We start from the raw sequence: 57,488 nt of genomic DNA, 5'->3' as shown, positions 1-57,488 counted from the left end.
GCAGGCCGTACGGCGGTTCTTCCATGAACATGCGGTCGCGGCCGATGTTGAAGCGCTTGAACCACGGTAGCAGGAACGAGAGGCGGGCGACGGCGGGTATGTTCCAGCCGTCGTAGCGGAACGTGGCGCCATACACGCCGACGCCGGACACCCAGTCCGGTCGTCGAGCAGCAAGTGCCAGCGACAGCACCGCGCCCATCGACAGGCCACCGACGAACAGCTGGTCGACCTTGCCGCGCAGGCTTGCCGCCGCATCTTCCACGCCCTGGTACCACTGTTCCCAGGTGGTCGCCAGCAGGTCATCCACGGTGCCGCAATGGCCGGGCAGCTGCACGCCGTGTACGGTGAAGCCGGCGTTGTTCAGCCCTTTGCCCAGCATGCGCATTTCCGCCGGGGTACCGGTCAGGCCGTGGACCAGCAGCACGCCCTGCGGGCCACCGGGGAGGAAGAAGTCGTGCGAGTCGGTCACCTGGCGGCTCCGGGACGGCAGTGGGGAGGGTCAGGATCGCAACCGCGATTTTCGCCAGCCTTTCAGCGCCCCGGTCCGGGTCAGGGGCCCTTCAGCAGCGGCAGCGTGATGGCGACCTTGAGCCCGCCGCCGGGGCGGTTGAGGAAGGTCAGGCGCCCGCCGAAGTGCTCCACCGCCTCGTGGGCGATGGCCAGGCCCAGGCCGGTGCCGCTGGCGGTGGTGCCGGGGGCGCGGAAGAAGCGCTCGCCCAGCCGCGGCATCACGTCCTCGGGTACGCCGGGCCCGTTGTCCTCCACGTACAGTTCGACGTCGTTGTCATCCAGCGCGTGCACGCCGACGGTAACGGTCGCATCGCGGCCGGCATAGCGCAGCGCATTGTCGATCAGGTTGTCCAGTGCTTCCTGCAGCTGGGCACCGTTGCCGAGCACGCGCAGCGGCTGGGGGCTGCCGCGGTAACCCAGATCGATGCCATCGCGGATCGCTTCAGGCACGCGTGTACCGACCCACTGCGGCACCCGTTCGCACAGGTCCAGTACCTCCACCGTCTCCGGCACGGTCTGGGCCCGGCTCAGCGCCAGCAGCTGGGTGCTGACCCGCGCGGTGCGCTGGTTGAGCCGGCGGATGTGCTGCAGTGCCTCGCGCACCGTGTCCGGGTCGCCATGCGCCAGTGCCTGGTCCACGTGCAGGGCCATGCCGGCCAACGGCGAGCGCAGCTGGTGCGCGGCGTCGGCGATGAAACGGTTCTGCAGGGTGATCATTTCCGCCTGGCGGGCAAACAGATCGTCGATGGTGCTGATCAGTGGCTGGATTTCCTCCGGCACGTCGGCGTCGGAGATCGGCGCCAGTTCGCCTCGGCGCTGTGCCAGGCGGGTCCTCAGCGGGGTCAGGATGCGAAGGCCATGGGTCACCCCGAACCAGACCAGCGCGGCAGTGCCCAGCGCCAGCATGGTCATCAGCGGGATGATGATCATCAGGATCTCTCGCGCGCGCTGGCGTCGTTCGGCCATGCTTTCGGCCACCGTCACCGCAAGCTGGTCCTGCGGATCGTTCATCGCACGCGTGCAGACGGTGGCCATGCGCACCGGCTGGCCGTTGAGAATGCCATCGTACAGGGTGGGGTCCACGCCGGTGCATTCCTGCGAAGGCGCGTAGGCACTGAAATCTGCATTGCCGCTGAGCGTCCCCTGGCGGCTGCTGTCGACGTTGAAATAGCGATGGCCGTCGGGTTCGTACTCGATCAGGAAGCGTGCTTGCGGAGACAGGTCGCTGGTCACCGGCATGGTGCTCAGCATCTGTGCGAACGAGTGCGTGTCGTCGATCAGGTTGCGGTCGTGGATGCGGTTGGAATAGTCCAGCGCAACGTAATAGGCCAGGATCGTATTGAAGGTGAGAAGGCCCAGCATCGGCAACGCCAGGAAGGCGAGCAGGCGCCGTCGCAGGCTGGGGGGGCCGCTGATCACGGCGCGCTGCCGTCCTGCGCGTCTTCCAGCATGTAGCCCAGCCCGCGCACGGTGCGGATGCCCATGCCGCCCGGCTGCAGCTTGCGGCGCAGGCGGTGCAGGGCGATGTCCAGGCCGTTGTCGGTCAGGTCCTGGCCCCAGTCGCACAGCGCTTCCACCAGCTGCGCGCGTGACACGATGCGCTCTGCACGCACCGCCAGCGCCGACAGCAGGCCGAACTCGCGTGCGGTCAGTTCAAGTGATTGGTCGTCGATCCATACGCGGTGCCCGGCCAGGTCCAGGCGCAAGCGGCCGATGCGCAGGTCCGGATTGCCATTGCTGGTGACCCGCCGCAGCTGTGCACGCACGCGGGCTTCGAATTCATCCAGTGCGAACGGCTTGACCAGGTAGTCGTCGGCACCGAGGTCGAGCACGCGCACCCGCTCGGCCAGGCCGTCACGCGCGGTCACCACCAGCACCGCCAGGCCATCGCCGCGCTGGCGCAGTCGTTGCAGCACGTCGCGGCCATCTAGTTGCGGCAGCCCCAGATCCAGCACCAGCAGTGCATACTGGGTCGAGCCCAGTGCTGCATCGGCGTGCGCACCGTTGTCGACGTGGTCGACCACGTGCCCCTGCCGGCGCAGCGAGGCGCACAGGCCGGAGGCGATGTCCGGGTCGTCTTCAGCAATCAGAACGCGCATGCGCGGGGCTCCTGTAACGGTCAGGCCCACCGGCTGGACGGGGCGGGCCTCTCGGCTGCCGAAGGGTAGCCGCAAACCGGGTGAAGGTGGAGCGCGCCGGCACCTCCCGGCGCCGTCACGCTGTCCCTCCATTCAGTCCTGCAGCCCCGGCTCACCCAGCGCCAGCGGCATCCGGGAGCCATCCAGCAGGCCACGGCTGAGCTTGCCCTCCTCGATGAACAGCAGTTCGCCGTTCTCGCCGTTCTTGATGCTGCTGTCGATGGCGATCACGCGGTCGCCGTGGAAGCTGCTGACGTGTGGCATCGAGGTATGGCCGACCACGATGCGCTTGAGCTGCAGGCGGTCGAGCACGGCCTGCACACCCGCGGTGTCGAGGCGGCCATCGAAATAGCCGCGGTACCAGATCGGGCTGGTCTTGCCGTCATACAGCGGTGCGGTGGCCGGGTCGGCCTTCACTTCGGCCTTGGGCAGGCCCAGCGAGGCCTGGTAGGCCGCGTTGGTGCGTGCCGGGTCCAGCGCCAGCTGCACCGCCTCGGGCGAGATGCCGCCGTGCAGGAACAGGGTATCGCCGATCTTCAGCAGTACCGGTCGGGTGCGCAGCCACTGCCCGATCACCGAGTCGGCGCCATACAGCTGCGGGTAGCTGCGGCCCAGCAGCTGGGCGCTGCGCAGGTACTTCGGGTTGACGTAGCGCAGGTCGTCGTACAGCACCATGGTTTCGTGGTTGCCGAGCACGAAGTGCACGGCGCCACCGGCGGCGGCCGCCTGCTGCTGCAGGCCGTAGAGCAGCCAGAACGCCTCGGTCACCTGCGGGCCGCGGTCGAACACGTCGCCGGCGATGACCAGGGTGTCCTTGCCCAGCGCCCAGCGATCTTCCGCGTCGATCACGTGGTGGGCACGCAGCAGGCGCACCAGCAACCCGTACTGGCCGTGGATGTCGGACAGCGCGACGATGCGCGGTGTGGCCGGCAGCACCGACACCGAGGCTGCATTCGGCGCAGCCACGTGCACGGTGTGTTCGTAGCCGCAGCGCGGTGCGATATCGGTCCCTGTTGCCCCGGAGGCAAGCGTGCGCGATTCGACCATGTCGGCGCAGATCCATTGGGCCTGCACCTGGTCGCCCTGGCGGAACACATAAGGGCCATCGGCCTGCACGTGGTCGGCGGGCGCGGCCGCCTCGCGCGCCTGCGTGGTTCCGGCGCTGCAGGCCAGCAACGGCAGCAGCAGGGCGGTCATCAGGGAAGGGCGATAGCGCGACATCGTCGGTGTCCGGCGGTGGAAACATCCGATGCTAACCGGCGCGGCCGGGTCGCGGTGTGCGCGAATGGGCGGGTCATGGAAGTGAAGTCGTCTGGATAGGAAATCGGCAAGAACGTCGGCCGGGGGCCCAGAAGGCCCGTCGTGATGCCGCGTATCCGCGGGTTACGTTGGCATGTGACCGACCGTGCGATCCTGCCGCGCGGTCCCTTGGAGTTTCAATCGGCCATCTCTCGCTCTAGCTTGCGTTGCGAGCCTCTCTCTGAAGCAAGCTTCAGTAATGTGGAGATCTTCTCTAGCTTCCCTGCAAAGATAATCACGATCACTGCTCCCGCCAGCAAACCCAAGCTGCAACAGGTGATCAGAAGCTTGGCGTCTGACACCCACTGCGCGGTCTTGTCGCCGTTCCCGGTGCTCAAGAGATTGATGATCAGTGCGCTGATGGCGGTTGCTGCAGATGCCAATCCAGCACGCCTTGTGAGGAGCTTGGATTCCTGCTCAAGAAGCTTTGAGCGCTGGTCCAAATGCTGGGTATTGCAGTGCGAAAGATCCTCGGCAAGGGTGGAATCTGCGTCAGCAGAGACATCTACGCGATCCGCCATATTGTTGAAGCCATGCCTGAACAGCAGAAAGAACTGGACGACCTGAATGACAAAGAATACTAGCCCCAGGAACATGATAATCCCCGTCAGCGGGAGCACGATCACTTTGGCAGCCTGCTGAGTGATCTGATCTGCCTTCAGAAGTGCCATGCATCCAAGGCTCAGAAGGAACAACGCGACCATGCTGCCAACTACGTAGTTTTCCGCCTTGCTGAGGGGTATAACCTGCTTCGGACGTTTGATACGAAGCAGCAAGATGCGGGTGCTGGGGATCTCAGGGTACTGGTCTTTGTCTGTCATGTTTGATGCACGGGCTGAATGAGCCTCGAGCATCGGAGATCTTCGTCTCAGATATTGAGATGACTTTGATAAGGCCGATCAGATTGCGTATCTGTCCGCTGCAAAAGAACTAGAACGTCGTGCTTGGGTTGAGTACATCTGAAAATTTCAATCTGCCTTTTTTGATTGGGCTGGTGGTGATGAGTGACCTGGAAGTGGGTAGATCAGCGAGTGCTGTATTCGGCACAGTGGCGTTCGAGCTGTGGGAGCTATGCGCCAATTGCTTTGGAGGCGTCGTATGCCACAAGGGCAAGCCCAAAGGCGCTTGAACAAATGCCCACTGGGCCGAGGTATGAGCAGTGGTCACCGTCTAGCATCACGAGTAGAGAGCCCCCTACGAGACGTTGTAGAAGAACCGATCCTCGTCTGGCGGAAGCGCGCGCTTCAGACGAGCTTGAGCACGACCGTCTGGCCTGACGCGAGAGCATGACCAGCTGCGTCTAGCGGCTGCATGTAGGGCAGCGGCCGCCGCGTCGCCAATTCGATCAGCTGTGAATGGGCTTCCCCCATACCGAAGCGATGGCGCTCTCCCCACTGGCGCAGCGCGACCAGCAGCGGGAACAGTTCCTGGCCGGCGGCGGTGAGCACGTACTCCTGGTAGACCGATCCATCGGAGGCCGGCCGCAGCTGCAGGATGCCGGCCTCGACCAGCCGGCGCAGGCGGTCGCTGAGGATGTTGCGCGCCGCGCCGAGGCTGCGCTGGAAGTCGCCGAAGCGGCTGACGCCGTCGAAGGCATCGCGGATCACCAGCAGTGCCCAGCGATCACCGAGCAGGTCGGCGCTGCGGGCAACGGGGCAGGGGCTGTCTGCGTGCATGGCGGTCTCCGTCCTATGTGGTTGCAGTTTAAAACCAAAGTGGCTAGCCTGCATCCGGTTTCAATATGAAACCAGATGACGAATGCCATGCCGATTCCACGCCCCCTGCTGGTGCTGCTTGCGGTTGCCGCCGGCGCCAGCGTTGCCAACGTCTATTACGCGCAGCCGCTGCTGGATCAGCTTGCACACGCCTTCGCGCTGGAGCGGGCGGTTGCCGGCGCGGTGTTGGCCGCGACCCAGGCCGGCAGCGTGCTGGCATTGCTCGGGTTGCTGCCGCTGGCTGATCGCGGTGACCGGCGGCACCTGCTGCGTCTGCAGCTGGCGGCACTGGTGGCAGCCCTGCTGTGGCTGGCAGCGGCACGCACGGCCGGTTGGCTGTTGTCGGGCATGCTGCTGGCCGGGCTGTTGGGCACGGCGCTGACCCAGGGCTTGATCGCCTACACGTCAGCGATGGCTCCGGCCGCGCAGCGCGGGCGCGTGGTGGGGGTGGTGCAGGGCGGGGTGTTCATCGGGTTGCTGCTGGCGCGCGTGCTGTCCGGCACGGTGGCGGCCATTGCCGGCTGGCAAGCAGTCTATCTGCTGTCGGCAGCGCTGATGGCGACCCTGGCCGCACTGCTGTGGCGACGCCTGCCGGCTGTGCCGATACCCCCGGTGCCGCCGCGTTGGCGCGACCTGATCGGCTCGATGCTGGGCATGCTGCGCCGGGATCGCACGCTGCGCGAGCGCGGTCCACTGGCGTTGCTGCTGTTTGCCGGACTCAACGTGTTCTGGGCGGCGGCCCCCTTGCCGCTGTCGGCCCCACCGCTGCAGTGGTCCACTGCGGCCATCGGTGCGCTCGGCCTGGCCGGGGTGGCAGGTGCATTGATGGCGTCGCGGGTCGGGCACTGGATGGACCGCGGTTTTGCCGATCGGGTCAGTCTTGGCGCGCTGCTGTTGATGCTGGTCGCGTGGTGGCCGCTGCTGGGCCTGCCGCAGTCGCTGTCGTTGCTGCTGCTGGGCGTGATCGTGCTCGATCTGGGTGGGCAGGCGCTGCATGTCTCGAACCAGGCGCTGCTGCTGCGCGCGCCGGGCGAGCAGCATGGACGCCTGGTGGCGCTTTACATGCTCTTCTATGCGGTGGGTAGTGGTGTCGGTGCGGCTGCCGGGCCCTGGATGCAGGCCCGGCACGGCTGGCCTGCCGTGTGCCTGCTGGGCGCCGGCATCGCGCTGCTGGCGCTGCTGTGGTGGGCAGCGTGGCGGAGGCGGGCGGTGAAAGCAGCGGCTGGCGCGCGAATCGGTAGAGTCGACTGTTAGTCGACTGCTCCTCGTTCCGACGGCGAAAAGCTCCGCGCTGCGCGCGGTAGTCGACTAACAGTCGACTCTACCCGCCACCGGGATTTTTCATTTCCGCCAGTTCAGCGCTGCAACGCGCGCCGCCCCGGGGCTTCCTGCAGGTCCGCGCTGGCCACCACCACGCGGTTGCGGCCGCTGCGCTTGGCCTCGTACATCGCCGCGTCGGCACGTGCCATCAACCGCTCGTAGTCCGGGTGGCCATCATGGCCGGCCACGCCGATGCTGGCAGTCAGCGACAGAGCCTGGCCGTTGGCCAGTGCCACTGGCGACTGCGCGATCTGCCGGCGCAGGCTCTCGGCGATCACCGTGGCCTGTGACTCACTGGCGGCAACCAGCACCACCACGAACTCCTCGCCGCCGTAGCGGAACAGGTAGTCGCTGCCGCGGGTCAGCTGGCCGAGCAGGCCGGCGACGTGCTGCAACGCGCGGTCGCCGGCATCGTGGCCGTGGCCGTCGTTGATCGCCTTGAAGTGATCCAGGTCGAGCAGCAGCAGCGAGAACGGCGTGCGGTTGCGCGTGGCCAGCTCGATCTCCCTGCGCAGCACGGTAGGCAGGAAGCGGCGGTTGAGCAGGTTGGTCAGGGCATCGCTGCCGGCATCCAGTTCACCGATGCGTTCGAACAACAGCGTCATCAGGGTACGGATGGCGGCCAGGTCCTCGCGGATGGCCGGCAGCACCGCCAGTCGTTGCGCCGGGGTGTCATGGCTTGCCCGCTGCAGGTTGCCGTCGATGCGGGCCATCAGCTGGCCGACCTGCTGGGTTTCGCTGCTCTCGCCGAAGCTGGGGATGCCCTTGTGGGTGAACCACAGGCCGAATTCCGAGGTCGCCAGGCTCGCGCTTTCGCTGGCCTGCACGTGGCCGGCGAGTGCGTAGAGCAGGGCGTTCTCCCAGTCCAGCAGCAGTGCACGCTGGCGCTCGCGTTCAGTACCGACATTCTGCACCAGCGAGAACAGCCGATAGGCAGCATCGGCACGGGTGGAGCGCTCGCGTGCATGGGTGTAGGCCAGGGTCATGCCTTCCATGGCGATGTCCATGATCGCACTGAGGCAGTCGATGGCGGCGAACGCGGTGGCGCTGTCGGGCGCGTCGTCGCGCAGGCGCACGAACAGCTCGTGCTTGAGTACGCGCGCGCCGCGGGTGACCAGGTCGACCGGAATGCCGACCCGGGCATGCACATCGCCGATCACCCGTTGCGAGGCAACGGTGGCGGCAATGCCGTCGGCATCGGTGGTCAGCAGCTGCACCAGCCAGCGCTGCATGGCCGGTTGCAGGCGTTGCTTGACCTGATCGTGGGACAGGAAGCGGCGTGCACGCCCGTCCTGCAACAGCACTTCGTAGAAGCGTTGGGCCAGCGCCGGCGGGGCATCGGTTGCGGCGGCGTGCAGCAGCGCGGTGGCGGCCGGGCCGGCCTGTTGCAGGCAGTGCTGCCAGGCCTCGGCCAGCGGCTGGCTCGCATCGTCCAGTTGGGGTGGTTCCACGTCGATCTCTGACTGCGTACGGCAAACCACGGGTATCGGCCGCGGCGGCGTGCGGTTGATGGTGGGCAAGCCGGCCAGTTTAAGCGCGATGCAGGGTCGTTCGGCGCGCAGGGCACACCACGCCTGCGGTATCAATGAGCGAACGCATTTGAGAATCACTCTCATTGATGGGAGAATGCGCGCACGGATCGGGCCGCAGGCGACTGCAGCGACGCTCCGCCTCCCCCTCGTCGTTGCCTCAAGCCCTTTGCCAGAGGCCCCGTTGCCCTGCCAGAAGGTCCAGATCATGTCTCCTGCCGTTGTCCTCTCGCCGCGCCCGCTGGCGCTCGCCGTTGCCGCCCTGCTGGCGGGCAGCGCCCTGACCGCCCAGGCTGAAGCCGACGCCACCGATATCGACACGGTGCACGTCACCGCCTCGCAGATTGCCCGCCAGGCGTTGGGTACCTCGACCATCACCGCCGAGGACATCGCCAAGCGCCCACCGGCCAACGACATCGCCGAACTGCTGCGCACCATGCCGGGCGTCAACCTCACCGGCAACAGCGCCTCGGGCCAGTACGGCAACAACCGCCAGATCGACCTGCGCGGCATGGGCCCGGAAAACACCCTGATCCTGGTCGACGGCAAGCGCATCGGTGCGCGCGATGCCGTGCGCATGGGCCGCAGTGGCGAGCGCAACACGCGCGGCGACACCAACTGGGTGCCGGCGGAGATGATCGAGCGCATCGAAGTGCTGCGCGGACCGGCGGCGGCACGCTATGGCTCCGGTGCGTCCGGTGGCGTGGTCAACATCATCACCAAGCGCCCGACCGGCGACCTGACCGGTGCGGTCGACCTGTACGGGCTGGTGCCCGAACACAGCGCCGAAGGTGGCAGCGAGCGCGTCGGCCTGCAGCTGAGTGGGCCGATGACCGACACGCTGTCGTTCCGCCTGTACGGCAACCTCAACAAGACCGACGCCGATTCACTCGATCTCAACCGCCGGTACGCCACCCAGCCGAACGCAGTGCCACCGGCTGGCCGCGAGGGCGTCAAGAACCGCGACATCAACGCGCTGCTGCGCTGGGACGTGACCGCCGACCAGGTGGTCGAGTTCGAGGCCGGCACCAGCCGCCAGGGCAACATCTATGCCGGTGACCGCGCGGTCAGCACCACCGGCACTTCGACCGGCATCGATCTGGCCGCCCTGGCCGACGGCAAGGCGGAAACCAACCGCATGTATCGCAACACCGGCGCGATCACCCATCGTGGCCGCTGGGGCGATGTGACCTCGCGGGTGACCGCCGCGGTGGAGGCGGTGAACAACTCACGCATCAATGAAGGCCTGGCCGGTGGCCCGGAGGGCAGCTTCAACGGCACCGACTGGTCGACCTCGCGCCTGCGCAACTACCAGCTGGATGGCGAAGTGAGCTTCCCGACCACGCTGGGCGGCGCCGAGAACATCTGGACGCTGGGCTTTGAATACCTGGACAGCCGCCTGACCGACCCGTACTCGATGAGCCAGTCCAGCAGCAGCGGCGGTGGCATCCCGGGGCTGTCGGCTGATCGTGCGCGCGGCAAGGCCGATGCGCAGACCACGGCGGTGTTCGTGGAAGACAACATCTACCTGGGCGAGCGCTGGATCGTTACCCCGGGCCTGCGCTTCGACCACCACAGCCAGTTCGGCAACAACACCAGCCCCAGCCTCAACGCGCAGTTCCGCATCAGCAGCGACTGGGTGGTGAAGGGCGGCATTGCCCGCGCGTTCAAGGCGCCGAACCTGTATCAGTCCAATCCGGACTATCTCTACTACACCCGCGGCAACGGCTGCCCCAATGCGCTGCCGAGCCTGGGCGCCGGTTGCTACATGCGCGGCAACGCGGACCTGAAGGCGGAAACCAGCCTGAACAAGGAACTGGGCATCGAATGGGCACCGCAGAGCGGCTGGCAGGCGTCGTTGACCTACTTCCACAACGATTACAAGGACAAGATCCAGGCCGGCTACACCCAGATCGGGCTGACCGCCGACACCAAGGGCCGCATCTTCCGCTGGGAGAACGCGCCGAAGGCGATCGTGCAGGGGCTGGAAGGCAACCTGGTCATTCCGCTGCTGGGCGAGCAGGGCAACCGCCTGAAGTGGAGCAACAACTTCACCTACATGGTGGAAAACGAGAACAAGACCACGCACCAGCCGTTGTCGGTGATTCCGAAGTACACGATCAACACCATGCTGGACTGGCAAGCCACCGACAGGCTGTCCGTGCTGCTGACCGGCACCTTCTACGGCAAGCAGGAACCGGCCACGACCAACATCAACAACGACCCGCGCTGCACCGGCAGCTGCGATGCATCGATCGCGCTGCAGGATCGTGGCGCGTACAACATCTGGGGCGTGAGCGCGCGCTACAAGGTGACCGAGACGGTCAGCTTCGGCTTCGGCGTGAACAACCTGGCCGACAAGCGCCTGTTCCGCGAGGCCAACAGCAGCGATGCCGGTGCGGCGACCTACAACGAACCGGGCCGGGCCTACTGGGCCAGCCTTCGCTTCGGCTTCTGACCGCAGGCCGGCGTCGGTCTGCAGCCCTCGCCGGGCCATGCCCGACGAGGGCTCGTGTGGCCTGCAATGTTATAAACACCGTAATAGTCTCCCCCGCCAGCACGGCGTAGCCTGCACCGCATCGCAAAGGAGCTGTTGCCATGGGCCACGACCACGATCACCTGCCATCCGAGATCCGCCACGAGAAACCCTTGTGGTGGGCACTCGGCCTGACCACCACCTTCCTCGTCGTCGAAGTGGTGGGCGCGTTCTGGACCAACAGCCTGGCGCTGTTGTCCGACGCCGCGCACATGGCCACCGATGCGCTGGCGCTGATGATCGCGCTGGTCGCGGTACGGTTGAGCCGGCGCCCGCCGGATGCGCGCCGCACCTACGGCTATGCACGGCTGGAAGCGTTGGGCGCGATGATCAACGGTGCCATGCTGTTCGTGGTCGCCGCCTACATCCTGTGGGAGGCGATCGGCCGCTTCCGCCAGCCGCAGGAGATCGCCTCCTCCGGCATGTTGGTGATCGCGGCTGCGGGCCTGGTCATCAACCTGATCTCGATGCGCCTGCTGCAGGCGGGCAGTGGCGAGAGCCTCAACGTGAAGGGCGCCTACCTGGAAGTGTGGGCCGACATGCTCGGCTCGGTGGCAGTGATTGCGGGCGCATTGTTGATCAAGTGGACCGGATGGAAACCGATCGACCCGATCCTGGCCGTGCTGATCGGCCTGTGGGTGCTGCCGCGTACCTACGTGCTGATGCGTGAAGCGATCAACGTGCTGCTGGAAGGCGTGCCCAAGGGCATGGACGTGGACAGGGTGCGCGACAGCCTGTCCGGCCACGCCGCAGTCCTGGACGTGCATGACCTGCACGTGTGGGCGCTGGCTTCCAGCACGCCGGCGCTGACCGCGCACATCGTGATGCGCGAGGGCACCGATGCCGATGCGCTGCGCCGTGAGCTGGGCGGACGCCTGCATGATGACTTCGGTATCGAGCACGTGACACTGCAGATCGAAGCGGACCACTGCGGCGAAGCCTGTGGCGGGCCGGCGCCGGCCAAGGGCGGCGGACACGAGGGCCATGAAGGCCACGACCACGGCGAGGACGCGCAGGGCCATCGTGGCCATGTGCATCGTTGATCGAAGATGACGCGCGCGCCGGGAGACGCCCGGCGCAGCTATTCGTCCCGCCGCGAGGCCAGCCGATCCGCCAGCCGGGTTGGCTCCGGCAGCCGATAGCCACGCAGGGTGTGCTGCACCCAGCCCAGCGCGGTATCGGCACTGATCCGATGGCCACCGGCCACGAACAGCGGCTTGCAGCGCACCTTGCTGCGCAGCACCCAGCCCAGCTGCTCATCGCCGTCCAGCAGTGGTGTATGCGCGCCGGCCTCGGCGCCCGGTTCGACGAACCTTCCCACCAGTTTCGATTTCGCCACGCCGATGCTCGGCAGGTCGGTGACCACGCCCAGATGCGCGGCCACGCCCAGCCTGCGCGGATGGCTGATGCCGTGGCCATCGACGAACACCACGTCCGGTGCCCGCGGCAGCAGCGCCAGCGCGGCCAGCAGCGCCGGCAGCTCGCGGAAGCTGAGCAGGCCGGGGATATAGGGCATCACCGTGGGGATGCGCGCGATCTCCTGCGCCACGGGCTGCAGCGTCCTTGCATCCAGCAGCACCGCCGCGGCGCGGGTAATGGCACCGTTGTCCTCGAAGCCGACGTCCAGCCCGGCCAGCCAGCGCACGTCACGGGGCAGGCGGTCCTGGCGTTCCACGCGGGCGGCCAGTTGCAGCTGTTGCGCGCGGGCAGCGGTGACGCTGCCTTCCCAGCGCCCGGGGTCGATCACCGTATTCATTGGCTCCAGCATCGCATGCGCGGCGCCACGGCACGGTGAGCGGCCACCGGGGCTACAATGGCGGCCTGCCTTTCCTCGCGTTGGAGACCCTGCAGTGACCCGTAAACTCGTACTGTTGCGCCATGGCCAGAGCCAGTGGAACCTGGACAACCGCTTCACCGGCTGGGTCGATGTCGACCTGACCGAGCAGGGGCGACGGGAAGCGGCTGCCGCCGGTCGCCTGATGCGCGAGGAAGGCCTGCAGTTCGACGTCGCCCATACCTCCGTGCTGAAGCGCGCCATCCACACCCTGCAGGGTGCGCTGGCCGAGCTGGAGCAGGACTGGCTGCCGGTGAACAAGTCCTGGCGCCTCAACGAGCGCCACTACGGCGGCCTGCAGGGCCTGGACAAGGCCGAGACCGCTGCCAAGCACGGCGAAGAGCAGGTGAAGGTGTGGCGTCGTTCGTACGACATCCCGCCGCCGCCGATGGACCTGGAAGATCCGGGCCATCCGATCCATGACCGCCGTTACGCCGGGCTGGACCGCAACGCGCTGCCGGGCACCGAATCGCTGGCCACCACCCTGGACCGCGTGCTGCCGTACTGGCACGACGCCATCGCGCCGCAGCTGAAGGACGGCAAGACCGTTCTGGTCACCGCCCACGGCAACTCGCTGCGTGCGTTGTACAAGTACCTCAACAACGTCTCGCGCGAGGAAATCCTCGAGCTGAACATCCCGACCGGCATCCCGCTGCTGTTCGAACTGAACGATGACCTGACCGTGCAGTCGTTCCGCTACCTCGGCGACCCGGAAGCGGCGCGCAAGGCCGCCGAAGCCGTAGCCAACCAGGGCAAGGCGAAATAAGAAGCAGAAGGCCGGCGCAAGCCGGCCTTTCTTTTTGTAGAGCCGAGCCCACGCTCGGCTGACGCTGTCGCAACCCGGTAGAGCCACTTCATGGTGGCTGCATGTTCCGGCTACGACGGATCCAGCAGGCGCACCTTCGGCGACTGCAACGCAGCAATGTCGATGACGTGGTCCTGGCATATCACCTGGTAATGCGTGAATGGGCCCGGGTAACGGGTATCAGCGAAGGTGGCACGGCCCAGATATTCAAGGAACTTCGAATGGCTGTAGCGGCGGAACAGGTTGCCGCTCCAGGCTTCGGAGTCGTCCCAGCTCTGGTAGGACTCGTTGTGCACGGCGTAGCTGATGTAGTGGTCCCAGATCAGTTCAAACCGCTGCGAGTGGGGTACCACCTCTATCGCACGCACATCATCGATTGAACGTCCATGACCGAGCTCCACGCGGGAGGGCTTTCCGACCACCCGGCCCTCCTCGACGACCAGGCGCAGACGATTCGCTTCCGGCTCGCCAATCTCAGCAAGAAACAGAAACTCACAGGTGTCGAGGGCCAGCAGCAGCGCAGGTTCGTCCATGCTCATGAGGTCCAGTGATCGCAGAGGCCAGAGCATACCGGCACGCGGCGGGAGCTGCGCCGTGGGCTCTGTGACCTTTGGCCGGTCCCCAACCTCACGCCCCCGGCTACCCTGTGAAATTACCCGCAGGAGAGCCTCATGAACGTCCGCAACCTGGTCCCGCTGGGCCTGACCATCGCCATCGCTGCCTCGCTGGCCGCCTGTGGCAAGAACGAAACCGCGCCGGCGGCCAGTGCCGACGCCAAGCCGGCCTTCGACCTGTCGCAGATCAAGACGCCGCTGATCTCGCTCAACAGCGCCGACCTGGATCCGGCCATTTCGGCCTGTACCGACCTCAATGGCTTCGTCAACAGCAAGTGGCTGAAGGCCAACCCGGTGCCGGGCGACCAGACCACCTGGGGCAGCTTCGAGATCCTGCGCGAGCGCTCGCTGGAAGTGCAGCACGCGCTGGTGCAGCAGGCCGCCGCCAGCCAGGCCAAGGCCGGCTCGGTGAAAGCCAAGATCGGTGACATCTGGAAGACCGGCAACGACGAGGCCAAGATCGAAGCCGCCGGCCTGGCGCCGCTGCAGCCGCAGCTGGACAAGATCACCGCGCTGAACGACACCGCCGCCATCACCCAGTACCTGCGCGACAGCCAGGCCGAAGGCAAGGGCGTGTTGTTCTCGCTGTTCGCCAATGCCGACTACAAGGATTCGGCCAACGTCATCGCCTATGTCGGCCAGGGCGGCCTGGGCCTGCCGGAGAAGGGCTATTACTTCGACGATGCGCAGGCCAAGATCCGCGACGCCTACGTGGCCTACATCGCACAGGTGCTGACCCTGTCCGGCGTGGACGCGGCGCAGGCCGCCGAGCAGGCCAAGGCCGTGATGGCCTTCGAAACCCGACTGGCCAAGGCCTCGATGTCGCGCATCGAAATGCGTGACCCGGCCAAGCGCTACAACCCGCTCAGCGCCGCCGACGCCGACAGGCTGACCCCGAACTTCAGCTGGACCGCGCTGTTCGACACCCTGAAGGTACCGGCCGCGCAGAAGTTCTCGCTGGCCCAGCCGGGCTTCTTCGGTGAAATGGACAAGATGCTCGCCGACGTGCCGGCCAGCACCTGGCAGGCCTACCTGCGCTTCCACACCATCGACGATGCCGCGCCGTACCTGAGCAGCCAGTTCGAGAAGGCCAACTTCGATTTCTACGGCACCACCCTGCGTGGCCAGAAGGAAATGCAGCCGCGCTGGAAGCGCGTGCTGGAGTCGGTCAACGGTGGCATGGGTGAGGCCCTGGGCCAGCTGTACGTCGACGCCGTGTTCCCGGCCGAGTCGAAGGTGGCCATGCAGCACCTGGTGGAGAACCTGTCGCAGGCATTGAAGGCGCGCCTGGAGCAGCTGCCGTGGATGGGCGAGGAAACCAGGAAGAAGGCACTGGAAAAGTGGGCCAGCTTCACCCCGAAGATCGGCTACCCGGACAAGTGGCGTGACTGGTCGGGCCTGCAGACCAACGGCGACAGCTACCTGGGCAACATGCAGGCAGCACGTGCGTTCAACTACCGCTACATGCTGGACAAGATCGGCAAGCCGGTGGACAAGACCGAGTGGGGCATGACCCCGCAGACCGTCAACGCGTACTACAACGCCACCAAGAACGAGATCGTGTTCCCGGCGGCGATCCTGCAGGCGCCGTTCTTCGACGCCAAGGCCGATCCGGCGCTGAACTACGGCGGCATCGGTGCGGTCATCGGCCACGAAATGATGCACGGCTACGACGACTCGGGCAGCCAGTTCGCCGCCAACGGCAACTTCGACAACTGGTGGACGGACGCCGACCGCAAGGCCTTCACCGAGCGTACCGACCAGCTGGTCGCGCAGTTCGACGGCTACGAGTCGGTGCCGGGCGTATTCGTGAAGGGCAAGCTGACCCTGGGCGAGAACATCGGCGACCTGGGCGGCCTGACCGTGGCCTACGACGCGCTGCAGATGGCGCTGAAGGAAGACCCGAAGGCCAATGTCGAAGTTGACGGCTATAGCCAGGATCAGCGTTTCTTCATGAACTGGGCCACCGTGTGGCGCCGCAACTTTACCGATGGCGAGCTGCGCGTGCGCCTGAACACCGATCCGCACGCGCCGGCCAATTTCCGTGCCAACGGTGCGCCGTCGAACATGCCCTCGTTCGCTGCTGCATTCCAGTGCAAGGCGGGTGATGCGATGGTGCGCGCCGACGACAAGCGTGTGGTGATCTGGTAATCGATCACCCGTGACGCGTGGAGCGAAAGGCCCGGCGAACGCCGGGCCTTTCGTTTGCCCGGCCGATCTCAGGCCAGCGCCGGTTCCCGCTCCAGCATGCGATGGAAGCGTTGCAGCACGTACGGATCCACCAGCCCGCCGGCCTGCTCGTCGATGATCCGCAATGCGGCCTCATGCTCCATCGCGTCGCGATACGGGCGCACGCTGGTCATCGCATCGTAGGCATCGGCGATGGTGACGATGCGCGCGCCCAGCGGGATGGATTCGCCGCGCAGCCCATCGGGGTAGCCGCTGCCATCGAAGGCCTCGTGATGGGCGCGGATCAGCCGCGCCACCGGCAAGGCGTCGCTGCGGCCGGTGGCCAGGAAGATGTGTTCGCCGCGTACCGGATGCTCGCGCATGATCGCGCGCTCCTCGTCGGTATGCCGGCGGGGTGCCAGCAGCACGTCATCGGGTATGCCGATCTTGCCGATGTCATGGAAGCGCGCGGCCAGGCCGATCTGCGCACGGGCCTCGTCATCAAGATCGCAGTGCGTGGCCAGGCGCTGCGCGAGCAGGCCAACGCGGTCGCAGTGGTGGCGGGTGTAGGCGTCGCGCATCTGCAGCGACATCGAGAGGGCATCGATCAGGCAGGCCTGCGCGTGCAGCAGGTCGGGGGCGGGTACGGCGTCAGGGAACATGGTCATCCGCCCGCACCGGGTGGGGACCGGTGCGGGGTGTTCGGGGGGCGATCAACCCGGGGCGAGGGTGGTCAGAAGGGCGCGGGCCGCATTGAAGCGGTCTTCCGGCAACGGCAGCGGGTGCTTGATGCGCAGCTTGTCGGGCCCTTCCATGGCATAGAGGTTCGGTTGTTTCTGGATCAGCTGGATCACCGCCATCGGATCGATGTTCGGCTTGGACTCGAACACGATGCGGCCGCCGTTCTCGCCCAGGTCGAGCTTGCGGATGCCCAGCGTATTGGCTTTCAGCTTCAGCTCGGCGATGGCGAACAGGTGCTTGGCTGCATCCGGCAGCAGGCCGAAGCGGTCGATCATCTCCACCTGCAGTTCGCGCAGCGCATCGCTGTCGCGCGCGCTGGAAATGCGCTTGTACAGGGTCAGGCGGGTGTGCACGTCCGGCAGGTAGTCTTCCGGGATCAGCGCCGGCACATGCAGCTCGACCTCGGCGCCGCGCACTTCCTCACCGGCATCCAGGTCGGGCAGCTTGCCCTGCTTGATGCTGCGTACCGCGCGTTCCAGCAACTCGGTATACAGGCTGAAGCCGACCTCGGCCATCTGCCCGCTCTGGTCCTCGCCCAGCAGTTCACCGGCGCCGCGGATTTCCAGATCGTGGGTGGCCAGGGTGAAGCCGGCGCCCAGCTCGTCCATCGAGGCGATCGCTTCCAGGCGCTTCTCGGCGTCGGGGGTGATCGCGCGACGGTCGGGGGTGATCAGGTAGGCGTAGGCACGGTGGTGCGAACGGCCGACGCGGCCACGCAGCTGGTGCAGCTGGGCCAGGCCGAAACGGTCGGCACGGTTGATGATGATGGTGTTGGCGTTGGGGATGTCGATGCCCGATTCGATGATCGTGGTCGACAGCAGCACGTTGAAGCGCTGCTTCTGGAAATCCAGCATCACCTTTTCCAGTTCGCGCTCGGGCATCTGCCCGTGGGCGATGCCGATGCGTGCCTCCGGCACCAGCTCGGACAGCTCGCGCTGCATGCGGCCGATGCTCTCCACGTCGTTGTGCAGGAAGTACAGCTGGCCACCGCGAGCCAGTTCGCGCTGGAACGCTTCGCGCAGCAGCGCGTTGTCCCACTGGGTGATGAAGGTCTGCACCGCCAGCCGGTTCGGCGGTGGCGTGGCGATGATCGACAGGTCACGCAGGCCGGCCATGGCCATGTTCAAGGTGCGCGGGATCGGCGTGGCGGTCAGGGTCAGCAGGTGCACATTGGCGCGCAGCGCCTTCAGCGCTTCCTTCTGGCGCACGCCGAATCGCTGCTCCTCGTCGACGATGACCATGCCCAGGTCCTTGAACTTCACGTCCGGCTGCAGCAGGCGATGGGTGCCGACGATGACGTCGATGGTGCCAGCGGCCACCTTCTCCAGTTCGGCCTTGATTTCCTTGCTGGTCTTGAAGCGCGACAGCACTTCGACCTTCAGCGGGTAATCGGCGAAACGGTCGCGGAAGTTGCGGTAATGCTGCTCGGCCAGCAGCGTGGTCGGCACCAGCACCGCCACCTGCTTGCCGGCACTGGCCGCAGCAAATGCAGCGCGCACCGCCACCTCGGTCTTGCCGAAGCCGACGTCGCCGCAGACCACGCGGTCCATCGGCTGGCTGCTGGCCAGGTCGCGCAGGGTGGCATCGATCGCGGCCAGCTGGTCGGGGGTTTCCTCGAACGGGAATCCGGCGGCGAACGGCTCGTACATCGCGCGGTCGACCTGCAGTGCCAGGCCGGCACGCGCCTGGCGGCGGGCCTGGATCTCCAGCAGTTCGGCGGCCACATCGCGCACCTTCTCGGCGGCCTTGCGCTTGGCCTTGCTCCATTGCTCGCCACCGAGCGAATGCAGCGGTGCGGTTTCCGCCGAAGCGCCGGAGTAGCGGCTGATCAGGTGCAGCTGGGCGACCGGTACATACAGGCGGTCGCCCTTCGCATATTCGATCTCGAGGAACTCGCCGGGCATGCCGCCGACGTCCATCGCGATCAGGCCACGGTAGCGGCCGACGCCATGATCCTCGTGCACGATCGGCGCACCCTCGGTCAGCTCGCCGAGGTCGCGGATGATCGCCTCCGGCTCGCGGCCGGCACGGCGCGTGCGGCGGGTGCTGCCGGCGCGCTCGGGGAACAGCTGGCGCTCGGTCAGCACCGCGATGCGCGGATCGTCCAGCGCGAAGCCATCTTCCAGCGGCGCCACCGCGATCGCGAAGCGCGCATCGCTAGCGAGGAAACTGGGCAGGTCGGCCACCACCGGCGGCTTCAGCTCGGCGGCCTGCAGCACTTCCAGCAGTGCCTCGCGGCGGCCGGGCGAATCGGCGGCGATCAGTACCCGGCCCGGATAATGGCCGAGGAAGGATTTCAGCGCATCGCCGGCGGGGGCTTCGCGTGCGGCCACCGGCAGCGGGGGCAGCGGCTGGTCGCCCAGCGCGTGCGCGTCTGCGATGCGTGCGTGGTCGGCGGCCCATACCTCGATGCGCGGGGCGTCATTCAGGCGCTCGCGCAGCAGCTCCGGCGACAGGTACAGCGCCGACGGCGGCAGCAGCGGCCGTTCCACATCGTGGCGGCGCTGCTCATAACGCTCGCCGGTCTGCGCCCAGAACGCCTCGGCGGCTTCGCCGGCACCGGCACAGACCACTGGCAGGCTGCCGCTGGGCAGGTAGTCGAACAGGGTTGCGGTGCGCTCGAAGAACAGCGGCAGGTAGTACTCGACGCCGGCCGGCGCCAGCCCGGATTTCAGATCCTGGTACAGCGCGCTGCGCCGGGTATCGACATCGAAGCGCTCGCGCAGCGTGGCCAGCACGCGGGCGATGCTGGCCTCGTCCATGGGCACTTCGCGGCCCGGCAGCATGTGCACGGCCTCGACCTTGTCCAGCGAACGCTGGCTTTCCGGATCGAAGGCACGGATCGAATCGATGTCCTCGTCCAGCAGTTCCACCCGCAGCGGCTCGCCGGCGCCCATCGGGAACACGTCGAGCAGGCCACCGCGCACGGCGAAGTCACCCGGGTCCATCACCTGCGGCACGTTGCGGTAGCCGGCGCTTTCCAGGCGGCGCTTCTCGGCTTCCAGATCCAGGCGCTGGCCGACCTTCAGGTCGAAGCTGCCACCAATGACGTAGCTGCGCGGGGCCAGCTGCTGCAGCAGGGTCTGCACCGGCACGATCACCAGGCCACGCTTCAGCGTGGGCAGGCGGTGCAGGGCAGCCAGGCGCTGCGAGATGATGTCCGGATGCGGGCTGAAGCGGTCGTAGGGCAGGGTTTCCCAGTCCGGGAAGGCGACCACCGGCAGGGCCGGGTCACCACCGAGCAGGGTCTGCAGGTCGGCTTCGAGCTGGTTGGCGCCGTGGTTGTCACGGGCGATCACCAGCAGCGGAGCGTCGTGCACGCGCGCTGCCTGGGCCAGGTACCAGGCCAGTGCGGTGGGCGAGGCGGGGGCGCGCCACCAGGCGCGGAGCTGGCCGGCGCGCGGCAGCGGCGGGGCGGGGTATGAGGTACGCGACATGGACCCCGGATTTTAGCAGAAGCCCGATCCGGCTCCTGTGCGTCGTGCCGGCCGGTTGCCGGCAGCCTCATGTGCCGTTGGCGGAGCGGAATGCCGGCCAGCGGCTGGCACTACCGGGAGACGTGGCCGGGCAGGGCCCGGCGCATCCGTCAGTTGTCCAGCTCCAGCACCATCCGGACCAGGCCTTCGGCGCCGGTCGGGTGCGGCACCGGCTTGAAGCCCAGCGACGCGGCCAGCTGCTTCATCGGTTCGTTCTCGGCGGCAACGTCGCCGTACAGGCGGTCCAGGTACTTGCCACGGCCCCACTTCACCAGCTTGCGCATCAGCTGCCGTCCCAGGCCTTGCCCGATCAGGAAGCGGCTGATCAGGATCGCGTACTCGGCTTCACGGGTGCCGGGGATGATCGAGGCCCGGGCGACCGCGCCGACCACCGCTTCGCCAGCGGGCAGGGACTCGGCTGCGACCAGGGTGATCTCGGTCTTGGGGTTGGGGTGGGTCAGGCGCTGGGTGGTTTCCGGCGACAGCTCGGTCACCGCCTGCAGGAAACGATCACGGATTTCTTCCGGCCCGAACAGGCTGAATGCCGCTTGCAGCGGTGCGCCATCTTCCGGGCGGATGGGGCGGATCAGCAGCTCGTGGCCGCTGGGAGCCTTGAAGATCTCATGCCAGGGCGGCATGCGGTTGCGAGTGGCCATACCGGGTGATTCCTTGGTGGTCCATCGATTGTGGCATCACCGGGGCTGCGTTCCGTGAACGAAAGGCTCACGGCGGTACAGCCTCGTGAAGGCCGTTATTCGGGGGCTTTGAGCCAGTCCAGGCGGGTGCTGGCCCCGGGTTCGCCCAGGTGCTGGCGCAGCGCCGGCAGGGCCGGACCGACCACGCGGTCGAACTGCCACGGCGGGTTGAGCAGCAGCATGCCGCTGCCGTTGAGGCGCAGCGGCGAGTCGTCCGGGCGCACCAGGAACTCGATCGTCATCGCCGATTTCACCGGCAGGGCGGTGGCCTTGCGCAGGAAGTGCAGGATGGTGCGGCGCTGCTTGATCGGGAACCAGACCGCACAGGTGGCCTGCGGCCAGCGTGCCAGGGTCTCGGTCAGGGCGGCCAGGATGTTCTGGTATTCGGCGTCTTGGGCCTCGTACGGGGGGTCGATCAGCACCAGGCCTCGGCCGATCTTGCTGCCGTTGAACCTGGGCGGCAGCAGCGAGCGCAGCAGGGCGTAACCATCGCCGGGGCGCACGTCGACGCGGCTGTCATGGGCAAACAGGGCCTTCAACGTGGCCGCTTCGGCTTCCTGCAGCTCGCAGACCGCCATGCGGTCCTGCGCACGCATGGCCTGTGCGCTCAGCAGCGGCGAGCCCGGGTAGTTGGTCAGTGCGCCCACGGGATTGTCGGCCTGCACCGCCTTCAGGTAGCGCTCGACCACCTCCGGCAGCCTGGGCTGGGCCATCAGCCGCATGATCCCGGACTCGGCCTCGAGGGTCTTGCGGCTCTCTTCGCTGGCCAGCAGGTAACGGCCGGCACCGCCGTGGGTATCGAGCACGAAGAACGGGCTGTCCTTGCGCTTGAAGCTGTCGATCAGGGCCAGCTGCACGATGTGCTTGAGCACATCGGCGTGGTTGCCGGCATGGAAGGCGTGGCGATAGTTCATGGGCGGCAGTGTACGGGGCGGCGGCCGCAGCGGCTATGCTGCGCGCCATGACAGCTCCTGTTGCCCATGTCCTGGTCGTCGAAGACGAAGCCGCCATCGCCGAAACCGTGCTTTATGCGCTGCGCAGCGAGGGCTATGCCGCCAGCCACTGCCTGCTCGGTGGCGAGGCCCTGAAGCGCCTGCAGGCCGGGGATATCGACGTGGTGGTGCTGGACGTGGGCCTGCCCGACCTGGGCGGCTTCGAGGTGTGCCGGCGGCTGCGCGCGCAGCCCGGGCCGGCGGCCCAGCTGCCGGTGATCTTCCTGACCGCCCGCAACGATGAAGTGGACCGCGTGCTGGGCCTGGAACTGGGCGCCGACGATTACATGACCAAGCCGTTCTCGCCGCGTGAGCTGGTGGCGCGGGTGCGTGCGCGCCTGCGTCGCGCCGCACCGGTCGCGGCAGCCCCCGGCGCCGATGCGGGCTGGCAGGAACATGGTGCCTTCGCCATCGACCGCGAAGGCCGGCGCATCCGCTTCCGCGGCCACGCGCTGGACCTGACCCGCTACGAGTACGCGTTGCTGGAAGCGCTGCTGCAGCGGCCGGGCGCCATTCTCAGTCGCGCCCAGTTGATGGATCGCGGCTGGGACAGCAGCGCCGACAGTGCCGACCGCACCGTCGACACCCATGTAAAGACGTTGCGCGCCAAGCTGCGCGCAGCCGGTGCCAGCGACGATCCGATCCGCACCCACCGTGGCCTCGGCTACGCGCTGGAGGTCTAGCCGATGCGCCTGGTCCTGAAGCTGTTCCTCGGCTTCTTCCTGATCACCGGCATCGCCGCGTTCTTCGTGATGCGCGTGTTCGTCAACGAAGTGAAGCCGGGTGTGCGCCAGGCGATGGAATCGACCCTGGTCGATGCCGCCAACGTGCTGGCCGAGATGGCGGCGGCCGATGTCAAGGACGGCACCATCCGTAGCGGCAGCTTCACCCGCAACCTGGCCAAGGCGCGGCAGCGTGACCTGAAGGCGATGGTCTGGCGCTTTCCCAAGCGCTCACTGGACTACCGGGTGACCATCACCGATGCCAAGGGCATCGTCATCTACGACTCGCTGGGCCGCGACCTGGGGCGTGACAATTCGCGCTGGAACGATGTCTACCGCACCCTGCGTGGCGAGTACGGCGCCCGCTCCAGCCCGGAAGTGCCAGGCGAAGAAGGCGATACGGTGATGCATGTGGCGGCGCCGGTATACGACCCGGCCGATGGCCGCACCCTGATCGGCGTGCTCAGCCTGGCCCAGCCCAACCGCAGCATCGATCCGTTCATTGCGGCCAGCCAGCGCGCCATCATCGAGCGCGGCGCCTGGCTGATCGGATTGTCGGCGCTGGTTGGCGTGCTGGTGACGATGTGGCTCACCACGGGCCTTGGCCAGCTCAGCCGCTATGCACGGGCGGTCAGCGCCGGCGAACCGGTGCCACCGCCGCGGCGTCGCCGCGACGAGATCGGCGACCTGGGCCAGGCACTGGAAACGATGCGCCGCAAGCTGGAGGGCAAGGCCTACGTCGAGCAGTACGTGCAGTCGCTGACGCATGAAATGAAGAGTCCGTTGGCGGCGATCCGCGGTGCCGCCGAGCTGCTGCAGGAGCCGCTGCCGGAGGCCGACCGCGTGCATTTCGCGCGCAGCATCGTCGATCAACAGGAGCGGCTGACCGAAACGATCGACAAGCTGCTGGCGCTGGCCGAAGTGGAACAGCACGGCTGGCTGCAGACCCGCGATCCGATCGCGCTGCCAACCTTGCTGGCCGACGCAGCGGCGGCCGCGCAGGTGCGCGCGCAGGCGGCAGGCGTGCAGGTGCGCATCGGCAGCGTGCCCGACATGCGCGTGCAGGGTGATGCCTATCTGCTGCGGCAGGCGTTGCACAACCTGATCGACAACGCCATTGCCTTCTCACCGCCCGGCGCGGACATCGCGCTGCAGGCCGAGGTGGACGGGCCGGGCGTGCGCCTGCAGGTAGCGGATCGCGGTGCCGGCATTCCCGACTACGCGCGCGAACGGGTGTTCGAACGCTTCTATTCGCTGGCACGCCCCGGCAGCGGCCGGCGCAGTTCCGGCCTGGGCCTGCCGTTCGTGCAGGAAGTGGCTCGCCTGCATGACGGACGCGCCAGCCTCGACGCCCGCGATGGCGGTGGCACGGTGGCAAGCCTGTGGCTGCCGTTGGGTGCTGCGGGCCAGCGCCCGCGCCGCTGACTTCACACTCGCTTCAAATTCGCCACAAACCCTGCTCACCGCAGCGGTGCATCCTGCAGCCCTCTCCAACGAGGATGGACCATGAAATCCCTGAAGATGCTGCTGCGGTTCGCCATTGTCGGCGGGCTGATCCTGTTGTTGCTGGTGCCGCTGATGATGATCCGCGGGGTGATCACCGAACGCAGCCAGTACCGCGACGAGGCCTTTGCGCGGGTGGCCGACAGCCGTGCGGGCACGCAGCAGCTGGTGGGCCCGGTGCGGGTGGTGCCGTGGGTGGAACGCAAGCAGGTTGAACTGGTTGACCCGCTGGGCGTCAAGAAGACCGAGGTGCAGGTCACCGAGGGGCACTGGCTGCAGATGCCGGCGTCGCTGGAGGTGGGCGGTGAGATGCTGCCGAGCCAGCGCGAAGTCGGCCTGTTCAAGGTGCCGGTGTACAGCTGGAACGGCCAGATGAAGGCGAGCTTCGCCGCTGACGATTATCCGGTGAAGGCAGGGCGCACGTATGGCCAGCCGTATGTGGCGGTGGGAATTTCCGATGTGCGCGGCCTGGTCGGTACACCGAACCTGCGCGTGGATGGCAAGCAGCTGCGCCTGCTGCCGGGCGTCGGCGTGGCCAGCGAAGTCGGCCGTGGCCTGCATGCGCCGGTGGCCGGTTTCGCTGCGGATCAGGGCGGCACGCTGGCGGCCAGCACCGTTGAACTGGAGCTGCGCCTGGATGGCAGCCGCATGCTGTCGGTGGTGCCGGTGGGCGATGACACCCACATCGCGCTGCGTTCGAGCTGGCCGCATCCGTCGTTCAGCGGTGCGTTCCTGCCCAACGAGCGGCGCGTTGATGCACAGGGATTCGACGCGCGCTGGGCGGTGTCCTCGCTGGCCTCCGACGCACAGCGGCAGCTGCGCAATGAAGGTTCGGTCGACTCGCAGGCAGTGACGGTGTCGCTGGTCGATCCGGTCGATACCTACACCCAGGCCGACCGTGCGTCCAAGTACGGCGTGCTGTTCGTGCTGCTGACCTTCGTCGGCTTCATCCTGTTCGAGCTGATCAAGTCGCTGCGCATCCACCCGCTGCAGTACCTGATGGTCGGCCTGGCGCTGGCAATCTTCTTCCTGCTGCTGATCAGCCTGTCCGAACACATCGCGTTCTGGAAGGCCTACCTGGTTTCGGCGGTGGCCTGTATCGGCCTGCAGGCGGTGTACCTGGCCAACGTGCTGGGCCATTGGAAGCGCGGCCTCGGCTTCGCGGCCCTGCTGACCGTGCTGTACGGCGCGCTGTATGGCCTGCTGGTGTCGGAGAACAACGCGCTGCTGATGGGGTCGCTGCTGCTGTTCGTGATCCTGGCGCTGGCGATGTGGGTGACCCGCCGGGTCGACTGGTACGCGCTCGGCGCGGACCTGAAGTAAGGAGCACGCCATGGGCTGGCGCCAGGGATTGCGGCAACGGGCACGGCAGGGCATTCCGGCCCTGCTGGAAGTGGATGCACTGCTGCAGGCACATGGCGTGCTGGCGGCCCTGCCGGGGGCGCGGATCGCCCCCGGCCTGGTCCGCTTCCAGCTGGCGGCGGTGACCTGCGAAGGATTGCAGGGGCAGGGATTGCGTTGGCTGCAGGGTGCGCGGCAGGGACGCGGCGCGGTGGCCGGCCGGGTGCCGCGCTATCGGCCATGGAAGGCCGGCGCGGAGGCATTGGCCGAGATCGGCATCGGCGGCCTTCCGGATGACTGGCCGGCACACGCGGCGGTGTACGGCTGCAGCAGCGTCGACCGGCGGCACTGGTTGCTGTTGCTGCCGGAGCGGGCGCAGTTGTGGTTGGGATGGAGCGGGTGATTTGGCTTTGCGGGTACGAACCAACACTCTCCTGTGGGTGCGAACCTTGGTTCGCACGCTTCCGCGCCGTCCATGACCGATGGGACGGTATCGCCGCGCCCCGGCTGGCTAGACTCGATGGGTTGATGATCGAGCCGAAGGGCAGGGGTGCGATGTGTTGAAGTGGGGCGTGCTGGCCGCAGCGCTGGTGCTGGGTGGCAATGCAGGGGCGCAGCAGCGCGAGACGGTGGACCTGGACATGGTCAGCCGCATCCGCCAGGAGGCGTTCCACCGTTCGCAGGTGATGGACACCTTCAGCTATCTCACCGAGCGCATCGGCCCGCGCTTGAGCAATTCGCCGGCGATGGGCCGCGCCAATGCGTGGACCCGCGGCAAGTTCAACGAATGGAAGCTGGACAACGTCCACGACGAAGCCTTCGATGACTTCGGCCGCGGCTGGGAATTCACCTCTGCCAGCGTGGAAATGCTGGGCGACCGCGTGCAGCCGCTGCATGCGCTGCCCAAGGCCTGGACCCCCGGTACGAAGGGCCCGGTCGAAGGCGAGCTGGTGCAGGTCGACATCAAGAAGCCCGAAGACATCGAGAAGTACCGCGGCAAGCTGCGCGGCAAGATCCTCCTGCTGGGCGAGGCACGCGAATACAAGCGGGGCACCGAGCCCGATTCGCACCGCCACGACGCGACCTCGCTGGAGGGCCTGCAGGAGTTCACCCTGTCCAAGGACAAGGACGCTACCGCCGAGCGCGCCAAGCGGGTCAAGGAGTACCAGGAGCGCCAGCAGCTGGCGGCCAAGGTCAATGCGTTCTTCGTCGAAGAGGGCGCGCTGGCCTCGATCAGCATCAGCAGCTGGGACAACGGCATCATCCGCGTTGCCGGCGGCGGTTCGCGCAAGGCCGGTGAGCCGGTGGGCATCCCCGAACTGGCGATGATCAGCGAACACTTCAATCCGCTGGTGCGCGCGCTTCAGGCCAAGCAGACGGTGCGCCTGCGCGTGGATGTAGCGGCGCGCTTCACCGACGAGGCCGACCAGCCCGGCTACAACACGCTGGCCGAGATCCGCGGCAGCAGCAAGCCCGATGAAGTGGTGATGATCGGTGCGCACCTGGATTCGTGGCACAGCGGCACCGGTGCGGCCGACAACGCCGCCGGCGTGGCGGTGATGATGGAGGCGATGCGCATCCTCAAGGCCACCGGCGCCAAGCCCAGGCGCACCATCCGCGTGGCGCTGTGGAGCGGCGAGGAGCAGGGCCTGATCGGCTCGCAGGCCTACGTGGCCAAGCACTTCGGCAAGTTCCCGGAGCCGACCGACCCGGCCCAGAAAGCGCTGCCGGCGTCGCTGCGCGAGCCGACCGGTGCACTGCAGAAGACCCGCGATTACAGCAAGTTCCAGGTCTACTTCAACATGGACAACGGCTCGGGCCGCTTCCGTGGCATCTACGCGCAGGAAAACCTGGCGGCGATGCCGATCTTCGAAGCCTGGCTGGCGCCGTTCCATGACGTGGGCGCCACCACCGTGGCCACCCGCAACACCGGCAGTACCGACCACATCAGCTTCGATCGCATCGGCCTGCCGGGCTTCCAGTTCATCCAGGACCGGCTGGACTACTTCACCAACGTCCACCACAGCCACCTGGACACCTGGGACCACGCCGAACCGGAAGACCTGAAGCAGGCCGCGGCCATCGTCGCTTCGTTCGCCTACAACGCCGCAATGCGCGAGCCGTCCTTCCCGCGAAAGGCAGAACCGTAAAAAGGGACGGAGGGGATCAAGTCGTATCTCCCCTCCACTGCCCGGTTGAAGCCCCCCGGGCTGGGCAATCGCGACTTAATCCCCTCCGTCCCCTTTTTCCGTCGGGGGCGGTGGGCTGATAAAATCGGGGGATCCCCGTTCCTCGAGCCGTCCATGACCTGCCGCACCCGCTTCGCCCCCAGTCCCACTGGCTACCTGCACATCGGTGGTGCCCGCACCGCGCTGTACTGCTGGCTGGAGGCCCGTCACCGCGGCGGTGAGTTCGTGCTGCGCATCGAGGACACCGACCGCGAACGCAGCACCCAGGGCGCAATCGACGCCATCCTGGAGGCGATGGAGTGGCTGGGCCTGGACTACGACGAAGGCCCGATCTACCAGACCGACCGCGTCGCCCGTTACCAGGAAGTGGCCGAGCAGCTGATCGCCGAGGGCAAGGCGTACTACGCCTACGAGACCCGCGAGGAGCTGGATGCCATGCGCGAGGCCGCCATGGCCAGGCAGGAAAAGCCGCGCTACAACGGCGCTGCGCGCGATCTGGGCCTGCCCTACCGGGACGACCCGAACCGCGTCATCCGCTTCAAGAACCCGCTGGAAGGCACGGTGGTGTTCGATGACCTGATCAAGGGCCGCATCGAGATCGCCAACAGCGAGCTGGATGACATGGTCATCTTCCGCCCGGACGGCTACCCCACCTACAACTTCGCGGTGGTGGTGGACGACTGGGACATGGGCATCACCGAGGTCATCCGCGGCGACGACCACATCAACAACACCCCGCGCCAGATCAACCTGTATGAAGGCATCGGCGCGCCGGTGCCCAAGTTCGGCCACATGCCGATGATCCTGGACGAGCAGGGCGCCAAGCTGTCCAAGCGCACCGGTGCGGCTGACGTGATGCAGTACAAGGACGCCGGCTACCTGCCCGATGCGCTGCTGAGCTACCTGGCCCGCCTGGGTTGGTCGCATGGTGACCAGGAGCTGTTCAGCCGCCAGGAACTGATCGACCTGTTCGACGTGAAGGACTGCAATTCCAAAGCCTCGCGCCTGGACATGGCCAAGCTGGGCTGGGTCAACCAGCACTTCCTGAAGACCGAGGAGGTGGCCGTGATCGTGCCGCACCTGGTCTACCAGCTGCAGAAGCTGGGGCTGGACGTGGCCGCCGGCCCGGCTCCGGAGGATGTGGTGATCGCCCTGCGTGAACGCGTGCAGACCCTGAAGGAAATGGCCGAAAAGGCCGTGATCTGGTACCAGCCGCTGACCGAGTACGACGACGCGGCGGTGGCCAAGCACTTCAAGGCCGGAGCCGAGGTGGCGCTGGGCAAGGCCCGCGAGCTGCTGGCCGCGCTGCCGGAATGGACCGCCGAGTCGGTGGGCGTGGCCCTGCACGACGCGGCCGCAGCGCTGGAAATCGGCATGGGCAAGGTCGCCCAGCCGCTGCGCGTGGCCATCACCGGCACCCAGGTCAGCCCTGACATTTCCCATACCGTGTACCTGGCCGGCCGCGAGCAGGCCTTGAAACGCATTGATGTGGCCATCACCAAGGTAGCAACGGCCTGAGGCATCCTTGCCAGGCCCGAACCGGAGAACACGCATGCCTGCCAAGACCGCCACTGCCTGTACCGCCCCGCACCACCACGTCCACGACGCATCGGATTTCGTGGCGGTGGTCGAGCGTGTCTCGCGCGAACGCGGGCTGCGCCTGACCCCGATCCGCGCCAACGTGCTGAAGCTGATCGCCGAGGCCGGCAAGCCGGTCAAGGCCTACGAGCTGCTGGAATGGGTGCGCAACGGCAAGGGCGTGGGCGCTGATGCCCCGCCCACCGTGTACCGCGCGCTGGACTTCCTGATGGCCAATGGCTTTGTGCACAAGCTGGAGTCGGTGAATGCCTTCGTGGCCTGCCATCATCCAAGCAGCGCTGCGCATTCGGTGCCATTCCTGATCTGCAACAGCTGCCACAGCGCAGTGGAGCTGGAAGACCGCGAGATCGTCAGCCAGCTGGAGAAGCGGGCCAAGGAACTGGGCTTCCAGCCGCAGGCACAGACGCTGGAAGTGCACGGTCTCTGCGCGCGCTGCGCGGGGTAACGCAATGGTAGTGCCGGCCGCTGGCCGGGATCCTGAGTGGGGTCAGATCCCTTTGCCATTGGCAAAGGGATCTGACCCCGTTTCATGACAAGGGCTAGTCCTTCGGTTTGCCTGCCGTATCCACCCGCACGATCACCGACATGCCGGGCCGCAGCTGCGCGGCCAGCTTCTGGCCTTCATCGATCGATATCCGCACCGGCAGCCGCTGCACCACCTTGGTGAAGTTGCCGCTGGCATTGTCCGGGCGCAACACGCTGAACTCCGATCCGGTGGCGGGCGCGATCTCCTGCACGCGGCCCCTCAGCACCTGGCCCTGGAACGCGTCCACCGAGAACGTGGCCGGCTGGCCGATCGCCATTCCCCAGGTCTGGCCTTCCTTGTAGTTGGCCACCACCCACAGTGTGTCAGGTACCAGGAACAGCAGCTGCGAACCGGCGGCGACATACTGGCCCACGCGCACGCTGGCTTCACTGATCTGGCCGTCGCGCGGTGCGTGGATCACCGTGTTGGCCAGGTCGATGCGGGCCAGTTCCAGCTGCGCCTGTGCGCTTTCCACCTGGGCCTCCAGGCTCTTGCGCGCGACCTGGGTCGACACCAGTGTTTCCTCGGCGATGCGGATCTGCGCCTGCGACTGCTGCACGCTGGCCTGCGCCGAGGCTTGGCTGGTGCGGAACTTGTCGCGGTCATTGATCGACACCAACTGCTGCGCGGCCAGTTCCTCGTAGCGCTTCAGCTCGTTGCGCGAGCGCTGCAGTTCGGCCTGGCCGGCCGAGAGCGTGGCGCGCGCCGAGGCGATCTGCGCACGGTTCTGCGCCTGCGACTGGTCGGAGTTGGCCAGCGCCGCACGCGCACTGTCCAGCGTCGCCTGCGCCTGGGCGACGCGTTGGGCATAGATGCGGTCATCGATGCGCAGCAGCGGCTCGCCCTGCCTCACATGCTGGAAATCCTTCACCAGCACTTCGGTCACATAGCCGTTGACCTGTGGCGCCATCACGGTGATCTGGCCGCGCACATAGGCGTTGTCGGTCACCATCACGCTGCTGGTGAACGGCCACAGATGCCAGGCGCGCAGGATCAGCGCAATGCCCAGCAGGGCCACCACCACCATCACCACCACGCTGCGCGCGCTGGGCTTGAGATACTTCGGCGCGACTGCCGGTTCAACGGGCGTGGGCGCAGGTGCCGCGTCGGTCGGCGGCGGTGGCGTCACATTGTCGGCGTCGTCGGATCGGGGCGGAACGGGGGGCATGGCGGAGGACTCAGCGGTGCGCGGCCGGGGTGGCCGCAACGGGTGAAGTGGGGTGGCGCTTGCGCCATTGCTTGAGCACGGCGGTGCGCAGCGACAGCAGCAGCAACCAGCACAGGAAACCGATCGCCAGCCAACCGCTCAGGGTGAACACATCATTGAAGCCGCGCACATTGGCTTCGCGGCGCGTGGTCTGCGCCAGCTGCGCGCTGCCCTGCGCGCTGCGCAGCACCGGGTCGGTGATCTGTGCGCTGTACAGCTGTTGCTGGATGCGCAGGCGTTGAGCCACCACCGGATCGGCGGGGTCGAGCTGGCTGGTCAGCGCGCTGGAGTACAGTTGCTCGCGATGCAGCTGGAAGGTGCCCAGCACTGCCGAGCCGGCCAGGGCGCCCAGCGTCTGCGTGATCGACAGCGTCACCAGGAAGGTGATCATGTGGTCCACGCCCTGTTTCAACGCAGCGGAAATGCCGAGCATGATCAACGGGCCCATGAACATGCCGGCGCCGACCGAGGCCAGGAACTGGCTGGCGTAGAAATCGTGCGGCCGATCCATGCTGGTGCGGTGCTGGTCGAAGAAGGCGGCAGCGCCCAGCAGCAGGATCGCCATCAGCAGCTGGGCGATCAGCCGCTTCGGGCCGAAGGTCAGCGAGGCACCGGCGATGCCCACGATCACCCCGGCCAGAATCACCACGAACAGCGGCCGCATCTGGTCAGGCCCCATGCCGAGCGTGCGCATCAGGTTGACCACGCCATAGGACTGCTCGGTGGTCAGGAAGCGGATCAGGAAGGCGCCGACGATGAAATGCAGCACCGGCAGCGTCGACAGCCAGCGGATCTGCAGCAGTGGATTGCGCCGGTAGTGCTCGATGATCAAGGCGGTGGTGGACAGCACGATCGAGGCGACCAGGGCCCAGCCCAGCCACGGCGTGTTGAGCCACCAACGGGTGTAGCCCTGCGCCAATACGATCACCAGCAGCGCAACCGCCGGCGCCAGCAACGCGAAGGTAAGGAAATCCAGCGGCTCGAAGGCCTTCACCTGGATGCCGGGCGGCAGCTTCAACACCACCACGGCGGCGAACGCACACAGCGCCAGCCCGGCTTCAAACGAATAGAGCTGGTGCCATTGGCCGGTATCCACCAAGCCTGGTGAAACGATCCAGGCGATCGGCACCGCCAGCTGCGAAAGGCCGACGCCGACCACCAGCAGGTTGCCGGTAAAGCGGCGCGGCAGCGCCTGCAGCATGTACAGCGTGCCCAGTGTCGAACAGGCCGCGCCGGCGAAGCCGCTGGCGGCACGGGTCAGCATCGTGGTCTCGAAGCTGCCGACGAACAGGTGCAGCACCGCCAGCGCCGCATACAGCCCCAGCCCGATTTCGGCGAACAGGCGGATGCCGTACTGCTGGCGGAACTTGAAGGCCAGCAGGTTGGCGGTGACGTTGACCATGGCATAGGCCGCCACCAGCCAGCTGCCCTGGGTCGGGGTCAGCGCCAGCTGGCCCTGCAGGAACGGCAGGTTGGCGGTGACCAGCGCATTGCCGAGGCCGCCGGTGATCGCCACCAGCAGCGATACCAGCGCATAGGCCGCGCGCCGGTACGGCGGGTGCCAGGGCATCGACGCCGAGCCGGGCATGGTCGGCTTCTCATGCTCCTCCCAATCCGGAACCGGCTTCAGATACGGCTGGACCATCAGCGCGCCTCGCTGGTTGCTCCCTGGAGACCCCCGCGCAGCAGCTGCAGGGCGCGCCCGGCGAGGTGGGCGCGCTCGTCGCGGGTCTTGCCGCGCAGGGCCGCACCCAGCATGCCCGAGATCAGTGAAATATCCGTCTTCTCCAGATCGGCACGGCACAGTCCGGCGGCCTTGGCGCGGGCGATCGGCTCCTCCAGCAGGTCGCGCACGGTCTCGCGCGCCGCGCGCATGGCCGGCACGTCCGAATCGACCGCCCGCCAGTAATCGGCCAGTGCGGGCGAATCGATGATGCGCTGGGCCATGCCCTCGAACACCTCGAACAGGGCGTCGTCGCGGTCACCGAGCTGTTCGACCTGGCGCCGGATGCGATCAACCGTGCGCTGCAGCAGCGCCTGGATCAGCGCGGTGCGGTCGGGGAAGTTGCGGTACAGGGTGGCGCGGCCCACCTGGGCGCGTTCGACCACCAGGTCCAGTGGGGCAGTGACACCGTGTTGGCCGAACACATGATCGGCGGCGTCGAGGATGAGGGCACGGCGGGCAGCGGCATCGGCACGTTGGGCGGTCATGGAATTATTTTCGGACAAAAGTGTCCGATTGGCGAGACATTGGGTGACGGGATTGTCCGCTTGTTGTGGTACGCACATCTTTGTGACGGGTGTGTGAGCGAGGGCGCCGCGACCACGCTCACGCATAAAGGAACGGGGGGCCAGACGGCCCCCCGGGAGAGAGAATGGTATTCGTGGTGCGGCCCCGCCATGCGTTGAAGGGCGAGTGGGGGCAGAGCCTTTCCCGCGGAAAGGGATCCGCCCCCTGCATCCGATCAGAAGAACGCGCGGATGCCGAATGCGACCCCGCGGCCCGGCAGCGGCGAGTAGTCGCGCAGCAGCGAGGTATGCGGGCGCACTTCACGGTTGGTCAGGTTGCTGCCATCCAGGAAGACTTCGTAGCTGTTGCTGGCGTTGCGGTCCCAGCGGTAGGCCAGGTGCGCATCGACCAGGGTGTAGCCATCGCTCGGTGCTTCGTTCTGCGCGACGTCCTTCTGGCGGCTGTAGCGCACCGCACCGACCGAGGCGCGCCAGCCGTCCTTCGACCAGCGCAGGTCGGCGCCGACGCGGGCCGGGGCGATGCGCGGCAGGTAGCCGGTGTTGGCCAGTTCCACGCTGTAATTGTGGTTGTGGTCGCCGTGCGGCACGGCGATGTCAAGGTTGCGGCTGCCGCTGCCATCCAGCTTGGCCTTCACGTAGTCGCCGAACAGGCGCAGGTCCCAGTCACCGGCGCCGCCCTCGAACAGGTGCACCAGCGCTTCGGCCTCGGCGCCGCGGAACACCGCGTCCTGCTGGGTCCAGGCGCGCACCGGCAGCCCCTCGGTAACGCCGGTGTCGGCCAGGTAGATGAAGTCCTTGAACTTCGTCTGGTAGACCGAGGCGGAGAAGTCCAGGCGTTCGCTGTGGGTGTGGATACCCAGTTCCAGGCGCTGGCCGCGCTCGGTCTTCAGGTTGGCATCGCCGATTTCCAGCGAGCGGGTGGCGATGTGCGCGCCGGCGGCATACAGCTCTTCGTTGGTCGGTGCACGCTCGGAGCTGTCCACGCCGATGCGCAGGTCAACGGCGTCGTTGAGCTTCCAGATGCCAGCGGCAGACAGGTTGGTGGCACCGAACGTACGGCGGCGGTAGTCACCGGTCGGGTCCAGCTTGACCTGGTCGTGGCGGCCGCCCAGTTCCAGCTTGAACGGGCCGAACTGCTTTTCCTGCAGCACGAACAGGCCGATGTTCTTCGTGCCGGTATCCGGCACGAACGCCTCTTCGCCCTTGGCGCCGAAATCACTGTTGCCGAACTGCAGGCCGAAGGCGCCGTCCCAGCCGCCGATCTGCTGCTGTACCGCTTCCAGACGTGCCTCGATGCCCCGGTTGGTGAAGCGGGTCGACGGCGTGCCGGCCTCCAGCTCCACGTGCTCGTAGTCGGTGTAGGCCACGCGCGCGTTGATGTTCTTCAGGAACGAGACCGGGTCGTAGATGCCGGCCTTGGTCTCGAAGCGGTTCTGCACCATGTCGATGCGCACGTCGTGCTCGTCGCCGCCTTCTTCTTCATCGCCATGGTCGTGACCGTGGTCATGGCCATGATCATCACCATCGGCGTGCACGTGCGCGCCATTGGGAATGCCGTAGTTGGTGCGGTAGGTGCTGGCCGATACGCCGAAGTAGCCGCCGTCGCCCAGCCAGGTTGCGCCGACGCCGCCGGCGCGGGTACGGATGGAGCTGTTGTCGAGGCGGCCGCGACGCGGCTCTTCGCCTTCCTCGCCCGCGTGATCATGGTCGTGGTCGTCGTGGTGGTCTTCCAGGCTGTCGATCACCGCATAGCCGGGAATGCGGTAGTCGTCGCCATTGCGCACCAGGCCGTCCACATGAAGCACGACATTGCCGCTGACGCCATCGAGGCGGAACATGCCGCTGCGCTCGTTGTTCACCGAATTGCCGCGCAGTTCTGCGCGGCCGCTCAGAGGGCGCTCCGGCAGTTCGCGCGCGATGCGGCCATCGACCACATTGACCGCACCTCCGATGGCGCCGCTGCCGAACAGCAGCGTGGCCGGCCCCTTCAGCACTTCGATCTGGTCGGCCAGGAACGGCTCGATGCTGGTGGCATGGTCCGCACTGACGGTGGAGGCATCCATGTTGCCCATGCCGTTGGACAGCACGGCCACGCGCGGGCCTTCCTGGCCGCGGATGATCGGGCGCCCGACGCCGGGCCCGAAGAAGGTGCTCTGCACGCCGGGCAGCTTGGCCACGGTATCGCCGAGGGTGCCGGCCTTCTGCTCGTCCAGGCGTTCACCGGCCAGCACCTCCACCGGGCGTGCAAGGGATTCGGCATCGCCCTGCAGCGGCGACGCGGTGACCTGCACCGAGGACAGCTCGGTCAGGTGGCGGTCACGATGGGCGGTGTCCTGACCGGCTGCAAAGGCGCCGGACGGCAGCAGGGCGGCGAGGGCCAGAGCCAGGGAATGCGGCTTGAGCCGTGCGGTGTGGGTGGGCATGGATGGGTCCTTTGTTACACTGTATCAATCGCTGGGCGCACGAATCCCGTCGATGGGACGGGGGAAGGGAAAGCGTGCGGGTCGGGAAGGGATGTTATATTATTCCATAACGATTCGCCGCCCTGCTGGAAGTCATGTCCTTGTCCTCACGCCTGCGCCACCTGCTCGACCGTTTCGGTGCCACCGGTTCGATGCTGTGCGCGGTGCATTGCGCAGTCATCCCGGTGCTGCTGGCGGCAGCGCCCTCGCTGGGCCTGTCGTTCTGGCTGAGCGACGGCGTGGAACAGGCGCTGGTGCTGTTCGTGACCCTGCTTGGGCTGTTCAGCCTGGTCTGGGGCTACCGCCGCCATGGCGCGCTGCGTGCGCTGGGCTTCCTGATCCCCGGCCTGGTCGCGCTGTGGGCCGGCGTGCTGTACGAGCCGCTGCATCACAACGCCGTGCCGCATGCGGTGGTGATGACCATCGGCGGCCTGCTGGTGGGCGTTGCCCATCTGGTCAACCTGCGCCTGAACCACGGCCACGTACACGACGCCAGCTGCGCGCACTAGGCGCTCCGTGATAGGATTTTCGATCGTGCGCGGGGGCGCCCAGCAAGGCGGCCCCGCCGAACCCGTGTCAGTACGGGGTAACCAGATTTCACACTTGAGGAGTTGAAGACATGGGTAAGGGTGACCGCAAGACCGCCAAGGGCAAGCGCTACAACGCCAGCTACGGCAACGCCCGTTCGCACACCGCGAGCAAGGTCGCCGTAGGCGCCGCCGCCCCGGTTGCCAAGAAGACCGTGGCCAAGGCTCCGGCGAAGAAGGCCGTGGCGAAGAAGACCGTCGCCAAGGCCTGATCCGGCCAATCGACCGGTCCAAAGAAAACGCGGCGCCTGGCGCCGCGTTTTTTTATGCCCGTTTCTGTAGAGCCGAGCCCATGCTCGGCTGGCGCAATGCAGCCGAGCATGGGCTCGGCTCTACGGGAACTCAGCGCAGGGTCTTCTTCAGCGTTTCCGGATTGCCGTCGTTCGGCGCGGCCGGCACCTGCAGCAGGTGCGCCAGCAGTGGATAGACATCGACATTGTCGAAGCCATCGATCACCAGGCCCTGGCGGAACGACGGACCGCTGGCCACGAACACTGCACGCATGGACGGCAGCGCGTTGTCGTAGCCGTGCGAGCCGCGGTCCTGCTGTTCGCGCTTGGCGATCTTTTCCTGATGCAGGGCATCCCAGCCTTCATCCATCATGCAGACAATGGCGGGAATGCGCGGATGGTTGCCGTAGTGCAGGCGCGCCGGCAGTTTTTCTTTCTTCCAGCATTCGTAGTGCGCGTGGCGGCCGAGCAGAGCGCGTTCGGCGGCAGCTTCATGGCCGACCACCGGTGCGAAGCCGACCGACTGGCCCTGGCTGACATTGCGCGCAATCGCCGGGTCGACCATCGATTCGGTGGAGATCACCTGGCCGACCGGCACGCTGGCCATGCCATGGTCAGAGACCACGATCACATTGGTGGTTGCGGCCAGCCCACGTTGCTGGAGTCCGTCGAGCACCTGGCCGACGATCTGGTCGGCGCGCACGATGGCGTCGGCGTACTGCTTCGACTCGGGGCCGTAGTTGTGGCCGGCCTTGTCCACGTGTTCCATGTACAGCGTGGTCAGGCGGGGTGCATCGGCGTCGGTCTGTGCAAGCCAGTCGAGCACGATGCCGGCGCGCTGTTCCAGCGGTTCCTTGCCGTCGTAGATGCGCCACTGGCTGGGGCGTACGCCACGGATCTCCGATTCACTGCCCGGCCATGACGTGGTGGCCGAACGCACGCCAGCATTCTCGGCGCCGACCCAGATCGGTTCGCCGCCCCACCAGCCACTGGTGGTAACCGCTTCGCGATTGCTCAGCTCGAACCGGCCCAGTGCTTCATCGTCCATGCTGTTGTTGACGATGCCGTGGTGGTCCGGGCGCAGGCCGGTGACGATGGTGTAGTGGTTGGGGAAGGTCAGTGACGGATAGGACGGGGTCATCCAGCGTGCACGCACGCCGCCGTCGATCAGTCGCTGCAGGTTCGGCGTCAGGCCGCGATCCAGCGCGTCGGCGCGCAGGCCGTCGATGGAGATCAGCAGCAGCTTGGGCGGCGCCGCTGTTGCAACAGTGGTGGGAACAGAGGCGGAAGGGGCGGGTGCGGTGGTGCAGGCGGCCAAGGGCAGCAGCAGCGCCAGCGCGCAGGTCAGGCGTACGGAAGTCATCCGCGCATGATAGTGCGAGGTAATGACGCGCCCAAGACACGGCGCACTTTCGCGCGCCGTCTCCGCGCATTTTTCCTTATCCCCGCGCCTGTCGGCGCGCCCCCTTCAACAAGAAGGGGGCTTTTCTCCAGACACGTCCCTGATGCCCCATCCACGCATGGCGTGGATCGACATCTACCAACAGTTGCGCAGAATGACGTTCGGACAGATCGCCGGAACCTGTCGAAGACGGGGTGGGTCCGGTTGCGGGGGTGTCCGCGGCATGGGCCCGAGGCATGCCTCGGGCGGGTTGGGCAGGACGCCCAACCCCGGTCTTGCCGTGTGCGCAGGACAGCGCACACGAGCAAGCCGCGGCCAAGCCCCCATGGACGGGTTGACGGCGTCCCCCGCAGCCGGACCCACCACGCCATGCTTCGGAACGCTGCTGTTGCTTCGGCCGTTGCGGTTGCCTCTGCGGGTGCCGGGCGCAGCCCGGCCAGCCCTCTCAGGCGAACAGCGGTGCCTGGCGCTGTTCCAGCCGCAGCAGCGCGGCCTTGGTTTCCAGGCCGCCGCCGAAGCCGGTCAGTGCACCGTTGCTGCCGATCACGCGGTGGCAGGGCAGGATGATCGGCAATGGATTGCGGCCATTGGCCGCGCCCACCGCGCGGGTCGCGCTGGGCTGGCCCAGGTGCTGCGCCAACTGCAGATAGCTCCAGGTCTGGCCGAACGGAATCAACGCCAGCGCCTGCCAAACACGCAGCTGGAAAGGCGTGCCCCGTGGTGCCAGCTGCAGGTCGAACCGGCTGCGTTCACCGTGCAGGAACTGCAGCAGTTGTTCGCGCGCTTCGGGCAATGCGCCCGGCGCGTGATGCCAGCCGTCGCGCCCGCGCGCGGGGTGGCGGTTCTCCGGGAACAGCACGTGCGCAAGACCACGCTCGTCACCGGCGATGGTCAATACGCCGATCGGGCTGTCGAAACGATCGAACAACAGGGTCATGTCGGTTCTCCAACGAACGTGCCGGACAGGTGCCACAGGTGCAGCACCGCGTAGGCGCGCCAAGGGCGCCATGGTTGCGAGCGCGCTTCGGTCGCGCGTTCGCTGAGGCGCTGGCCCTGGGCGTGGCCGAGCACCTGCTGCAGTACAAGATCGCCGGCCGGGAAGGCATCGGGCTGGCCGAGTCCGCGCAGGGCAATGTACTGAGCGGTCCAGGGGCCGATGCCGGGCAGTGCAACGCAGCGGGCCACGAATTCCTCCAAGGCCTGGCCGGGCCCGAAGTCGAGCTGGCCGCTGGCGCAGGCGGCGGCCAGGGCGCGCACGGTGGCCGCGCGGCTGCGCGGCAGGCCGATGGATTCCAATGGTGCCTCGGCCAGTACCTCGGGCGCGGGGAACTGGCGATCGAATTCCGATGGCATGCCCGGCAGGTGCGCGCCATAGGCGTCGACCAGGCGCCGCGCGAAGGTGGTGGCCGCGGCCACGCTGACCTGCTGCCCGAGCACCGCGCGTACGCCCACCTCGAAACCATCCCAGCCGCCGGGTACGCGCAGTCCGGGGCGTTCGGCGATGCCACGCGCGAGCAGCGGTTCTTCGCCCAGCGCGGCATGGACCTGCTGCAGGTCGGCATCCAGATCAAACACCCGACGCACGCGGCGCACGATGTCGGGGATCAGGCGCGGATCCACCGCGCCCAATTGCAGGCGAAGCTCCGGGCGCTTCGAATCGGCGGTGACGCGCAGCAGGGTGGGGCGCTCCGGCGTGCCCAGTACGCGCTGGTAGCTGTCTTCGCCGATCAGTTCGATGCCGGGCAGGCTGCGTTTGCGCAGGAAGGCCAGCATGCGTGGGAAGTCCAGTGGTGGACGGTAGCCCAGGCGCAGCACCAGGCCGCCATCATCTGCAGCCAACGGTTGATGCTGGCGACGCAGGGCGGTCGGCGCCATCCCACAGCCCTGCAGGAACGCGGTATTGAAGCGGCGCAGGCTGTTGTAGCCGGCAGCCAGCGCGACGTCGGTCACCGCCAGCGTGGTTTCGGTCAGCAACTGTTTGGCCAGCAACAGGCGATGGGTTGCGTGGATCTGCCCGGGCGTCGCGCCGAGATGTTCGACGAACAGGCGCTGCAGCTGGCGCGCGCTCAGGCCGAGCTTCGTTGCAAGATCGGCCACCGGCTGCTCCTGCAGGAAGCCGCCGTGGATCAGCGCCAGTGCCCGCTGCACGGTCTGTCCGGCCAGGGCCTGCTGGGCCTGCGGTGCCAATTCCGGGCGGCAGCGCAGGCAGGGGCGGTACCCGGCGGCCGCAGCGGCCGCGGCGGTCGGAAAGTAGGTGATGTTGCGCGGCTTCGGCGGCGGTGCCGGGCACACCGGGCGGCAATAGATGCCGGTGCTGCGCACGGCGGTGAAGAACACGCCGTCGAAGCGTGCGTCGCGGGCCAGGCGGGCGCGGTCGCAGGCGGCGGTGTCGAGGGCGAGGGCGGTATCCATGGCGCCAGTCTAGGCCCGTGCGGGCGGCGATACTCGCCACATTCGGACATGGATGCCGAAGGGGGTCAGGCCGGGCTGCGCCAGACATCGCGGTAGTGCCGGCCGCTGGCCGGCAACAGCATCCCGCTCTGGTAGGTGTCGACCTTGGTCGACACGCTTCCCCAAGGGTCAGAAGGGGTTCAGTGCCACGCGCTGAATGCGTCCCCCGGACGGGTAGACTGTGGCTCCTGCTCACGTGAAGACTGGTTGCCCGATGTCCGCCAAACGCCGCTGGTTGCCCCTGTTGTGCCTGGCCCTGGCGGGCTGCAGCCAGCTGGAAAATCCAGGCAATGTGACCGCTGCTGACAAGGCGGCGCGGGCGCCGGCCAGCGATGGCGAGAACATGGTGTCGATCAATGCGGCCGATGCACCGCCACCGCCAGCGCCGCCGCGCAGCCAGGCGGATCGGCCGTGGCCGCAGGCGCAGCTTGAGAATGGCCGTGCCTGGGTCAGCTGCAGCACGGAATATGCTGGCGATGCCGGTGACGGTGTCGAGCTGGAAGGCCTGCAGCGCGAGCAGATCACCCAGGCGCTGGCGCCGTGCGCCGAGCGCGGCCTGATGCGCGTGCGCTACGCCGGCAAGATCAATCCGGGCTTCGCCGAGATGATGTGGCGACTGGCCGTGGTCGCTGACGAGCAGAAGATCCACAAGCGCATACTCGATCTGGATTCCAGCGGGGGGCAGGTGGAGTCGGCGATTGTCGCCGGTGACAGCATCGGTGAATCGGGCTGGACCATCTGGGTGCGCGAAGGCTCGATCTGCCACAGCGCCTGCGTGTTCGTGCTGGCCGCCGGCGACAACCGCCTGCTGTCGGGCAAGGTCGGCATCCACCGCATGATGCGCATCAGTTCCAAGGCCACCTCGCGCGCCGAGCTCAACCGCGAGCTGCACGAGGTCTACGACAACGTGAAGGACTATCTGCAGCGCAATGGCGTGGCGGTCGGCGTGGCCGATCTGATGATGACCGTGCCCAACCGCAGCCTGCGCCTGCTGACTCCGGACGAGCTGCGCCAGTACGGCCTGGATGGGACCAATGCGGTGCAGGACGATCTGGAACGGATCAAGCAGATGCGTGCCTGCGGCGACGATTTCGTGCAGCGCAAGGACGCCTTCCTGGTCGCCTTCGACCAGCAGTGCAAGCGCGAGGGCGCCGACATGGAGTCGATCAACAGCTGCGGCCAGGCGTTGAAGCAGCGCTTCGGCTTCCCGGACGCGGTCTGCCCCGACGAAAGCCCGCTGTCGGAGATCGATGTGGCGACGCTGCCACCAGCGCCGCCGGAGCCGCCGCCGGTGGCCGAACAGGCGCCAGCAGAGACCGGCACGCCGGCCGCGCAGGCCGATGCGGCGGCGGTGGAAGGCAACGCCCACGCGCGCTGACGAACCGCTCACTGCGCTGGCGTAGACTGCGGTCCTTTCCTCCAGAACCGGCGGTGTCCATGAAGCGCGTGCTCCTGCTGCTGTCCCTGCTGCCCCTGACTGCGTTGGCGCAGGCACCTGCGCCGGCCACGCCGGCACCGGCTCCGGCACGCCCGGCCCCGGCATCGCCGGCGGCCGCGAAGCCCGCCACTGCCGGTGCCCCGGCGTTGACCGCTGCGCAGCAGGCCCAGGTGCAGAAGCAGGACGCGGAAATGGGCGCGGCTGCGTTGAAGGCGGCGCAACTGGTCGATGCCAACCGCGCCGGCGAATTGTGGGATGGCGCTTCGGCCGTCGCGCGCCGTGCGGTGCCGAAGGCCACCTTCGTGAGCCAGCTGACCACCGAGCGTGCGCGCCTGGGTGCGTTGGCCGGGCGTGGCCAGCCCACCATCACCCGGGTCAAGTACAGCGCCGGTGCTGCGGTGCCGGAAGGGCTGTACATCAACGTCAGCTTCCCGACCCGTTTCGCCAACAGCGTGCAGCCGGTGCGCGAGCTGGTCTCGTTCCGTTTCGACGAGGACCAGGTGTGGCGCCTGGCCGGTTACAGCCTGCGCGCGTCGGCACCCTGAGGAGATGAACGATGGCAACTGAACTGACAATGCTGGCCTGGTCGATCGTGCTGGGCTTCGTCTACATCTTCGCCACCTCCACCGTGGTCACCCGCGAGCGCGGGATGAAGTGGAATGCCTCGGCACGGGATGGCGATGCAAAGCCGCTCAGCCCGCTGGCCGGCCGCCTGCAGCGTGCGCAGTCCAACTTCCTGGAAACCTTCCCGTTCTTCGCCGCTGCCGCCATCGCAGTGGTCGTGGCCGGGCGCAGCAACGACACCACGGCCCTGGCTGCGCAGGCCTACGTCTGGGCGCGTGTGGTCTACCTGCCGCTGTATGCCGCGGGCGTGCCCTACGTGCGCAGCCTGGTCTGGCTCGTATCGCTGCTGTCGATCCTGGCGCTGGTGTTCGCGTTGGTGTGAGCGGTGTGCCTGGTTGCTCAGTGATGCGACCTGGGCGCTGGAAGGGCATGCTTCCGTTCCGGATGGTAGGTCGATAAGTCGAAGGCAGCGAGGATGGCCGCGCCAAGTGCTTCGCTCTGGGGATGCAGAGGAAGAGTGATGGCTTTGTCCTCCAGTAGCGTCTCCCATGGGTTGATACGGTGATTGTCGAATGGAAGGACGCGCAGCTCGTCATCCTTGAAGATCTGATCGACAAGTACGAGCCGGCTGTTCTTCAGCAGGTCATTCATTGAACGTGCGCCGATCCAGCCGCAGAGTAGCTTCCTTAGCTCCTTGATTTCCCAAGGGGCGAACAAAGGGCGGATCGTTCCAAAATTTTCCAGGGCCTGTTGGGTCGCCGAGCCTAGTTGCATTGCAGTTGCAACGAGGGGGAGGCGGGCGGCCAGGGCTACGTTCTCGCTGGGGCCGCTGCCGATTTCACTCTGGGGCGAGCGCTGGATAATCCAGAAGTGATTGCCATATTCATAGATCAGGGCGTCACCGAGTTCCATTTCTCTGCCTTGTCGCTGTTCAGCGGTGTTCCGCCAGGAGGATTGAGGATTGAGGCTGGAGAACGGTAGCGTTCAGCGTTCCGCAGGGCGAGGGCGGAATACGACATCGCGCTGCATCTCTGATCCAGATCAAGGCCAGTCATGCGCGCGGCGCTATGCTGGCCCGGACTGAATCAACGGCAGGAGGCGCGCATGCGCAGGATGGACGTGGTGGTGGTCGGCGCCGGACCGGCGGGCCTGTGCTTCGCGCGTGCGCTGGCCGGCAGTGGCCTGCAGGTCGGGCTGGTCGAAGTGCAGCCGCGCCAGGCCCTGGCCGACGCCGCCTTTGATGGCCGCGAGATCGCGTTGACCCATGCCTCGCGGCAGAGCATGGAGCAACTGGGGCTGTGGCAGCGCCTGCCGCAGGCCGAAGTCGCCGAGCTGCGCGATGCCAGGGTGATGAACGGCGGCTCGCCGTTCGCGTTGACCTTCGCCAGCAGCCAGGTTGATGGCCAGCCGCTGGGCTGGCTGGTGCCCAACCACCTGATCCGCCGCGCCGCCTGGGATGCCGTGCAGGGCCAGGATGCGCTGGAGCTGTTCGACGGGCGCAAGGTTCTGGGCGTGCAGGCCGATGCGCAGGGCCACGTGGTCAGACTCGATGACGGCAGTCAACTGCACGCGCGCCTGCTGGTCGCGGCTGACAGCCGCTTCTCCGCCACCCGCCGCATGCTCGGCATCGGTGCGCAGATGCGCGACTTCGGCAAGTCGATGCTGGTGTGCCGCATGCAGGTCGAGCGCGACCATCACCACACGGCCTGGGAGTGGTTCGGCTACGGCCGCACCATGGCGCTGCTGCCGCTCAACGAGGGCCAGGCATCGGCGGTGATCACGCTGCCGCCGCGGCAGATCGAGGCGCTGCTGGCGATGGATGAGGTGGCCTTCGGCGAGGCCATCAGTGGTTGCTTCGAACATCGGCTGGGCCGCATGCAGCCGGTGGCCACACCGCAGGCGTATCCGCTGGTGGGGGTGTACGCGCACCGTTTCGTCGGCGAGCGTTCGGCGCTGATCGGCGATGCCGCGGTGGGCATGCACCCGGTCACCGCGCACGGCTTCAATCTGGGACTGGCCAGCGCACAGCGGCTGGCACAGGGCATCGTCGCGCAGCAGCGGCGCGGTGCCGACATTGCCGCCGCCGGCATGCTGGCCAGCTACCAACGCGGTCATCGGTTGGCGTCGCGGCCGCTGTACGAGGCCACCAACGCGATCGCCAGCCTGTACACCGACGATCGTCGCCCGGCACGCCTGCTGCGGGCCGCGGGCCTGCGCCTGGCGCAGGGCGTGGCGCCGTTCAGGCAGCTGATCGCCTCGCACCTGACCCAGCGCGTGGCCTGAACACTCTCGGATCAGCCAGCGGCCAGCACGCGGATCTGGCTGTCGGCGAACTCGACCACCTGGCCTGCGCGGATCTTGCAGGCCTTGCGCAGTTCGACCTCACCGTCGACCCGCACCTGGCCCTCGCTGATGACCATCTTGGCCTCGCCGCCGCTGGTGACCAAGTCGGCCAGCTTCAGCAGCTGCTTGAGTTCGACGTAGTCGCCGTCGAGGTCGAATTCGAGAATCTGCATGGAGCGAGGGGTCCTGGAAAGAGGGCGCAGGCCAGCGGCCGGGCCGGGAAGCGGGCGCGTATTGTGCGCCAGCACGGGGCACGACGGCACGCGCATGGAAAGCTGTACGCCTCGTTCAGGATCAATGCGGTATCATTCCGCTCTGAGCGAGTGAAATCTCCTCCGACCGAGTAGCGCCAGGGCACGCGATAAGAAGGGCGCCCAAAGCGCGGACCATCACCCTTTTTATCGCACTGCCAGGAAGACGGCAGTGCCTTCGGAGTTCCCCATGTCCCAAGATTCCCAAGCGCCGCTGCAGTTCGCGCAGCTCGGCCTGTCCGAGCCCGTGATGCAGGCGGTCACCGCCATCGGCTACGAAACCCCGTCGCCGATCCAGGCCGCCACCATCCCGGCGATGCTGGAAGGCCGCGACGTGCTGGGCCAGGCCCAGACTGGTACCGGCAAGACCGCTGCGTTCGCACTGCCGGTACTGTCCAACATCGACCTGCAGCAGATCAAGCCGCAGGCCCTGATCCTGGCGCCGACCCGTGAACTGGCCATCCAGGTTGCCGAGGCGTTCCAGTCCTATTCGTCGAAGATCCCGGGCTTCCGCGTGCTGCCGGTGTACGGCGGCCAGCCCTACGGCCAGCAGCTGTCGGCGCTGCGCCGTGGCGTGCACATCGTGGTCGGTACCCCCGGCCGCGTGATCGATCACCTGGACCGCAGCACCCTGGACCTGTCCGAGCTGAAGACCCTGGTGCTGGACGAAGCCGATGAAATGCTGCGCATGGGCTTCATCGACGATGTGGAAGCCGTGCTGAAGAAGCTGCCGGAGCAGCGCCAGGTGGCCCTGTTCTCGGCCACCATGCCGCCGCAGATCCGCCGCATCGCGCAGACCTACCTGCAGGACCCGGTGGAAGTGACCATCGCGGCCAAGACCACCACCTCGGCCAACATCCGCCAGCGCTACTGGTGGGTGAGCGGCATGCACAAGCTGGACGCGCTGACCCGCATCCTGGAAGTCGAGCCGTTCGACGCGATGATCATCTTCGCGCGCACCAAGGCCGGCACCGAAGAACTGGCCAGCAAGCTGCAGGCGCGTGGCCTGGCCGCTGCCGCCATCAACGGTGACATGCAGCAGGCCCAGCGCGAGCGCACCATCGCCATGCTGAAGGAAGGCAAGCTGGACATCCTGGTCGCCACCGACGTGGCCGCCCGCGGCCTGGACGTGGAGCGCATCAGCCACGTGCTGAACTACGACATCCCGTACGACACCGAAAGCTACGTGCACCGCATCGGCCGTACCGGCCGTGCCGGCCGCAGCGGTGAGGCGATCCTGTTCGCCACCCCGCGCGAGAAGGGCATGCTGCGCCAGATCGAGCGCGCTACCCGCCAGCCGATCGAAGAGATGCAGCTGCCGAGCGTGGAGGCGGTCAACGACACCCGCATCAACAAGTTCACCTCGCGCATCACCGAAACGCTCGGCGCCGGCGGCCTGGACTTCTACCGCCAGCTGCTGGAGCGCTTCGAGAACGAGCAGAACGTGCCGGCCATCGAGATCGCGGCCGCGCTGGCCAGGATGCTGCAGGGCGATACCCCGTTCCTGCTGCAGCCACCGGTGCGTGCCCCGCGTGAAGAGCGCGCGCCGCGCGAGCGCTTCGACCGTGGCGACCGCCCGGAGCGTGGCGATCGCTTCGACCGCAACGAGCGGGGTCCGCGCTTCGAGCGTGGCCCGCGTCGCGACGACGCCGAAGGTGGTTTCGAGCCGCGTCCGCGCCGTGAGGTTCCGCCGCGTGGTGCACCGGAGCAGGGCATGGAGACCTACCGTATTTCGGTCGGTCACCAGCATGGCGTGAAGCCGGCCAACATCGTCGGCGCCATCGCCAACGAAGCCGGCCTGGAAAGCCGTTTCATCGGCCGCATCGACATCCACGACGACTTCTCGCTGCTGGACCTGCCGGCACAGATGCCGCCGGACGTGCTGTCGCACCTGCAGAAGGTGTGGGTGTCCGGCCAGCAGCTGCAGATGCGTCCGCTGGCGGCCGGTGAAGAGATCAACCCGGCCCCGCGTCCGTTCAAGCCGCGCTTCGACAAGCGTGGTCCGGGCGGCCCCGGTGGCCCGCGTCGTGGTGGTCCGGGTGGTCCGGGTGGCCATGGCGGCGACCGCGGCGGTGACCGCGACAGCCGCCCGCCACGTCGTGATGGCTTCAAGCCGCGCGGCCCGCGCAGCTTCTAAGCCGCACCCACAGCCGTCCAGAGCAACGCCGGCCCCCGGGCCGGCGTACAGGAAAAGGGGACGGAGGGGATTAAGTCGTATATGGCAGGCCATGCGCTTATGCCGAAAACGACTTAATCCCCTCCGTCCCCTTTTTCGCACGGTCAACACATTGCCGGTCATAGGCTGGTCCGGTTCCAAAGGAGGTTGTCACCGCAGCACATTCGGGGGGATCCGGGATGGGTAGGAGTGGCACGGACCAACAGAGCCGGCGGGTGCCGATGACCCGGGGGCTGGGACTGCGATTTGCGTTGTTGACCGGCATGGCGATCGGACTGGTCGCACTGTCGGCGTTGATCCAGGAACTGCAGGCGGCCTCCACCGCCTGGATCGCCGGCCAGGGATACTGGTCGCGCGGTCAGCAGGATGCGACCGCCGCGCTCAGTCGCTACCTGGCGCGCGGCAATGTCCAGGACCTGGACGATGCACGCCAGGCCCTGCAGGTGCCGTTGGGCGATCTGCAGGCGCGCTTGGCGCTGGAACAGGCGGAGCCTGACGAAGAGAAGGCCCGGCAGGGCTTCCTGCAGGGGGGCAACGCGCACGCCGACATTCCGCGCCTGGTGTTTTCGTTCCGCTACGCGCGCGATATCGGTGCTTTCCGCGAAGCGACCGCGTTATGGCGGCAGACCGACGGGGACCTGATGGCGCTGCAGCGCCTGGTCGATGAGTTGCAGCGGCGGCACGAGGGTGGCCCCTTGCTGACAGCCACGCGTGACCAGTACCTGCAGCAGCTGCGTGACCTGGACCAGCGGATGAAGGTACAGAGCCAGGCGTTCTCGCAGGCGCTGCTGCGGATGGCGACGCTGGTGAGGCTGGCCACGCTGATGGTCGCGGGCCTGTCGGTGCTGGCGATCAGCCTGATGGCGGTGGCCCTGGCGCGCCGCGTCGGCAAGGACCTGACCGAACACGAGAGCCGCTTCCGCGCAGCGTTCTACCAGGCCAACGTCGGCATGCTCAAGCTCGATACCGAAGGCAAGGTGATCGAGGCCAACCAGGCGATGGCCGACATCCTCGATCATCGCCGCGACGTGCTGCTGCAGCTGTCGCTGGCTGACCTGCTGATGGACGGCGAGCTGGTCATTGACGGGGTGGGGCGCATCGATTGGGACCGCCAGCTGCGCCCGAGCGAACTGCGATTCCGCCGTCGCGATGGCAGCCTGGTCTGGGGCCGCTGGAGCGGCACCGGTGTGCGCAGCGCCGGCGGCGGCCTGTCGGTGTTCGCGATCATCGAAGACGTCAGCCAGAACCATGCACTGGCGCGCGAGATCGAGCACCACGCCAGCCATGACCCGCTGACCGGCCTGATCAACCGGCGCGAGATCGAGCGACTGCTGGAACGCGCACTGCTGCAGGTGCGCAGCGAAGGTGGCACGCACGCGCTGTGCTACATCAACCTGGACCATTTCAAGCTGGTCAATGACAGCTTCGGCCATGCCGCCGGCGACCAGATGCTGCGCAGCTTCGCCGAGTACCTGGTGGCGGCGGTGCGCGATGGTGACTGGGTGGGCCGGCTGGGTGCGGACGAGTTCGCGGTGTTCCTCGCCCATGCCGGGCAGGACGAGGCCAAGCGCGTGCTGCAGCGCGTGATCCGCAATCTGGGGCAGGCGACGTTCCTGGTGAGCGAGGGCAGCCCGCAGTTGAGCTGCAGCATCGGCGTGGTCGAGGTCAGCGCCGATGCACCGGATGTGAACTGGTTGATGAGCGCCGCCGACAGTGCCTGCTATGCGGCCAAGCAGGCCGGGCGCAACCGCGTGCACTGCTTCAACGAGAACCGCATGGCGCTGGAGGAACGGCGCCGGGAAGCCGAGCGGCTGCAGGGCGTCAGCCTGGCCATGGCCGAGAACCGCATGGTGCTGTACGCGCAGCGTATCGCACGCGTCGGCGATCCCAGCTACCTGCACTACGAGGTGCTGGTGCGCATGCGCGGCAGCGATGGCAGCCTGCACCTGCCGGGCCAGTTCATGCCGGCGGTGGAGCGCTATGGCATGGCCGTGGCGCTGGACCGGCACGTGCTCGGCCTGCTGTTCCGGCACCTGCAGGTATGCCCGGCGCATGTGCGGCAGCTGGGACTGTGCAACGTCAACGTGTCGGCGCAGTCGATCGCCGAGCCCGGCTTCCTCGCCTTCGTCTGCGACCTGCTGGAGCGCAATCGCGCGCTGGCCTCCAAGCTGTGCTTCGAGATCACCGAGACCGCCGCGATCAGCAACCTCAGCCAGGCGCGCGCGTTCATCGATGCGGTGAAGGCGCGCGGCTGCCGGATGGCGCTGGACGATTTCGGCTCCGGGCTGTCCTCGTTCGGCTACCTGCGCCAGCTGCCGGCCGACATCCTGAAGATCGACGGGGCCTTCGTGCGCGACATGGATACCGATCCGGTCAGCCACGCCACCGTGCGCGCGATCAGTGAACTGGGGCGCGAGCTGCAGATGGAGGTGGTGGCCGAATGGGTAGAGACCGCCGAAGTCGCCGCCGCGCTGACCCGGCTTGGGGTGCAGGGCCTGCAGGGCTATGCGGTCGAGCGACCGCAGCCACTGGAACGGATGACCCTGGCCGACCTGCGGCCGGTGCGCCTGGTGGCCGTGAAAGGTCCTCCCGCCGCAGGCTGAATGGTCTGCGGCGACTTTGGTCTACACATGCGTTGCAGCCGCGGCTGCGATAATGCCCGCCAGGGGCGACGCGCAGTGGGCGCGGGCGTAAGCAGGAACAGGACGTGGCGTGGGCGGCAGGCAGTGGCAGTACGGAACAGGGGCGGTGCTGGTCGTGCTGCTGGTGTGGTTGGCAACGCCGTGGCCACTGTGGGCCGCCGCCGCCGAAGCCGGCCGCGATTACCTGCTGGTCGGCGCAGCCACCGATGAACCCACTCCACATCGCGCATGCACGCCGGGCATGCTGGCCGGTCACCGGCAGCAGGTGCAGGTGCCTGCGCCGCCGGGCGGCTGGTCGGGGCAACCGCAGGCCCTGGACGTGTTCAATGTGTTCGCTGGCGAAGTCCGCGTGCAGTATGGCGATCGCGAGATCTGCGGCAACATGCACGATGCCCGTACCCGAGACTCACGCTTCCGCGCAGGCATCGGGCTGGTGGCGGTGCCGCCAGCGGGCAGTCACGATCCCTTCCTGGTGTCGTGGCAGACGCCGTTGAAGGCGCGCTGGGTACCCACCCTTCGGCTGGGTGCACCCAGTCCCGTGCAGCAGAACGATACCGCCCGCCTGCTGGTGCGCGCGGCCTGCATCGCCGTGGCGATCGCACTGGCGTTGTCGGCACTGATGGCCTTCCTCACCACCCGCGACCGCAGTTTCCTGGTCTACATCGCCGGTACCACCGTGCTGGTGCTGTGGCAGGCCATCCTCGGTGGCCTCAGCGGCTATCCGGAACCCTGGCTGCCGGTGGGCGAGCGCGGTGCCTGGTGGCTGCTGGTATTGACTGCGGCCACGCAGGCCCTGGTGCTGCCGGCGCTGTGGCGGCTGAATGGCGGTGATCGCCTGTTGCCGCGTTCGCGTCCGTTCCAGCTGCTGGCACTTTGGGGATTGCTGGTGTTGGCTGCACTGGTGCCCTGGCTGCCATGGGACAGCCTGGCCTGGGTGGCGCAGGGCCTGCAGGTGTCCTATCTGCTGGGCTGTGGCCTGGCGTTGATGGCCGGGGTGTGGGCACGGCTGCGCGGTGACCGCTGGGCGCAGGCGGGGCTGGCGGCGCTGGCGCCGATGCTGGTGTTGATCCTGGCCGACGCCTGCCGCGCGGCGTGGTTGCTGGAATACCGCGTGGAGGCCCTGCAGCTGGCGGTGACCTGGCTGCTGATGATGGCCGCCTACGCACTGAACCAGCGGCTGGGCCGCCTGCGCCAGCAGCGCGATGAACTGCGCCAGCTGGCCGAGACCGATGGCCTGACCGGCCTGCCCAATCGCCGTGCCGGCCTGCAGCAGCTGGCCCGCCACCTGGAGCGGGTTGACCGCGAGCGTGGCCCGCTGGTGATCGGCTTCCTCGATATCGATCTGTTCAAGGACATCAATGACCGCCATGGCCACGCCGTGGGGGACCAGGTGCTGGTGGCGGTGGCGCGCGCATTGCGTGCCGCGGTACGCAGCCAGGACCAGGTAGTGCGGATGGGGGGCGAAGAGTTCCTGCTGCTGATGCCGGGCATGCCGCGGGAGGCGGCCTCGGCGCGCCTGGATCGCCTGCGCCGGCACATCACGGAAGCGGCCCGGGCGCTGCAGGTGCCCGGCCTGGAGGTCACCGCCAGCATCGGCCTGGCGCAGTGGCGGCCGGGCGAGGACGATCTCGCCGCGCTGCTGCGCCGGGCCGACCATGCCATGTACGTGGCCAAGCGTGCCGGTCGCAACCGGGTGTTCGACGGCGAAGAACTCGATCCACCCGGCCTGGCATGAAGCGCGGCGGGCGGCGATGCCGGATAATAGGGCGATGACCACCCGACTCAACAAACACATCGCCGACACCGGCTTCTGCTCCCGCCGCGAGGCCGATCGCCTGATCGCCGCCCGCCGGGTCACCGTCAACGGCCATCCGGCCGGCACCGGCGCGGTGGTGGGCGAGGAAGACCAGGTGCTGGTGGATGGCCAGCCACTGCGCGCGCGCGTGGCCCGCAAGCCCGGCGCCCGCCGCCACGTCTACATCGCGCTGAACAAGCCGGTCGGCGTCACCTGCACCACCGAGACGTCGGTCAAGGGCAACATCGTCGACTTCGTCGGCCATGAACAGCGCATCTTCCCGATCGGCCGCCTCGACAAGGACTCCGAAGGCCTGATCCTGATGACCAGCAACGGCGACATCGTCAACCAGATCCTGCGTGCCGAGAATGGCCACCAGAAGGAGTATCTGGTGGCGGTCAACAAGCCGGTCACCGATGAGTTCCTGCGCGGCATGGCGCGTGGTGTGCGCATCCACGACCAGATGACGCTGCCATGCAAGACTTCGCGCATCGCCAAGTTCGGTTTCCGCATCACCCTGCAGCAGGGCCTGAACCGGCAGATCCGCCTGATGGCCGCCGAGTTCGGCTATCGCGTGACCCAGCTGCGCCGCGTGCGCATCGACAACATCAGGATTGGCGCGCTGAAGCCGGGCCAGTGGCGCAACCTGACCGAGCAGGAGCTGCAGGGCCTGCTGCCGAAGCAGCTGGACTGGTAAACGGCTTCTGTAGAGCCGAGCCCATGCTCGGCTGCTCTTTTGTCCGGGTGCAGCCGAGCATGGGCTCGGCTCTACATCGGCTAGACTCCGCAGTGACCTGCCGGAACGTGACGCTGCATGATCAAGCCCGACAAGCCTGCCAACGAAGCCCTTCGGCTCGAGGCGCTGTACCGCTACCGGATCCTTGATTCGCAGCGCGAGAAGTCATTCGACGATCTGGTGGCGATTGCCAAGGCGGTCTGCGGTACCTCGATGGCGGCGGTGACCCTGATCGACGTCGAACGGCAGTGGTTCAAGTCGATCCAGGGCATCGACGCGGCGGAGAATCTGCGCAGCGAATCGATGTGTGGCCATGCCATCCTGCAGCCGCAGCAGATCATGGTGGTCGAGGATGCGCTGCAGGATGCGCGCTTCCACGACAATCCGGTGGTGGTCGGCGATCCGCACATCCGCTTCTATGCCGGCGCGCCGCTGATCAGCTCCGACGGCTTGCCGCTGGGTACGCTGTGCGTGTTCGACGCACAGCCGCAACACCTGGCCAGCGACAAGGCCGAGGCGCTGGCCGCACTGTCGCGGCAGGTGATGCTGGTGATGGAGTTGCGCCGTTTCGCGCTCGACATCCAGAACCACATGCTGGAACGCGATGATTATGAGCGCCTGCTGTCGGAGTACCACGACGTGCTGCTGGCGCAGAATGCCGACCTGGCCGAGCAGAGCCGCACTGATGCGCTGACCGGCCTGCCGAACCGCCGCGCGATGGCGGCGGCGCTGGACGAGGCCGTGGCGATGACCGGGGAGCAGCCCGCTGAGGCCTGCGTCGCGCTGCTGGACATCGATCATTTCAAGCACATCAACGACTTCCAGGGCCACGCCACCGGCGACCGCGTGCTGGCCGAACTGGGCGCGCTGCTGCGGTCGCACTTTGCCGGCCGTGGCATGGCGGCGCGCTATGGCGGCGAGGAGTTCGTGGCAGTGATGCCCGCAACCGACCTGCGCACCGCCGAACTTCAGTGCGAGTTCCTGCGCCTGGCCGTGGCCGACCTGCCACTGGGCTTCCCGGTCACGATCAGTATCGGCATCGCCCAGCACCAGCCCGGTGAAAGCGTGGACGACACGCTGGCACGTGCCGACAAGGCGCTGTACCGGGCCAAGGGCAATGGCCGCAACCGGGTGGAAGTAGCGGGCTGAAGCGCCCCGCCCGGTAGATCCACGCCATGCGTGGATGCTCTTCCCGATTCACATCGCGTCGCAGCGCCGGCGATCAAGAGCGGGCACCATGACGCCCTGTTTTCCCGGACGCCGACCATGTTGCAGACCCTGGCCATCGCCCACTATCGCTCGCTGCACGGGTTGGTATTGCCGCTGCAGCAGTTGAATGTGGTGACCGGCGACAATGGCAGTGGCAAGTCCAGCCTGTACCGCGCGCTGCGCCTGCTGGCCGAGACCGCGCAGGGCGGCGTCGCGGCGGTGCTGGCCCGCGAAGGTGGGCTGGGCTCGGCGCTGTGGGCGGGCCCGGAAAAAATAGACCGTCGGGTTGCTGCCGGCGAAATCCCCTTGCAGGGCGGCCCACGCCAGGAATCGGTGGGATTGAAGCTCGGCTTCACGACCGACGAATTCGGCTATGCCATCGATCTCGGCTACCCGCCGCCCAGCCGTTCGGCGTTTGCGCTGGACCCGCAGATCAAGGCCGAGGCGATCTGGGCGGGGCCGTTCCTGCGCAGCGCCAACCAGCTGGTCGATCGTCGCGGGGCGATGGTGCGGCAGCGCCATGCGCGCGGTTGGGATCTGGTGGATGACCGGTTGTCGCTGTTCGACAGCCTGTTCACCCAGGTCGGCGATCCGCAGCGCATGCCCGAAACGATCACCCTGCGTGAGTACATTCGTTGCTGGCGCTTCTATGACCATTTCCGCAGCGATGGCGATGCCCCGGCGCGGCAACCGGCGATGGCCACGCGCACGCCGGTGCTGCATCACGATGGCCGGGACCTGGCGGCGGCCTGGGTGACCATCCTCGAGATCGGCGACCCGGTTGCGTTGGCACGCAGCGTCGACGACGCGTTCCCGGGCGCCACGGTCGATTTCGAGGCGCTGGATGGACGCCTGGCGCTGCGCTTCCACCAACCTGGGTTGCTGCGGCCATTGTCGATGGCCGAGCTCTCCGACGGCACGCTGCGCTTCCTGCTGCTGGCGGCGGCGCTGCACACACCACGCCCACCGCCGCTGATGGTGCTCAACGAACCGGAGACCAGCCTGCACCCGGACCTGCTGCCGGCGCTGGCGCGGCTCATCATCGCAGCCAGTGCGCGCAGCCAGGTATGGGTGGTGTCGCACGCCAGCCGGCTGATCGCGGCGTTGGAACAGGCGCCAGGGTGCCATTCGCTGCATCTGTACAAGGAACAGGGCCGCACGCTGTTGAGCGGGCAGGGCCTGCTGGATGCGCCGGCCTGGCATTGGCCGCAGCGCTGATGCGGCCATCCACGCCATGCGTGGATGCACTCAATCGGCGATGTTGCGCGCTTCGGCCGTGCCGAGGATTTCCGGATGCTGCACCGGCTTGCGGCGGTTCAGCAGCGGATGCAGGAACACCGCGCCGACGATGATCGCCACGCCCAGGTAGAACCACGGGGTGACTTCGTGCTGCTCGCGGAGCAGCACCACCGCCAGTACCACCGCATAGACCGGCTCCAGGTTGGTCACCAGCTGCACCGTGTAGGCGCTCAGGTGGCGGAGCGCGACCAGGGCCAGGGCGAACGGCAGCAGCGTGCAGAACCCGGCCAGCACCAGCAGCAGGATCCCGTCGTGCAGATTCGGGACCACCCACAGCGGGCTGGCCAGCGCCGGCAGCAGATAGGGCATCAGCGGCGCCAGCAGGGTCAGGGTGAGGGTGCCGGCACCCAGCTCCAGCGCGGTGACCGTGAGCGGATCGGCATGGCTGACCATGCGCTTGTTGAGCGAACCGAACACCGCCACCAGCAGCGCCGAGATCGCGCCGATCAACACACCCAGGCGCATGCCATCGGGTACGCCACCGACCACCAGCGCAACACCCGGCAGCACCGCCAGGCCAAACGCCAGCTCACGCAGCTGGAACGGCCGCTTGGCCACCCACGGCTCGATGATCGAGGTGAACACCGGTGCCAGTGCGATGCAGGTGGCAGCCACCGAGGCATTGGCCAGCTTCACCGCGCCGTAGAACGTCAGCCAGTGCAGGGCGACCAGCGCGCCGATGCCGGCGTAGCCGGCGACCAGCCGCAGGGGCAGGGTACGCAACCCGCGCCAGACCCGCGGCAGCAGGGCCAGCATCGCCGTCACCAGCAGCATGCGCCACCACACCAGCGGCAGTGCGGGCAGGGTGATCAGCTTGCCGAGGATGGCCGTGATGCCCCACAGCAGGACACAGAAATGGATCTGCCAAAGCGCTTTGCGGGTATCGGGTGTGCTCATCGGCCTATTGTGAGGCAATCGCGCGGCTGTCGGCGATGACTGTGGCATGCTCGCGGAAACCCCCCAAGGGAACCCTGCAATGGCTGCCAACCGCTCCGCCCTGCGTGCATGGGCAGCCCTGACTGCACTGGTGGCCGCCACCTCGCTGCTGCTGCAATACCTGTTGTTGCTACGCGGCCCCGGGGCGGCTGCCGGGGGCGGCATGGCGACGCTGCGCTTCGTTGGTTACTTCACGATTCTCAGCAACCTGGCGGTGTGCCTGGGATGCGTCAGGCTGATCCGTGCGGGTGTGCTGAACACGACTGTCGCCGCGGTGATCGGGTTGTGCATCGGGGTGACCGCGTGCATCTACGTGCTGGCGTTGCAGGGGCTGTGGCAGCCCACCGGGCTGCAATGGTGGGTCGATGCCGGCCTGCACTACGCTGTGCCGGCGCTGTACCTGCTCGGGTGGTGGTGGCTGCTGCCGCATGGGGCGCTGCGCTGGCGCGCGCTGGGCGGCGTGCTGCTGGTACCGCTGGTCTACCTTGGCTGGGCGATGCTGGTCGCTGCAATGACCGGACAGGCGCCGTATCCATTCCTCGAACTGCAACGCCTGGGGCTGGCGGCCTTCCTGCTCAACGTGCTGCGCGTTGCGGGCGTGTTCGTGGTGGGCTGGACCCTGCTGTGGGGGCTGGACCGCTGGCGCCGTCGATGAGGCGCTGCAGGGCCATCGCTGCGGCCGGGTTGCGGGCCTTGCCGGCACCGATGCACAGCAGGTAGACCTCGCGCGGGGTTTCCGGGGCGGGCCCGGCCAGGCAGGGCAGGTCGTCCACCGGCTCGCCGCGTGACCAGCGTCGTGCGCGTTCAGCCCAGCGCTGCTGCACGGACGCAGGCAGGCCCTCGTTCAAGCGGGCCTGGCTGCGCTTGATCCGCGCGTAGACGAAGCCCGCACTGACATCGCCATGCAATGGCGCCTCGTCGCTGTCCTCGATCACCAGCGCCACGCCGTGGCGGCGCGCGGCGGCGACCAGAGCCGGTCCATGTGCCTCGGCGTTGCGCACTTCCAGAGCGTGCTGCAACGGCACGCCCTCGAGCTGCTTCGGCAGCTGCGCCATCAGCGCTTCCAATGCATCGGCGTCGGCCGGATGGTGCGGATCGAACTGCCACAGCAGCGGGCCGAGCCGGTCACCGAGCGCAAGTGCCGCCTGCAGGAACGGCGTGGCCGCTTCCACGGTGCTGGCCAGGTCGCGGCGCTGCACCAGGTAGCGTGGCGCCTTCATCGAGAAACGGAAGCCTTCCGGCGTCTGCGCGGCCCAC

49 protein-coding genes (1 of these 49 running past the window's edge) are annotated in these 57,488 nt (G+C 67.4%); 25 read left to right on the top strand and 24 right to left on the bottom strand.

The window, feature by feature from the left end:
- From AB839_RS12030 to AB839_RS12005, 6 genes are all read right to left on the bottom strand, one after another.
- On the bottom strand, positions 1–469 hold the 5' portion of the coding sequence (locus tag AB839_RS12030; protein ID WP_005415777.1) for an alpha/beta fold hydrolase. The gene continues 368 nt to the left of window position 1, outside the view; only the first 469 of its 837 coding nucleotides appear in the window; its start codon is at positions 467–469; its stop codon lies off the left edge, out of view.
- 80 nt (positions 470–549) lie between these two features.
- Entirely contained in the window at positions 550–1,929 is a 1,380-nt protein-coding gene (locus AB839_RS12025) for a sensor histidine kinase (protein WP_061479534.1), read from the bottom strand.
- Entirely contained in the window at positions 1,926–2,609 is a 684-nt protein-coding gene (locus AB839_RS12020; protein WP_005415779.1) for a response regulator, read from the bottom strand. Before AB839_RS12020 ends, AB839_RS12025 begins: the two co-directional genes overlap by 4 nt.
- Before the next feature lie 132 nt (positions 2,610–2,741).
- Entirely contained in the window at positions 2,742–3,869 is a 1,128-nt protein-coding gene (locus AB839_RS12015) for a metallophosphoesterase (protein WP_061479533.1), read from the bottom strand.
- A 215-nt stretch (positions 3,870–4,084) separates the two neighbouring features.
- Positions 4,085–4,768: a hypothetical protein gene (locus AB839_RS12010; RefSeq protein ID WP_061479532.1), complete on the bottom strand. Its 684-nt coding sequence runs from the start codon at positions 4,766–4,768 to the stop codon at positions 4,085–4,087.
- Positions 4,769–5,191: 423 nt separating this feature from the next.
- Positions 5,192–5,623, bottom strand: a complete 432-nt coding sequence (locus AB839_RS12005) for a helix-turn-helix domain-containing protein (RefSeq protein WP_061479531.1) — start codon at positions 5,621–5,623, stop codon at positions 5,192–5,194.
- Positions 5,624–5,710: 87 nt separating this feature from the next.
- On the opposite strand from AB839_RS12005, the gene AB839_RS12000 reads away from it, so the two are divergent.
- Complete coding sequence (locus AB839_RS12000; protein ID WP_241776776.1) at positions 5,711–6,916, top strand: MFS transporter; 1,206 nt, start codon at positions 5,711–5,713, stop codon at positions 6,914–6,916.
- Between the two features lie 101 nt (positions 6,917–7,017).
- Here the strand turns inward: AB839_RS12000 and AB839_RS11995 are convergent, their stop codons facing one another.
- The gene (locus AB839_RS11995; protein WP_061479544.1) at positions 7,018–8,433 is read right to left on the bottom strand and encodes a GGDEF domain-containing protein; all 1,416 of its coding nucleotides are present in this window, start codon (positions 8,431–8,433) and stop codon (positions 7,018–7,020) included.
- 286 nt (positions 8,434–8,719) lie between these two features.
- Between AB839_RS11995 and AB839_RS11990 the strand changes: the two genes are divergently transcribed.
- Positions 8,720–10,969, top strand: a complete 2,250-nt coding sequence (locus tag AB839_RS11990; RefSeq protein ID WP_061479543.1) for a TonB-dependent siderophore receptor — start codon at positions 8,720–8,722, stop codon at positions 10,967–10,969.
- 140 nt (positions 10,970–11,109) lie between these two features.
- Positions 11,110–12,090, top strand: coding sequence for a cation diffusion facilitator family transporter (locus AB839_RS11985; RefSeq protein WP_061479529.1), 981 nt, complete (start codon positions 11,110–11,112; stop codon positions 12,088–12,090).
- A 38-nt stretch (positions 12,091–12,128) separates the two neighbouring features.
- Here AB839_RS11985 and nfi read toward each other — a convergent pair whose 3' ends face one another.
- The gene (gene nfi, locus AB839_RS11980; RefSeq protein ID WP_061479528.1) at positions 12,129–12,803 is read right to left on the bottom strand and encodes a deoxyribonuclease V; all 675 of its coding nucleotides are present in this window, start codon (positions 12,801–12,803) and stop codon (positions 12,129–12,131) included.
- Between the two features lie 94 nt (positions 12,804–12,897).
- On the opposite strand from nfi, the gene gpmA reads away from it, so the two are divergent.
- The gene (gpmA, locus tag AB839_RS11975) at positions 12,898–13,647 is read left to right on the top strand and encodes a 2,3-diphosphoglycerate-dependent phosphoglycerate mutase (RefSeq protein WP_014036448.1); all 750 of its coding nucleotides are present in this window, start codon (positions 12,898–12,900) and stop codon (positions 13,645–13,647) included.
- 110 nt (positions 13,648–13,757) lie between these two features.
- Here the strand turns inward: gpmA and AB839_RS11970 are convergent, their stop codons facing one another.
- The gene (locus AB839_RS11970; protein WP_231352623.1) at positions 13,758–14,219 is read right to left on the bottom strand and encodes a hypothetical protein; all 462 of its coding nucleotides are present in this window, start codon (positions 14,217–14,219) and stop codon (positions 13,758–13,760) included.
- A 138-nt stretch (positions 14,220–14,357) separates the two neighbouring features.
- Between AB839_RS11970 and AB839_RS11965 the strand changes: the two genes are divergently transcribed.
- A complete protein-coding gene (locus tag AB839_RS11965; protein ID WP_061479526.1) occupies positions 14,358–16,451 on the top strand; it encodes a M13 family metallopeptidase in 2,094 nt (697 codons plus the stop codon).
- 68 nt (positions 16,452–16,519) lie between these two features.
- Here AB839_RS11965 and AB839_RS11960 read toward each other — a convergent pair whose 3' ends face one another.
- The 4 genes from AB839_RS11960 to rlmJ all read right to left on the bottom strand — a co-directional run bounded on the left by AB839_RS11960 (position 16,520) and on the right by rlmJ (position 22,295).
- Positions 16,520–17,137, bottom strand: a complete 618-nt coding sequence (locus tag AB839_RS11960; protein ID WP_061479525.1) for an HD domain-containing phosphohydrolase — start codon at positions 17,135–17,137, stop codon at positions 16,520–16,522.
- A gap of 45 nt (positions 17,138–17,182) precedes the next feature.
- Positions 17,183–20,647, bottom strand: coding sequence for a transcription-repair coupling factor (mfd, locus tag AB839_RS11955; RefSeq protein ID WP_061479524.1), 3,465 nt, complete (start codon positions 20,645–20,647; stop codon positions 17,183–17,185).
- A 149-nt stretch (positions 20,648–20,796) separates the two neighbouring features.
- Positions 20,797–21,342 carry a GNAT family N-acetyltransferase gene (locus AB839_RS11950; RefSeq protein ID WP_004150340.1) on the bottom strand — a complete coding sequence of 182 codons (546 nt, stop codon included), beginning with the start codon at positions 21,340–21,342 and terminating at the stop codon, positions 20,797–20,799.
- Positions 21,343–21,437: 95 nt separating this feature from the next.
- Positions 21,438–22,295: a 23S rRNA (adenine(2030)-N(6))-methyltransferase RlmJ gene (gene rlmJ, locus AB839_RS11945; protein ID WP_061479523.1), complete on the bottom strand. Its 858-nt coding sequence runs from the start codon at positions 22,293–22,295 to the stop codon at positions 21,438–21,440.
- 35 nt (positions 22,296–22,330) lie between these two features.
- On the opposite strand from rlmJ, the gene creB reads away from it, so the two are divergent.
- The 7 genes from creB to AB839_RS11910 all read left to right on the top strand — a co-directional run bounded on the left by creB (position 22,331) and on the right by AB839_RS11910 (position 30,172).
- Complete coding sequence (gene creB / locus AB839_RS11940; RefSeq protein ID WP_072166850.1) at positions 22,331–23,056, top strand: two-component system response regulator CreB; 726 nt, start codon at positions 22,331–22,333, stop codon at positions 23,054–23,056.
- A 3-nt stretch (positions 23,057–23,059) separates the two neighbouring features.
- The gene (gene creC, locus AB839_RS11935; RefSeq protein WP_005415794.1) at positions 23,060–24,520 is read left to right on the top strand and encodes a two-component system sensor histidine kinase CreC; all 1,461 of its coding nucleotides are present in this window, start codon (positions 23,060–23,062) and stop codon (positions 24,518–24,520) included.
- A gap of 81 nt (positions 24,521–24,601) precedes the next feature.
- Positions 24,602–25,921 (top strand): cell envelope integrity protein CreD, encoded by a 1,320-nt coding sequence (creD, locus tag AB839_RS11930; protein WP_049413546.1) that lies wholly within the window; start codon positions 24,602–24,604, stop codon positions 25,919–25,921.
- A 10-nt stretch (positions 25,922–25,931) separates the two neighbouring features.
- Positions 25,932–26,342, top strand: a complete 411-nt coding sequence (locus AB839_RS11925) for a hypothetical protein (RefSeq protein ID WP_005415796.1) — start codon at positions 25,932–25,934, stop codon at positions 26,340–26,342.
- 154 nt (positions 26,343–26,496) lie between these two features.
- Complete coding sequence (locus AB839_RS11920; protein WP_061479522.1) at positions 26,497–28,089, top strand: M20/M25/M40 family metallo-hydrolase; 1,593 nt, start codon at positions 26,497–26,499, stop codon at positions 28,087–28,089.
- Positions 28,090–28,242: 153 nt separating this feature from the next.
- Positions 28,243–29,646 (top strand): glutamate--tRNA ligase, encoded by a 1,404-nt coding sequence (gene gltX / locus AB839_RS11915; protein WP_061479521.1) that lies wholly within the window; start codon positions 28,243–28,245, stop codon positions 29,644–29,646.
- A gap of 34 nt (positions 29,647–29,680) precedes the next feature.
- On the top strand, positions 29,681–30,172 hold the full coding sequence (locus tag AB839_RS11910) for a Fur family transcriptional regulator (RefSeq protein ID WP_005415799.1): 492 nt from the start codon (positions 29,681–29,683) through the stop codon (positions 30,170–30,172).
- A 94-nt stretch (positions 30,173–30,266) separates the two neighbouring features.
- Here the strand turns inward: AB839_RS11910 and AB839_RS11905 are convergent, their stop codons facing one another.
- From AB839_RS11905 to AB839_RS11890, 4 genes are all read right to left on the bottom strand, one after another.
- Complete coding sequence (locus tag AB839_RS11905; RefSeq protein ID WP_061479520.1) at positions 30,267–31,421, bottom strand: HlyD family secretion protein; 1,155 nt, start codon at positions 31,419–31,421, stop codon at positions 30,267–30,269.
- Between the two features lie 10 nt (positions 31,422–31,431).
- Positions 31,432–33,105 (bottom strand): MFS transporter, encoded by a 1,674-nt coding sequence (locus tag AB839_RS11900; RefSeq protein ID WP_061479519.1) that lies wholly within the window; start codon positions 33,103–33,105, stop codon positions 31,432–31,434.
- Positions 33,105–33,671 (bottom strand): TetR/AcrR family transcriptional regulator, encoded by a 567-nt coding sequence (locus AB839_RS11895; RefSeq protein WP_005415802.1) that lies wholly within the window; start codon positions 33,669–33,671, stop codon positions 33,105–33,107. Before AB839_RS11895 ends, AB839_RS11900 begins: the two co-directional genes overlap by 1 nt.
- A 254-nt stretch (positions 33,672–33,925) precedes the next feature.
- Positions 33,926–36,133 carry a TonB-dependent receptor gene (locus tag AB839_RS11890; protein WP_061479518.1) on the bottom strand — a complete coding sequence of 736 codons (2,208 nt, stop codon included), beginning with the start codon at positions 36,131–36,133 and terminating at the stop codon, positions 33,926–33,928.
- A 134-nt stretch (positions 36,134–36,267) separates the two neighbouring features.
- Between AB839_RS11890 and AB839_RS11885 the strand changes: the two genes are divergently transcribed.
- Complete coding sequence (locus AB839_RS11885; protein ID WP_005415804.1) at positions 36,268–36,681, top strand: MerC domain-containing protein; 414 nt, start codon at positions 36,268–36,270, stop codon at positions 36,679–36,681.
- Positions 36,682–36,791: 110 nt separating this feature from the next.
- Positions 36,792–36,971 carry a 30S ribosomal protein THX gene (locus AB839_RS11880; protein ID WP_010483110.1) on the top strand — a complete coding sequence of 60 codons (180 nt, stop codon included), beginning with the start codon at positions 36,792–36,794 and terminating at the stop codon, positions 36,969–36,971.
- A gap of 130 nt (positions 36,972–37,101) precedes the next feature.
- On the opposite strand, the gene AB839_RS11875 is transcribed toward AB839_RS11880, so the two are convergent.
- From AB839_RS11875 to AB839_RS11865, 3 genes are all read right to left on the bottom strand, one after another.
- Positions 37,102–38,352 carry an ectonucleotide pyrophosphatase/phosphodiesterase gene (locus tag AB839_RS11875; RefSeq protein ID WP_061479517.1) on the bottom strand — a complete coding sequence of 417 codons (1,251 nt, stop codon included), beginning with the start codon at positions 38,350–38,352 and terminating at the stop codon, positions 37,102–37,104.
- A gap of 484 nt (positions 38,353–38,836) precedes the next feature.
- The gene (locus AB839_RS11870) at positions 38,837–39,328 is read right to left on the bottom strand and encodes a methylated-DNA--[protein]-cysteine S-methyltransferase (protein WP_061479516.1); all 492 of its coding nucleotides are present in this window, start codon (positions 39,326–39,328) and stop codon (positions 38,837–38,839) included.
- Positions 39,325–40,803 carry a DNA-3-methyladenine glycosylase 2 gene (locus AB839_RS11865; protein WP_061479515.1) on the bottom strand — a complete coding sequence of 493 codons (1,479 nt, stop codon included), beginning with the start codon at positions 40,801–40,803 and terminating at the stop codon, positions 39,325–39,327. The genes AB839_RS11870 and AB839_RS11865 overlap by 4 nt, the downstream gene beginning before the upstream one ends.
- A 253-nt stretch (positions 40,804–41,056) precedes the next feature.
- On the opposite strand from AB839_RS11865, the gene AB839_RS11860 reads away from it, so the two are divergent.
- Genes AB839_RS11860 through AB839_RS11850 form a run of 3 tightly spaced genes read left to right on the top strand, consistent with a single transcriptional unit; the run spans position 41,057 to position 43,226 of the window.
- Positions 41,057–42,220 carry a hypothetical protein gene (locus AB839_RS11860; protein ID WP_061479514.1) on the top strand — a complete coding sequence of 388 codons (1,164 nt, stop codon included), beginning with the start codon at positions 41,057–41,059 and terminating at the stop codon, positions 42,218–42,220.
- A 59-nt stretch (positions 42,221–42,279) separates the two neighbouring features.
- Positions 42,280–42,825, top strand: coding sequence for a DUF4019 domain-containing protein (locus AB839_RS11855; protein ID WP_061479513.1), 546 nt, complete (start codon positions 42,280–42,282; stop codon positions 42,823–42,825).
- Positions 42,826–42,836: 11 nt separating this feature from the next.
- Positions 42,837–43,226 (top strand): MAPEG family protein, encoded by a 390-nt coding sequence (locus tag AB839_RS11850; RefSeq protein WP_061479512.1) that lies wholly within the window; start codon positions 42,837–42,839, stop codon positions 43,224–43,226.
- A 17-nt stretch (positions 43,227–43,243) separates the two neighbouring features.
- Here AB839_RS11850 and AB839_RS11845 read toward each other — a convergent pair whose 3' ends face one another.
- Complete coding sequence (locus AB839_RS11845) at positions 43,244–43,756, bottom strand: hypothetical protein (protein ID WP_061479511.1); 513 nt, start codon at positions 43,754–43,756, stop codon at positions 43,244–43,246.
- A gap of 192 nt (positions 43,757–43,948) precedes the next feature.
- On the opposite strand from AB839_RS11845, the gene ubiM reads away from it, so the two are divergent.
- Positions 43,949–45,127, top strand: coding sequence for a 5-demethoxyubiquinol-8 5-hydroxylase UbiM (ubiM, locus tag AB839_RS11840; RefSeq protein WP_061479510.1), 1,179 nt, complete (start codon positions 43,949–43,951; stop codon positions 45,125–45,127).
- Between the two features lie 11 nt (positions 45,128–45,138).
- On the opposite strand, the gene AB839_RS11835 is transcribed toward ubiM, so the two are convergent.
- Positions 45,139–45,360, bottom strand: coding sequence for an RNA-binding S4 domain-containing protein (locus AB839_RS11835; RefSeq protein WP_014036469.1), 222 nt, complete (start codon positions 45,358–45,360; stop codon positions 45,139–45,141).
- Between the two features lie 268 nt (positions 45,361–45,628).
- Between AB839_RS11835 and AB839_RS11830 the strand changes: the two genes are divergently transcribed.
- From AB839_RS11830 to AB839_RS11805, 6 genes are all read left to right on the top strand, one after another.
- Positions 45,629–47,575, top strand: coding sequence for a DEAD/DEAH box helicase (locus AB839_RS11830; protein WP_005415815.1), 1,947 nt, complete (start codon positions 45,629–45,631; stop codon positions 47,573–47,575).
- A gap of 218 nt (positions 47,576–47,793) precedes the next feature.
- The gene (locus AB839_RS11825; protein WP_061479509.1) at positions 47,794–50,217 is read left to right on the top strand and encodes an EAL domain-containing protein; all 2,424 of its coding nucleotides are present in this window, start codon (positions 47,794–47,796) and stop codon (positions 50,215–50,217) included.
- 109 nt (positions 50,218–50,326) lie between these two features.
- Positions 50,327–51,991, top strand: coding sequence for a GGDEF domain-containing protein (locus AB839_RS11820; RefSeq protein ID WP_061479508.1), 1,665 nt, complete (start codon positions 50,327–50,329; stop codon positions 51,989–51,991).
- Between the two features lie 34 nt (positions 51,992–52,025).
- Positions 52,026–52,748 (top strand): pseudouridine synthase, encoded by a 723-nt coding sequence (locus AB839_RS11815; protein WP_061479507.1) that lies wholly within the window; start codon positions 52,026–52,028, stop codon positions 52,746–52,748.
- 117 nt (positions 52,749–52,865) lie between these two features.
- Positions 52,866–53,936, top strand: coding sequence for a sensor domain-containing diguanylate cyclase (locus AB839_RS11810; RefSeq protein WP_061479506.1), 1,071 nt, complete (start codon positions 52,866–52,868; stop codon positions 53,934–53,936).
- Positions 53,937–54,053: 117 nt separating this feature from the next.
- Complete coding sequence (locus tag AB839_RS11805) at positions 54,054–55,214, top strand: AAA family ATPase (RefSeq protein ID WP_061479505.1); 1,161 nt, start codon at positions 54,054–54,056, stop codon at positions 55,212–55,214.
- Between the two features lie 30 nt (positions 55,215–55,244).
- Here AB839_RS11805 and AB839_RS11800 read toward each other — a convergent pair whose 3' ends face one another.
- Positions 55,245–56,192, bottom strand: a complete 948-nt coding sequence (locus AB839_RS11800; RefSeq protein ID WP_061479504.1) for a DMT family transporter — start codon at positions 56,190–56,192, stop codon at positions 55,245–55,247.
- A gap of 79 nt (positions 56,193–56,271) precedes the next feature.
- Here AB839_RS11800 and AB839_RS11795 point away from each other — a divergent pair, with 79 nt between their 5' ends.
- Positions 56,272–56,886, top strand: a complete 615-nt coding sequence (locus AB839_RS11795) for a Pr6Pr family membrane protein (protein WP_061479503.1) — start codon at positions 56,272–56,274, stop codon at positions 56,884–56,886.
- Here the strand turns inward: AB839_RS11795 and AB839_RS11790 are convergent.
- Positions 56,807–57,488, bottom strand: a 682-nt coding sequence (locus AB839_RS11790; RefSeq protein ID WP_061479502.1) for a DUF72 domain-containing protein, incomplete at its 5' end; no start/stop codon positions are given. The two genes, AB839_RS11795 and AB839_RS11790, sit on opposite strands and share 80 nt — an antisense overlap.

This window comes from Stenotrophomonas sp. DDT-1, assembly GCF_001580555.1.
GTDB lineage: Bacteria > Pseudomonadota > Gammaproteobacteria > Xanthomonadales > Xanthomonadaceae > Stenotrophomonas > Stenotrophomonas sepilia.
This window is presented reverse-complemented; position numbering and strand designations above follow the sequence as displayed.

Coding starts and splice junctions, on each gene's coding strand:
- AB839_RS11925 (WP_005415796.1), top strand. CDS start 25,932: ATGGGCTGGCGCCAGGGATTGCGGCAACGGGCACGGCAGGGCATTCCG.
- AB839_RS11865 (WP_061479515.1), bottom strand. CDS start 40,803: ATGGATACCGCCCTCGCCCTCGACACCGCCGCCTGCGACCGCGCCCGC.
- AB839_RS11965 (WP_061479526.1), top strand. CDS start 14,358: ATGAACGTCCGCAACCTGGTCCCGCTGGGCCTGACCATCGCCATCGCT.
- mfd (WP_061479524.1), bottom strand. CDS start 20,647: ATGTCGCGTACCTCATACCCCGCCCCGCCGCTGCCGCGCGCCGGCCAG.
- AB839_RS11900 (WP_061479519.1), bottom strand. CDS start 33,105: ATGGTCCAGCCGTATCTGAAGCCGGTTCCGGATTGGGAGGAGCATGAG.
- AB839_RS11825 (WP_061479509.1), top strand. CDS start 47,794: ATGGGTAGGAGTGGCACGGACCAACAGAGCCGGCGGGTGCCGATGACC.
- AB839_RS11860 (WP_061479514.1), top strand. CDS start 41,057: ATGTCCGCCAAACGCCGCTGGTTGCCCCTGTTGTGCCTGGCCCTGGCG.
- AB839_RS12015 (WP_061479533.1), bottom strand. CDS start 3,869: ATGTCGCGCTATCGCCCTTCCCTGATGACCGCCCTGCTGCTGCCGTTG.
- AB839_RS12005 (WP_061479531.1), bottom strand. CDS start 5,623: ATGCACGCAGACAGCCCCTGCCCCGTTGCCCGCAGCGCCGACCTGCTC.
- AB839_RS11885 (WP_005415804.1), top strand. CDS start 36,268: ATGTCCTTGTCCTCACGCCTGCGCCACCTGCTCGACCGTTTCGGTGCC.
- AB839_RS11985 (WP_061479529.1), top strand. CDS start 11,110: ATGGGCCACGACCACGATCACCTGCCATCCGAGATCCGCCACGAGAAA.
- AB839_RS12010 (WP_061479532.1), bottom strand. CDS start 4,768: ATGACAGACAAAGACCAGTACCCTGAGATCCCCAGCACCCGCATCTTG.
- AB839_RS11855 (WP_061479513.1), top strand. CDS start 42,280: ATGAAGCGCGTGCTCCTGCTGCTGTCCCTGCTGCCCCTGACTGCGTTG.
- AB839_RS11810 (WP_061479506.1), top strand. CDS start 52,866: ATGATCAAGCCCGACAAGCCTGCCAACGAAGCCCTTCGGCTCGAGGCG.
- AB839_RS11815 (WP_061479507.1), top strand. CDS start 52,026: ATGACCACCCGACTCAACAAACACATCGCCGACACCGGCTTCTGCTCC.
- AB839_RS11795 (WP_061479503.1), top strand. CDS start 56,272: ATGGCTGCCAACCGCTCCGCCCTGCGTGCATGGGCAGCCCTGACTGCA.
- nfi (WP_061479528.1), bottom strand. CDS start 12,803: ATGAATACGGTGATCGACCCCGGGCGCTGGGAAGGCAGCGTCACCGCT.
- AB839_RS12000 (WP_241776776.1), top strand. CDS start 5,711: ATGCCGATTCCACGCCCCCTGCTGGTGCTGCTTGCGGTTGCCGCCGGC.
- AB839_RS11890 (WP_061479518.1), bottom strand. CDS start 36,133: ATGCCCACCCACACCGCACGGCTCAAGCCGCATTCCCTGGCTCTGGCC.
- AB839_RS11905 (WP_061479520.1), bottom strand. CDS start 31,421: ATGCCCCCCGTTCCGCCCCGATCCGACGACGCCGACAATGTGACGCCA.
- AB839_RS11805 (WP_061479505.1), top strand. CDS start 54,054: ATGTTGCAGACCCTGGCCATCGCCCACTATCGCTCGCTGCACGGGTTG.
- AB839_RS11875 (WP_061479517.1), bottom strand. CDS start 38,352: ATGACTTCCGTACGCCTGACCTGCGCGCTGGCGCTGCTGCTGCCCTTG.
- AB839_RS11990 (WP_061479543.1), top strand. CDS start 8,720: ATGTCTCCTGCCGTTGTCCTCTCGCCGCGCCCGCTGGCGCTCGCCGTT.
- AB839_RS12020 (WP_005415779.1), bottom strand. CDS start 2,609: ATGCGCGTTCTGATTGCTGAAGACGACCCGGACATCGCCTCCGGCCTG.
- AB839_RS11850 (WP_061479512.1), top strand. CDS start 42,837: ATGGCAACTGAACTGACAATGCTGGCCTGGTCGATCGTGCTGGGCTTC.
- ubiM (WP_061479510.1), top strand. CDS start 43,949: ATGCGCAGGATGGACGTGGTGGTGGTCGGCGCCGGACCGGCGGGCCTG.
- AB839_RS11910 (WP_005415799.1), top strand. CDS start 29,681: ATGCCTGCCAAGACCGCCACTGCCTGTACCGCCCCGCACCACCACGTC.
- AB839_RS11970 (WP_231352623.1), bottom strand. CDS start 14,219: ATGGACGAACCTGCGCTGCTGCTGGCCCTCGACACCTGTGAGTTTCTG.
- AB839_RS11845 (WP_061479511.1), bottom strand. CDS start 43,756: ATGGAACTCGGTGACGCCCTGATCTATGAATATGGCAATCACTTCTGG.
- creB (WP_072166850.1), top strand. CDS start 22,331: ATGCTGCGCGCCATGACAGCTCCTGTTGCCCATGTCCTGGTCGTCGAA.
- AB839_RS11870 (WP_061479516.1), bottom strand. CDS start 39,328: ATGACCCTGTTGTTCGATCGTTTCGACAGCCCGATCGGCGTATTGACC.
- AB839_RS11950 (WP_004150340.1), bottom strand. CDS start 21,342: ATGGCCACTCGCAACCGCATGCCGCCCTGGCATGAGATCTTCAAGGCT.
- gltX (WP_061479521.1), top strand. CDS start 28,243: ATGACCTGCCGCACCCGCTTCGCCCCCAGTCCCACTGGCTACCTGCAC.
- AB839_RS11895 (WP_005415802.1), bottom strand. CDS start 33,671: ATGACCGCCCAACGTGCCGATGCCGCTGCCCGCCGTGCCCTCATCCTC.
- AB839_RS11830 (WP_005415815.1), top strand. CDS start 45,629: ATGTCCCAAGATTCCCAAGCGCCGCTGCAGTTCGCGCAGCTCGGCCTG.
- rlmJ (WP_061479523.1), bottom strand. CDS start 22,295: ATGAACTATCGCCACGCCTTCCATGCCGGCAACCACGCCGATGTGCTC.
- creD (WP_049413546.1), top strand. CDS start 24,602: ATGAAATCCCTGAAGATGCTGCTGCGGTTCGCCATTGTCGGCGGGCTG.
- AB839_RS11800 (WP_061479504.1), bottom strand. CDS start 56,192: ATGAGCACACCCGATACCCGCAAAGCGCTTTGGCAGATCCATTTCTGT.
- AB839_RS11880 (WP_010483110.1), top strand. CDS start 36,792: ATGGGTAAGGGTGACCGCAAGACCGCCAAGGGCAAGCGCTACAACGCC.
- creC (WP_005415794.1), top strand. CDS start 23,060: ATGCGCCTGGTCCTGAAGCTGTTCCTCGGCTTCTTCCTGATCACCGGC.
- AB839_RS11835 (WP_014036469.1), bottom strand. CDS start 45,360: ATGCAGATTCTCGAATTCGACCTCGACGGCGACTACGTCGAACTCAAG.
- AB839_RS11960 (WP_061479525.1), bottom strand. CDS start 17,137: ATGACCATGTTCCCTGACGCCGTACCCGCCCCCGACCTGCTGCACGCG.